The following is a 57,671-nucleotide window of genomic DNA, read 5'->3' as shown; positions in this document are numbered from 1 at the left end:
AGCTTCAGGATGGTTTCATACTCGTCGCGGGCCTCGGTCAGTCTCTTTTCGGCCGACAACAGCATCCCCTTGGCCAGATGCGCAAAAATGAGGTCCGCGTCGCCGGTGGCCAGGTCCCGAATCCGATCGCAAATCTCAATCGCCTCGGCGCCGCGATCGTTATATTTCAGCAGATGGACCAGCGCTTGCAGCTTGCCCACGTTGCGCGGGTCCGCATCGCTCTGCTCTTTCGCGCGCTCCAACGCAACCGCAGGCCCCAACGTCACCACGATATCGTTGATCACCCGCGCATAAAGCTGGAAGTTCCCCTGGGTCGCCGCCAACGCGCGATCAAACGCCTCATAACACTTCTCATTCACCCGCATCTGAGCATACGCCCACGCCAGGGTCGACAGCGCCTCGGGCATTCGGTCCAGCAATGTCGAAGACATCCGCTCGGTTGCCGCATGAACGATCTTCTGAGGCCGATTCGCCAGCCGATAGGCATTGAAGAGGTCGCGCACAGACTGCGCCTGATAATTCGAGACCTCCGCCGCCTTCTCATAGCCCGCGATCGCCTTGTCCCAGTCCTGGGCCAGCTCGCCCATTCGACCCAGCATCGAAGGCCACTTCGGCTCCCGGGGAAACCGAACCTGCAATCGGTAGATCAGGTTCTCCGCATCGGCGAACCGCGGCGGCCGGACGCGCGTGTACGCATCGATCAGCGATTCGGCCACCAGAGATTGATCGGGATTGGCCTCAAGGATGAGCTGCAACTCGCTGATGGCCTCGTCACCGCGCCCCGCTTCAATCAATGCATCCGACAGCGCGACACGGTGCTGATAGTTAAATCCGTCCGGCCGGAGCGCCTTGGCCTTGCGCAAATCTTCAATCGCCATCTGCCAGCGGCCCAACAGCACATAAAGCGAGCCGCGCTGCCACAATGCAACCGCATTGTCCGGATCCTTGGCCAGATGGGCGTCGAGCGCCGCCTTGGCCTTGTCGATGTCCCCGCCGACGCGGTGGTACGCCCCATCGAGGATCATGCCCTGCGAATCATCCGGATATTTCGCGAGATAATCGTCGATCATCGTACGGGCACGATCCAGATCGCCCGTTGTCAGGAAGATCGCAATCAACCGCGCCTTGAAATCCCGAAGCTGGTCCGGATTGTCCGCCGCCAGCGTCACGAGCTTTTCGTACTGTTCGGCCGCCTCACGGTGTTTTCCGGTGCGGGAATAAAAATCGGCAACGACGCTGAGGATCGGAATCGACGGATCAAGAAACGCCGCCTGCCGGTAATGGCGATCAGCCGTGGCTAGCACGCCCTGCTTCTCATAAAAGCCGCCCATCGCGACCGCGATTCGCGCCCGTTTCGCGCCATCCGGCTCCGAATCAAAAAGACCCTTCAGCAGCTTCTCGCCCTCAGCTGGCTGGTTGACCTCCGGCGAACCGTAGAAGTTCGCGAGTTCGACGGCGATGCGAATGTCGTTTTGGGACGCCGCCAGCGCTTTGCGATACGCGTCAGCCGCTTTCTCAATCGCGCCGACCTTGGGATCTCCATAGAGCCGAGCCAACACCACCCAGTTCTCGACATCGTCCGGCTTCTCTTTCGCGGCAAGCTCGCGCGATTCGATTCCCGAACGCGGATCGTCGCGCTCCGCGTAGTATCGCTGGCGGTCGCGAAGCCATTTGTCGTCATCGATGCTTCGTGATGCGTCCGCCAGATACCGGCGCTCCGCAACCTCGTCGCCCTGCGACTGCGCGATTCGGGCGAGGAACAAACTGGCATAGCCGTTGGCCGGATTGATCTGGAGCGCCCGCTGAAGCGTCGCCTTCGCATCATCCACCCGTCCGGCATCCAGATACGCGCCGGCCAGGAAGGTCCAGCCCTGCGAATAGTTGGGATACGCGTCGAGCCCCGAACGAATCAGGTCGATCGCCTGATTGTTGAAACTCGTAAACTCCGCCTTGTTTCCCTCATCACGGAAGACGGCGGCGCGGGCCAGTGCCAGACGCCCTTCAGCAATCTTGCCCATGGTCCCGTCGATGTTCAATTCGCCCGACTTTCGGGCATATTTCGCCGCCTTGTCCCAGTCCTTCTGGCGAAGCGCGAACGTGAATTGCGCTTCAATCACCTTGGGATCGTTTGGCTTCAGGCGCTCGGCCTTGTCGAGATTCTCCGTCGCCTTGTCGAGCTGTCCGCGACGCTCATAAAAACCCACCAACGCCGACAGCCGGGTGAACTCGTCCGGCTCCTCGTTGATGAAATCGAGAATCTGCTGGTCCCGCGCCTCGTCGGGCAGGTCGTCATGCAGCGCGATTCGGAACTGCTTGAAGCGCCGATTCTCCGGAAATTTTGCGATCAGATCGTCGATCATCCGCCGGGCTTCCGGCCGCCGGCCGGACTCTTCATACAGCTGAAGCATTGCCCGCACCGCCGTCTCCTGTCCCGGATTCGACGCCAGCACGCCGAGAAGTTTCTGTTCGGCCTCGGAGTATTTGCCCTCCCAGGTCAGAATCTGCGCCGACCGCACGGCGTCATCGGGCGATCCCTCACCCAGCTTGCGGCTCGCCTCCTCCGCCAGATTAAACTGCTTCAACTGTCGGAGCGCCTCGATCTGAAGGCTGATGGCCGTTCGATCCTGTTCCAGAATCGCCCGAAGCTCCGCCGGTTCGCTCGGCTTGAGATAGGCCAGCGCTTCCGCGGCCTGGTTCAAATTGAGAAGCACTCGCGCCATGCCGATGTAAAGCGACGGATCATTGGCATCAAGCGCCAGCATCTTCCGAATCATCTCGCGCGCCGTGCCCCACTGGCTCTGGCGGGTATAAAGCTCCGCGCACAGCCTGAGCACCTGAAGATTGGACGAGCCTTCCTTCAGCGCGTAGGCCGCCTCGGCTTCGCGCGTCGCCGCGACGATGTCGCCTCGCGCCGCGTACAACTGCGCCGTGGTGTAACGAACGGGCATCGACGTCGGATCCGCCTCTGACTTCAAACGCTCGATCTTCCGCTCGGCCGATGCAAGGAACTTCTCACGCTCGGCGTCGGTCGCCGCCTCCCGCGCGCGCCCGATGTCCAGCATCGCCAGCTCTTCGAGAAACTGAATTCTCGCCCGCGCATTCACTAGCTTTCGAAAGTGCTTGCTGGCCTCGATCTTCGTCAACCCTTCCTCAAAGAGGCCCTCTAGCTCCAGCAGATACTGAGCCCGCTTGGCCGCATCGGTCGTCTCTCCCGCGAGCATCCGATAGGTATTGTTCAGCGCGAAATACGGTTCAATGTCCTTGGGATCCGCCTCGTGGGCCGACTTCAGCACCGACAGCGCCTCTTCGAGGTTTCGATTCGTCTTGAATCGGGAGGCGCCCGCCAGCATGCGGCCCAGCATCAATCTGGCGCGATTGCGCGTCGTTTCCTTCGCCGCCAGTTCCCGCAGCAGCCGCTCGCCTTCGGCGATTTCGCCATCCATCAACAGGCAGCGCGCACGCAGTTCGTCCAGCTCCGCAAGCCGTTCCGTGTCGCCCGACGCCTTCACCTTCTCCATCGCGGCCACGATCAGTCCCGTCCGACCGGCACGCGTCGCCCGCGCTTCTTCGAACTGTCGATCCGCCTCGCGCTCCATCGCCGTTCGCGACATCTGGTCCGCAAGCAGTGTCAGGGCTTCGACATTCGTCGGATCCAGCTCCAGCGCCCGCTTCAGATGCGCTTCACCCTTGCTGTCAAAGGAGGCGTCTTCCTTCCGAAGCTCCAGATACGCGCGTCCCAGCACGAGGTGAACCCGCGCCGATCCGGAAAACTCTTCAAGATCCAGCATCGCCTTCGCGCACTCAACCACTTTGTACCATTGGTTGGCCGTGCCGATGTACGGCGCGATCTCGAATTCAATCTCCAGCTCGGTTTCAAGCGCCGCCTTGTGTCGCCCGTCACGCGTCTTTGCCAGTTGAATCAGCGGCCGGGCCTTGCCGATTTCGCCCAGTTCAATAATGCACTTGGCGGCTTTCACGAGATAATCGGGGCTCTGCGCCGGATCCTTCGCATAAGCCCGGCTGAAGGACTGCGCGGCCTTCTGATACTCGCCTTGCGCCATGAACCTGTCGCCGTCGGCGGCATACTTCGAAGGATCCTGATCGGGCAGATTGTTCAAAAGAACGATGCCTGTCACCGTCATGAGGACCATTGCCGATGCAACCAGCAACCCAACCAGTTTCTTGTTCAGCTTCTGAGCCATGAATCTCGCCCTGAGGGTTTTTTCTTTCCCTGTCACGCGCAACCGGATCGAACTCCGCGGCGCGCCGCAATCACGGCGCCGGCAACATGCCGCCCCGCTCCGATCCCTTCGGAGGCCAATGAGCCTTCACCAGTTCCGGAAGTACCTTGTCAAACAACTGACGCGCCTTCTCATCCAGCTCCGGTTCGTTTTTCGGCAGCGTCTGATCAAACGCGATCTCTACCTTGGAATAGTACAAATGCGTGTCGAACGGATTCGCCATGTGCGTGCGCACCGTTGTTCGATCTGAACAGAATTCACCGTTGACGCAGATAGTGTAATACACATAACTCTTCTTGACCATTTCGCCGGCCCGATAGAACGCCAGCCTCCGAACGGCCACATCCGCGCCCAGCGACACACAATGAAACATCATGGACGTGTCGCCCGCCGCCGTGAAATTCCCCGACTGAAAGTAGCACTCTTCCGGAACGTGCGGAACCTGGTCCTGCACATTCGTGTAATAGGTGATGCTTAGCGTGACGTCCTGATTCGATCGACTGCGGACGCCCGGCTCGCGCAGAATCCAGTTCAGATACTCCGTCGTACCCAGCTCCTGAATCAGCTCCGGAGACAAAGGCGCCATCTCCACCACGCCGTAAGGCGCCAGCGCCGACCGGTTCATGTCGCTCAGCGGCTTCAGGATCGACAACGGCTTCTTGATGATGTAGAGCCAGCCGCGCGATTTCGCCGCCTGAATGCTCACCGTCGCGGCCAGCAGCACCGAAAAACCCAGCACGAAATGAAAATTCGATTTCGACGAACGACTCATTCCCCGCCTCCGGCCGCCACGACGGAGGCGTCGTCATCGCCCGCATCATCCACGAAGAGATGATCCAGCAGCCAGATGATGCCCAGATATATCGCAAATCCCAGTGCGAACATGATCAACCCGAGCACGGTATGCGGCGTTCCAGTCGCCAGGTTGCCGTGGTCATACATCTGCAGACTGCCCGTGATGATCACGCGGGCCACATTGCAGAACAGTGCCACAGGTATGACGCTTACGCCCAGCGCGATCCGATGCCAGGCCGGACGCGGAGACATGTAAGCCATTGCAAGCCCGATCGCCACGAACGCCATCAGCGAACGCATCCCGCTGCACGCACCCGCAACGGTAAACGAACCTTCCCGCCCGCTGTCCATGTAATAGGCCAGATTGAATCCGGCCCGCTGAACCTCATAGACTCCGGGAAGCATCGACAGAACATGCTTCGCCACCAGCGCCGCCAGTTGCTGAAGTGGCTGGGTCAATTCGCGATAAAGCCGATCGGGAGGCGGAATCGCAAGAAAAAGGAAAGCGAGCGGAAACCAGACGATCCGCAGCGCATGGAACCCGCGCAGAAGCCAGACCAGCCCGCCCAGCACAAACACGATCGACAACGGCTGCGGATACCCCACCTTGGCATACACCGCCGCGACATAGACCGCCAGCGAGATCACGATCATCAGCAGACCGAGCAGCGACCCTTCATGACGATCATCCATCAGCCGCTTGCGGTTCTGATGAATCAGGTAAATGCTGAAGAACGGAACCAAATAACCATGTGACCAGTCCGGCTGTTTCCAGATCTGGGACATCCGCTTGATGTGATCGAAGTAAAACCACCCTAGAACAGCCGCCAAAGAGAGGATTTTGAACACGCCCCAGGCGCCGAGATACGACCACCAGCCCATCTGATTCGGGCGCGCCGCGCTCGAGCCCTCCATCGCGGTGGACGACCGGCTGATCTCGGATGCAGGAGTCCCGCTCATGACCGGCTCAGATTCAACGGAGCAACCATCGTTTCCCATCGTCCACGTTCCATGCGCTCGACGGCAAAACCGATGACTCCGTTCATCTTGCCGAAATTTCTCACCGCAACCCGCCCATTGTCCCCTGGCGCGCTGCAATCCTATGAATACGCAGTGAAAACAGAACTAGAACGGCAATCCGCGCTGCTGCGCCTCCAACCGCCGACGCTGCTTCACCTGCTCCTGTGCGAAAAATGAATCGCTGTCCGCAAAATTGCGGTCGTATACAAATCCGAACCCGTAGCTGAATCGAAAAGCGTTCCGAACCACCGCAAGGAATATCATCACCGGCGACGATCCAACGTTTACGATGTCGTTCGGCCGCAGATAGAAATCCGGTGCCGTACCCGCGAAGATCGCGTCCAGATCAATCTGGATAAACTGCTCCTCATCCTTGCCGACACGCCGAATCAGATCCGCCCGCGACGGAAGTGCCAACGGTCCGAATCCCCCGGCCGAAGCAATCGCCTGCTTCACCGTAATCCGACGGCCCGTTAACTGGTACGCCCCCGGCCGCGACACATTCCCGTACATGTAGAATTCGCCGACGTCGCCGACGGGCACGTCGATCAAATCCGACGGGCGAATCACCACATTGTACCGGGGATCACCTTCTCTCAAAGCCTTCGCGGGAATCTCCAGAATCCGCACACTCGGAATCAACGATTCCTCTGTTTCCGGAAACATCTCGCCGTCGCCCGCAACGGCCGTCGTCGGCATTGACGCAGGCTGATCAGACGTGAATTCACCCTCATCCGCGTGCTCACCACGCATCATGTCGCCCGGCTCACCCGTCATCGTCGTAACCGGCTTCACCCCGCCAACCTCCCATTCGCCGGTCTCGGGATTGTAAATCGGTGTTGGCGGATCCGAATTGGGCTTCGGCCCCCCTTCCAGTATTTCCAGCTCGTCCACCGCCTGGCCCTCGCCCGCCGCGCGAGTGGTCGTGGCCGGAGCCGTCGTCGCGCCCGCCACGCCCTGAGGTGAAACATCCGACATGGTGAAAACAGGGGAATCGGATAACGTCGAGTTCATCGGCCGCACACCACCCGGCATGGAAGTCGGGGGGGGCGAAGGAAAATCCATTCCGCGGTTGGCCGCGCCGTTGCGGATCACGATCACGGTCTGCGCCTGCGGAGGCAACCCACCTGCCGCGGCAAGTGCATTCAGCAATTTCAGATTCGGACGCGTCAATGGATAGTTGCCAGGCTGAACCACGCCGCCCACCACCGAATACTGCTGCGACTCCGACCGCAGCACCGTGACCTGCACGTCGGCGTTTTCCAGAATGCCCGCCTCACGCAATTGATCCTTGATGGATAATTCCAGCTCGCGCGGGCGCATTCCCGCAACCCGCACCGGTCCAACCACCGGAAACGTCTCATACCCCGAGGCCCGAACCTGGAATTGCAACTCCGACGTGATGCTCGGCGCAAGCAGTTCAAAGACAGTCACCCGCAGAAAGTCGCCCGGACCGATCGGCAGTTCCTCATAGGTGACCGCGACATCCTCTTCGGTCGGCTCCTCGGCATCCTGAATGCCCATCGGCTCGTCCAGCACACTGACGGAATCGCGAATCTCCAGTCGAACCGGCTTTTCAAAATTGCCCGACTGCGATGGATCCAGCAATCCGTTCTTCAACCATGACATACTCGGAAATTGCTGACTACATGCAGAGACAAGGCCGATCGCGGTCACCGCGCTCAGCCATCCTGTGGCCCGGCCAATTCGAACAATTCGTCGGAACTCGGAATTTCGGGGCGTACGCTTCACGTCAAGAGCTCCTCTGGCATGTAAAGCCCAATAACACGCATCTTCCAGATCGCTCTTATCGACACCTCCGAATCCAGATCACACCGTTTTTCGCCGCCGAAACAATCATTTTACTCGCAAATCCGAAATCGCAGACTTCGCCGCCCGCAGCGCAATGACGGCCGAATCATCCGATAACCACGCACGCCTCCGTCGTTCCGATGCTGCTCGCAGCTACCTTCGATCTCCCGCAGCGCTGTCGCGCGCCGCAAGCCGTCCCGCCTGTCCGACTGAACGCGCGATTTTTGCGCGGAGACCCCCGCTCAATTTACGCTCGCCCCGCCCTGCGGTTCGCTTAATCTAGATTAACGATGCGCCGCACTTCAACCACACCCCGGACAGTCCGCCGTCTTCCCCCGGCGGCCGCTGCGATTCTTTCAACGAACTCACCGGCCCATCCGATACCCATATTGAACGAGGCCCGCCGGTCCTCTCGATTGTCCGCGCGATTCCAATTCCCGCGCCACTTCGTTACGGAGATTGAATTATGGAAACGATCATCCTGGGCGCCGGCGGACACGGGAGAGTCGTCCTCGATATTCTCCTCGCTGGAAAGAAGTACAAACCCGTCGGTTTCCTCGACAACAACGCCGCCCTCCACGGCCGGCGCGTCGATGGCCTGCCTGTTCTCGGATCGATCAATCAACTGGCAGCCATCCGGGACCAAGGCGTCTCCAAGGCCGTCATCGCCATCGGTGACAACGGCGTGCGACGCGGCCTTGCGCTGCAGGTTCAACATGCGGGACTTGAAATCGTCAGCGCCATCCACCCGTCAGCCAACATCGCCGCCGGTGCCTCGATCGGACAGGGAGTGGTAATCGCGGCCGGCGCGATTGTTTGCGCGCATTGCCAGATCGGCGACTACGTAATTCTCAACACCGGCAGCATCGTCGATCACGAATCCATGATCGGCACTTCCGTCCATATTTGCCCGGGCGTGAAGCTTGCCGGACATGTCGCCGTCGAAAGCGGAGCGTTCATCGGCATCGGAGCGACCGTCATACAGGGCGTCCGAGTCGGATTCGACGCAGTCGTCGGCGCCGGGGCCGTCGTAATTCGAGACGTCGATCCGATGACATCCGTCGTCGGAGTCCCGGCCCATATCATCAAATCCGCGCCGTCCAGCTCACAATTCGCATCACTGCTCATGCCCGCGGCCGGCGGCGACCGCGCGGACTATCGAGATCCCATGGCGGTCCCGCCTCCGACCCCACGCCGACGCGCACCGCTCAAAACGACAAATGCTGGCGCCCGATGACCTCCGGAGATTGAGCGGTTGACGGCGGCGGAGTCCACCGCGAAGGCTCCCCGAAATGGCCGCATTCGAAGAAGTGATACGTCTCATCCTCCAATGGCCGATCGAACTCGATCTCTATTTCGACGATGCCGCCCGATTCGTCAGCCCGTGTGATACGCGCGGTGTAAGCGTCCGTTCGAAATATCTCACCCACGCTCCGTCGCTTTTCTCGGCTCTGACTCATCGCCCCCAGAAATCCGGTGAAGAAGCGTGACCCGACCGCCTGTAGCCGAAGCGTGCGGTCGTCCAGCCGTGTAACGACCGGATGATCCGTGTCCGTCAGAAACGATACCCGGACATCTCGCCGGCCGATCAGTGAATTCAGATGCGCCTGCGCGAAGAGTACATTCGAATCGAGCGTCGAATTAAGCAGGAAAATATGATCGCCGGCCCGCGGCTCGCGTCCGATCCGCTCATACGCCAGCCGCATCGATCGATCTCCCTCCCGCTCCAGAACCCGCATGATCTGGCACCCGATGATCACACAGGTCGTGTGCGCCAGAAGGAACCACATCAGCGGCAAACCGCTCAATCGCACGTCACCGCGAACGCGAGTGACCCACGCCCCCGCAAGAAACGCTAGCCCGATGCTCGGCAGCATCAGAATTCGATCGTCCGGCACCGTACACGCCAGCAGCGGCATGAACATCACAATCCAGATCGACATCGCCACGATGCCCGGGCGCGATCCATGCCAATGATATGTCACCCATGACAGACCCGCCACCGTGACCGCGCCCACGGCGCAGTAAAACACCAGCAGGAACATCGGCTGCTCCCGCAGATAAAACAGAAACGGATTCACCGGTATCACCATGCCCGTCAGTAGCACAACCACCCGCAACGGAAGCTCCGCAAGATATCCGAGCGGGTCCGTCCCCGGATTCAGCATCGGCAGCGCGTTCGATCCATAGCCGCCGCGAAGATAGTAGATCAGCCACACACACCCGATCAGCGTCCATACGGCCGACAGCCTACGTGCCCGCGCCCGGCGCCGACGAAGCTCCGCCGAGGCCGCCTCGGACAAACCGGCGCGCCCCGTCCGCGATCGTGACCATTCAAACAACGCAGGACCCACCGCAGCGGGAAGGCAGGCCTCCTTCGTCCCCAGGGCAAGAACGTAACAAGCCGTCCCCACGACCGCCCACCACCAGGTCCCATCTCCCGTAAAACGCATCGCCACGAGCAGCCCAGCGGCCACAAACACCAATGACAGCGGGTCGCCCTGTGCGGAAATGAAAACCACGGGAATCAGATGCGAAGCCATCAATGCGAAGACCAGCGCACCCCAGCGTGCCAGGCGTTCGTCATCCGCCAACGCCTGAAACAACCGGTATACCAGCACAACCCCCGCCGCATACAACGCCAGGTTTATCAATCGATACCCCAGCGGCTCCCGGCCAAACAACATGAACTGGCCATACATCAGGCGCTCCGCAACCGGACGCCAATGCCGATAGCGAAGGTCGTCACCCAGCCACCACGGATAATCCCCGTCCATCCGCGCGGCCGCGTTCGTCCGCTCTCCATCGAGAAATTCGTAAATCGGCGCCCAAGCTATCCTCCCGGCCCGATAGTCCTCAAAAATCTGAAAATGACGATGATCATCCAGCACCAGCCCCCATGGCAAAGTTCGGCCATAAAGCAGAAGAACCAGCCCCACGAGCACCCACGCCGGTCGACGACTTGATTCGTACCAGAGTGCGATTCGACGCCGTCGCACAACGCGCGAACCGTCCGCACTTCGGGGCAATCGATTCTTGACGATGGTCGGGGCTTCGTTGATCACCGGCGGAAAGTATGGATGGGAATTCGTCCCGCGCGAAGCGGACAAGCCGAAATGATCACGCCGCGGGGTCGTGATCAGATATCTAGATCTTTGACATGAATGGCGTTGTTCTCGATGAACTCCCGCCGAACCTCGACGTTCTCACCCATGAGAATTGAAAATATCCGGTCGGCCGCCCGTGTGTCGATCTCGAGCTGCTCGGCGTCCTGATCCTCCTCGGACACCGCAACCTGAAGCAGCTTGCGGCGCTGCGGATCGAGCGTCGTTTCCCAGAGCTCGCCCGGATTCATCTCGCCAAGACCTTTGAAACGCTTCACCGTCGTGCCGCGCTGGCCCAACGACCGAACACCAGACGGTACCCGGGCGAGGCTTTCCAGCTCCACGTGCTCCCCACTCTCCGGCACCAGCGCATACTTCGCCGGCGTCAGTTCACCCGTGACAAGCTCCTCGCGCTGCATGAAGTAATCGTCGATCGAAATGCCAAACTCCATGAGTTGCCGAATCGCACGCTCCAGATCACGCGACTCGCTCAGCTCATATCGGATCAGCACTTTCCCGCCGCTCTCATCCTCCGTCTGGGACGGAAGGCTTACGCCGCCGTCGACCACCTCGACGTTGCCATGCTTCTCCTGCATCTCGCGGCGGAACTGGTTGAACGCGTCTTCATCCGAGAAGTAGTGGTCTTCATTGTCGAGCACCGCCCGAACCCGCGGAAGCATCATGTTTCCACCGGACAGATGCCGCGCGATCAGGCTCCGAAGCTCAATGCCGCGACGCTGCATGATCCGCTGCACCAGGGAGATGGTGTCAACAATCGAAACCAATCGACGCAGATTCTCACCCTCGATCGATCGTTCGTCCGGCGGAACGGACGGATCTTCGCCAAAGGTCCGCACCGATAGCCGCGTGCCGGCCAATCCCCAGTCCGTCAGCTTGCCGTCCATGACCGAGTCATTCAACACAAACTCCGCCGATTTGCCGCGCTTCAGCAGATACAACGGCGGCTGGGCGATATACACCCGCCCCGAGTCGATCAGTCCGCGCATGTGCCGGAAGAAAAACGTCAGCAACAACGTGCGAATATGACTCCCATCAACGTCAGCATCGGTCATGATGATGATCTTGCCGTACCGCGCCTTCGTGATGTCAAAATCCTCCGACCCCGGTACGCCGCAACCCACCGCGCGAATGATGGTCTTAATTTCCTCGTGCGAGAGAATCTTGTCCATCCGCGCTTTTTCGACGTTCAGAATCTTGCCTTTGAGCGGAAGAATCGCCTGGGTCACGGCATCGCGGCCCTGCTTGGCAGACCCGCCCGCCGAATCACCCTCGACCAGGAACAGCTCGGACTCATCCGCATTCTTGCTGCGACAATCCCACAACTTGCCGGGCAGATCGCCGCTCGAAAGCGCCGTCTTGCGAGTCGCTTCACGCGCCTTCCGCGCGGCCTCCCGCGCGACCGCCGCCTGAATGCCCTTGGCGACAACTTTCTTCGCCTCCGCGGGATTCTCTTCCAGCCAGTTGCCCAGTTGCTCGTTGACCGTCTGTTGAACAAACGATTCAACATCCGCGTTCATCAGACGATCCTTCGTCTGACCCTGAAAATCCGGCTCGGGAACCTTTACCGAAACGATCGCCGTCAATCCTTCGCGCCAATCCTCGCCCTTGATGGCCAGATCGTTCTTGATCAGGTTGTTCTTCCGGCCGAACGCATTCAAGGTGCGAGTCAACGCGGCCTGAAAGCCCGATAGATGGGTGCCGCCGTCGCGATTCTTGATGTTGTTGGCAAAAGCCAGCAGGCTTTCGTTGTATGAATCGTTCCACTGGAAGGCGACCTTGCAGCCCAGTCGCGATTCATCGTCGAACGCGTTCAACACCCGCGCTGGATGCAGCACATTCTTGCCTTCGTTCATGTACTCAACGAATGCGCGCAGACCATCGCTGTAGTGAAATTCTTCCCGCTTGTCGCAGCGCTCATCGATGAACTGAATCCGAAGACCTTCGTTCAGATAGGCCAGTTCGCGAAGCCGCGTCGTCAGCGTTTCCGTACGGAACTTCGTGTCTGGGAAAATCTGCGGGTCCGGCTGAAACTCGACGCGCGTGCCTGTCTTGTTGGTGTCACCGATGCACTCAAGCTCCCGGGTGACTTTGCCGCGTGAGAACCGCATCGTGTGAACCTTGCCGCCGCGATTCACCTCGATGACCAGCCATTCCGACAGCGCATTGACCACGCTCACGCCGACGCCGTGCAGACCTCCGCTGACCGAGTACGACTTCCGGTCAAACTTCCCGCCCGCGTGAAGGACCGTCAGTGCAATCTCAAGGGCGCTCTTACCATCCAGCATCGGATTGTCGGGAAACGACTTCGTCTCAACTGGAATGCCCCGCCCATCGTCAATCACCGTGCAGCTTCCGTCCGCCGATATCTTGACGATGATGTTCCGGCAATAACCCCCCAGCGCCTCGTCGACCGAATTATCAACCACCTCCCAGACGAGATGGTGCAGCCCGTGGAGCTGCGTGTCGCCGATGTACATCGACGGCCGCTTGCGAACAGCCTCCATGCCCTCGAGCACGCGAATCGAATCCGCCCCGTACGTATCCTCGCCGACGGCAGGGATCGGGATGCTCGGTTCCGGAACGTTCTCTATTGAATCAGACATGCTGATGGATGGCCTTACGGATTCACTCGTCGTCGAATCATTCATGCTTCGCCGCAAACTTTCCGTGATCGCTAAACCGACCGACTCACACGGCCGACCCGATACTCGACGCGCTCAATCGCCACCACGCCGACCATCTCTGCCTGTGCCGACTTCAGAAACATCGCCTCAACGTGCCGCCTCAGCGCAAATGCGGTCGGCTTTCCGTCGACCACCACGCGAAGCGCCCCGCGCCGCAAACTCTCCACGCGGCATCGATCCCGATACTCAACCGGCAAAAGCCGGGTCCATAGGCCGATCGCCCGCGACAACCCGGACGCCAGCGATGCCGATTCCGACTTCAACCACGGACCAATCAACTCACCCAGGGATACCGCCTTGCGAGCCGAACGCCGCCGGCCTTCATTGTAGCGCCGCCAGAACAACTCCCGCTCCGCGGGCGAAGCCGCCAGAAGCCCTTCGCGTCGCAGGATGTATTCGCGGTGTGAGGTTCGACGGCCAGTTTGTTCAGGTGTGAATGCCAAAAAAACCATCCATGGCTACGAAAGATTGACCGGCATCACGACATACTGAAATTCCTTGCCGCTCTTGATCAGCCCCGGCCGCGTGCCGTCCTTGAGATCGATCGACAACTCATCGTCGCAGACCTTCAAGGCGTCGACAAGAAATTCCGGGTTAAAACCGATCCGAATCTCCGGCCCCTTGTAATCCACCTCGACCTTGATATTCGCTTCGCCCTGCTCAGCCGAACGCGACGTCAGCTCCAGCATCCCCTTCTCGGCCTTCAGCAGCACGCCTTTGGATTCGGGGCTGGACAACAGCGCCGCCCGCCGCACTGCACTCAAAAAAATCGAGGAATTCAGTGACATCGTCTTGTCATTGTCCCGGGGTATGACATCTTCCCATCGCGGAAAATTGCCCTCCACCAGCACGCTGCTGATCGTCGCCTTCGGCGATCGAATCGCGATCTGATTCGCCGTCACGCGAATATCGACCGACTCGTCAGCATCAAAGTGCAGCCGCTGAATCAGATTCAGTGTCTTCGTCGGAACAATCACATTCACGTCGGCGTCCGTCCCAGATTGAATCGGCGCTCCGCTCATCGCAAGCCGCCGCCCGTCCGTGGACACCAGGCGAAGCTGCTTGCCCTTCTTCTGCCACAACACGCCATTAATCGCATATCGCGTGCTCTCACGCGCCGCCGCGAAAAGCGTCTTCTCAATGGCAAACTTCAAATCACCGATGCGCAATGTCAGATTCGCTTCGCCTTCCATGCCGGGAACCGGCGGAAATTCCCGAACGTTCTGCCCGTTCACCCGAAAATGACTGTCGCGCCCCCGAATACTCAGAATGTCGTCGTCGGTCTCGAACGTCATCGTCTCGTCCGAAGACTCGCGAACGATCGCCATCAGCCGATCACACTTCACCAGCGTCTCGCCGGGTTTCGACACATCAACCTGCGTCACGCGATACTGAATCCCCAGCTCCTGGTCATATGCCGTCAACAGCAGACTGTCTTTCTCAGCCGTCAATCGAACGCACTCCAGAATCGGACGCGGCGTACGCGTCATCGCAACGCTCGAAACAGCGCCAAGGGCTTCCTGTAGTGCCAAACGCTCACAAATGAATTTCATCTTCGATTCCCACAGGGTCGGCCGATCCGCGGTCCCGGAGGCACTGACCCGCCAACAATTGCCATGCCGATCGAATGCAGCGATCCCGCGACCCACCGCCATCTCAACGATCATCGATCATACGAATCAGTCGCCGCCGAGCAAGGACAGATTCCCAAACTCACTCGGCTCACATTGAGGAAACTCAAACACTTATAAAGAGGAAAAACTTATATTGAATGAACCGTTGTAGTCTCTCTTAGAACCTGTCAAATTCGACGCTTCTTTGAGGCCGAAGTCGCAACCTCAAGCGAGGACGAATCTTAATCGAATTTCGCGGAAAGGTCCATGCGGATAACCTGTGAACAGTCCTGTCACCTGACGCGGGTTTCAGTGCTGATAGTCACAGTTGCCCTGACCATCAGCCTTTGCACACAAGGCACTTCGCAAGCAAGAAGCAGGTTATCCACCCGATTTCCCAACACGCTGTGAGTCAGTCCGCCGGAACGCTTCACTCGCCCTTCAGTAGCGTCGACTCGATTTCATCCAATCGGGCCCGAAGCGCTGCGTCTGATCGCCGCCGACCTGCCACCAGCTTGTTCGCATGCAGTACCGTCGTGTGATCGCGGCCGCCGAAGAATCCACCAATCTCTTCCAGGCTGTGTCTCGTGAACTGACGCGCCAGGTACATGCAGACCTGCCGCGGCAGCGCAATCGAACGGCTTCTCTTGCGACCCTGCAAATCCGAGAGCTTGACGCCGAATCGATCCGTCACGAAATGAATGATGTCCTGAATCTTGATTTCGCGCGTCGGCGCCTGCGGTTCGCCCCCCAGCGCTTCGCGCACCAGCGGCAAATCGATCGGCCGATTGACCAGTACCGACAGTCCGTGAATCCGGTTTAGCGCACCCTCCAACTCCCGCGTGTTCGACGGGCCGAACTCGGCGATGTGCATGATTGCATCTTCCGGTAATTGAAGCTGACGCAACCTCAGTTTCTTGCGAATGATCGCACCGCGCGTCTCCAGACATGGCGCGTCGATCCGCGCGAGCAGTCCGCATTTGAATCGACTGACCAGCCGCTCCTCAAGGCTGGGTATCTGATGCGGGGGCGAATCGGCCGAAAGAACAATCTGTTTGTTCACCTGGTGCAGCGCGTTAAATGTGTGAAAAAACTCCTCCTGCGTGCCGTCCCGTCCCGCGAGGAACTGCATGTCATCCAATACCAGCATGTCCACCCTGCGATACAGATTCCGAAATGAATGCAGCGCGCCGCGCTCCACGGCCTCGATGAACTGATTCACGAACGTCTCGCATGAAACGTACATGATCCGCGTGGCGGGTGATCGATCGAGAACACGATGACACATGGCTTGTAAAAGATGACTCTTACCCAATCCACATGAGCCGTGAATGAACAGTGGGTTGTACGCCGTGCCGGGCGATTCGGTGGCTGCCAACGCCGCGGCATGCGCGAATCGATTGCACGGCCCGGTCACGAACGTCTCGAATGTGTAGTCGGGAATCAAACGGAGAACCGACGAGTCCCGCTCGAATGATGGAGCGTCCTCGTCTAATACCTCGGCGGAATAATTTCGGTCCGCCGACGAGTTTGATGTAAGGAAATCCACACCGATCAAGCGACCCGTTGCGGCCTGCACCGCCTCCGTGAACGCCCGCGAGCAGTGACGATTCAAATAAATCACCTGAGCCGGATCGCATGCAAAAATCTGATAGCGGCCCTGCTCAATCGCCCCGGGCTGAAGCTGCGAAAACCAACCGCGATTCACGGCCGGGTGCTGACGCTTCACATATGCGAGGACGTTGGTCCAGAAAGTTTCGGTCTGGATGCTCATGAAGATGGGTCCGAAATGTGCATGGCGGCTGTTGCGCGGGGGAGGCGCACGCAATTGCCGCGAATGTAAGTTATTATCAAATAACAACTAATGTTTGTATTAAACTGAATCGGCGAGTGTGGATCGTAACCGAATCGCGTTGTGAATACAACCCTGGAAAGCGCCGGAATCGACAACAAATGCGTCATCAAACGCACTGTTTGGCCCATGAGAACGCTGTGGATAACTTGTTGATAGGCTGGTAGTTCCATCTGGGGAATTGTCTGGGGTCGGCAGAAACTGCCGGGCGGGTTTTCTTACATCGGACGCGAGTCTTTGGGGGAATCGCTCGAAGTTAGGTGTGGCCAGGCGTTAGAATAGGTGATAACGAGCCGGGCGGACGCAATCTGGGAGCGTCCGTTGCGGGAGGGTAGGGTAGGAATTAGATGAATCGATTGAAATTGCGACGCGATGTCGCGCTTGCGTCGTCGTCGTTTGTGTCAATTTTGGGACAGGCTTTGGCGGTTGCGGTCGCAGTGCGCTTGAAGTCTGTGTCCCGGGGTCTGGGGAGGGCTTTCTTATCGAGCCTTGTTGTGGTGCTGTTGTGTTTTACGCGCACGACGGTCGCTGACACGGTCACGATCAATCCGTACAAGGATAACACGCTTTACGATCATCCGAACGGCGATGTCAGTAATGGGCAGGGGGATTATCTTTTCAGTGGCCGGACAGCCAACCAGGGTGAGTTTTATGACCGTCGCCGCGCGGTGCTGGCGTTTAATCTTGTCGGCGCCGTGCCGGCGGGTTCGACGATCAACAGTGTTTCACTGACGCTGAGGATGTCGCGGACGACGGACGGCGCGATCCGCCGGATGTCGATTTACAAGCTCTTGCAGGATTGGGGTGAGGGCACGTCCAACGCCTTCAGCAACGAGGGTTCCGGAACGACATCGACGATTGGGGACGCTACGTGGATTCATCGTTTCTACGACCTCGATCAATGGACGACGCCCGGCGGGACGTTCAACAACGTTGGTCAGAGCACGTCTTCCAATGTCGCGGGGGTTGGCGATTACACATGGTCCTCCGCGCCGATGGCCGCCGACGTACAGCAGTGGCTTAACGATCCGGCCACGAATTTCGGATGGATACTTGTCGGCGACGAATCGACCACGCGAACTGCACGTCGTTTCAATTCCCGGCATCATGGCACGACGGCCACGCGGCCGCGGCTGCTCATCAACTTTACGCCGCCGTCGAGCGGTGCGTGCTGTCTTCCGATCGGTGTTTGTGCAACGCTGACGCCGGCCCAGTGCAGCGCGCAGAGCGGCACTTATCAAGGTGACAACACGCCCTGCTCTCCCGGTCTGTGCCCCACGTTCGGGGCCTGTTGTCTGAACAATGGCAATTGTTCGACGCTCAGTTCGGTGGATTGCGCGGCGGCTTCGGGCACTTACAACGGCGACGGTTCGCTTTGCGCACAGACGGTTTGTCCGGTCATCCTTGAGCCATTTGTGGATGCGCTACCGATTCCGGCGGTTGCGACTCCGACGAGTGGCACGCAGGGCGGCGAGGCGTATTACGAGATTTCGATAACTCAGCAGTATCAGACCCTGCATCGCGATCTGCCTCCCACGAAGACCTGGGGCTACAACGGCACGTATCCCGGTCCGACCGTTCTCGCGACGCGGAATCAGCCCGTGACGGTTCGCTGGATCAACAATCTTCGTGATGAGCAGAACAACTATCTGACCGAGCACGCGCTTCCGGTGGATCACTGTCCACATGGCGCGCACATGAATTCATCGCCGCCGCGCGTGGTGGTGCATCTTCATGGCGGGCACGTCTCCGCAATGGATGACGGATACCCGGAATTCGCTTTTCCGCCCGGCGGCGACGCGACATACCTCTATCCCAATGAACAGCTTCCCGCGACTTTGTGGTATCACGATCACGCACTCGGCATCACGCGGCTGAATGTCACGATGGGTCTTGCGGGCTTCTATCTTATCAGCGATGCCGAAGAAGCGGCACTGGGTCTGCCTGCCGGCGCGTACGATATCGGCATGGCGATTCAGGACCGCACCTTCAATCCTGACGGCAGTTTCCAGTATCCGGCGATGTGGATGGAGCACTTTTTCGGCGACACGATTCTCGTGAACGGGAAGGTCTGGCCGTATTTCAATGTGAAGCGCGGCAAGTATCGATTCCGCTTATTGAACGGTTCGTCCTCGCGAACGTACACGCTCGCATTGTCGAACGGGGCGACGTTTCAGCAGATTGCCTCTGACGGGGGTTTATTTCCCGCGCCGGTATCGCTGACGAGCATGACGTTCTCTCCGGGCGAGCGGGTGGAGATTGTGATCGACTTCGAGCCTTATTCCGCGGGCACTGAGATCATTCTGACGAACAGCGCGCCGGCGCCTTATCCTGGTGGCGTGGGCGTGGGCGTCGTGCCGAATGTGATGAAATTCGTGGTTGGCTCGGAGACGGGGCACACCGCGGCGATTCCGGAGGCTTTGCGCCCGCTCGAGCCGTTGCCGCCGGCGGAGGCGGCCGCGCAGCGCGAGTTCGTGCTTCGCGCCTTGAGTGAACCGTGTACCGGGACGGCGTGGTACATCAACGGTCTGCTCTGGGATGACATCACTGAATTTCCCATGCTGGGGACGTCGGAAATCTGGAGCTTCATCAATCGATCGGGGACGGTTCACCCGATGCACATGCATCTGACGATGTTTCAGGTTCTTGATCGGCAGGCGTTTCAGATTGTTGGCGATGACGTTGTGCCGGTGGGCGTCCCGGCGCCACCGCCCGCGAATGAAGTTGGCTGGAAGGACACGGTTCGCGTGAATCCGTTCGAGATCACGCGCGTCATTGCGAAGTTCGAGGACTACACGGGGCTTTTCCCCTATCACTGCCACATTCTCGAGCACGAGGATCACGAGATGATGCGGCAGTTCATGGCGGTATGCCGAAAGGGTGACACGAACCAGGACACGCGCGTTGACGGCGATGACATTCGGCTGTTCGTGAACACCCTGCTGACGGGTGGAACCCCTGGGACGGCTGCATTCTGTGCAACGGACATGGATGACGACGGCCAACTCGAACAATCAGAGGACATTGCGTTGTTTGTCGATTGCCTTATTGGCGGTCCGTGTCCGTGATCGAGCGACTTCGCCGCAGGCGGGCGAGCGCCGCGTAGAGGATCATTGCTCCGATCAGCGGCGCGCCCATCCGGGATGTCCATTCCCGGCCGGTTTCGGTCAGGATGTCTGTTGTGAGAATGAACATGGCAGCCGCCGCGGCCGCCAGCGCTATCGTGGTCGGATCCCGGCGTCCTTCTCCGCGGGATCTTTCGATCCATGCGAACGCACCGACGATTCCCGGGATCAAGAGGCAGAAATGCCCTGTCCAGGTCAAACCTGACAGGGCGAGGGATACGGGCGCGAGGAGTGCCCAGTCCAGCACGGTCTGATCATACGGTGATCCTGGTCCGGCGCGAGCAATCCAGAACGTGAGCGCCAGCAGCCCGAGCGCTGCGCCGCGATAGGCCAAGCGAATCGCGGAATCTCCGCATTGAAGGATCGCCACGCGGTCCTTGCCGGGGACTTCGGAGTGTCCCAGCCAGCGATTCATCACCGCGGAGAGGGACTGGTTCATGCCGTCCGAATCGATCGTTCCCTTTTCGACAAATGAATCTATGACATGTGACCGCCACTGCATGAGCAGTGCGTGATTGCGTTCGAAGCCGATGATCGCGCCGGGGACAACCACGAGCGCGAGCAGCGCGCCGACCCAGCAGCCCGCCAGGGCCCGGACGTCGCGCTTGTAGAGGAGGTACAGTGCCCACAGCCCGGGCGTGACCTTGATACAGGCCGCCAGCGCGATCAGCAGGCCGCAAAGAAAACGCTGTCGTCGCACGAGGAGCACGCCGGCGCCGATGATCATGGCGGCGATGAACAGGTTGATGTTTCCGTGACGCAGGTCGGAATGAATGAACCGTGCCGCAACTATGACACTGACGATCCTCACCCAATCGAACCGCGGCCCATGCACCCGGAACATTCGCCAGGACAGGCTGAAGGCCGCGATGATGCAGCCGTACTTGATGGTCTGCCATATCAGCGCCGCGACCGGCGCAGGCACGTGTGCAAGCGGCTTTAGGATCGTGAGAAAGAACGGCGGATAGATGTAGTCCGGGTGTTTCTGATAGAGCCTGTCATCCGAGCCGATTTCGGCGGCATAGGGCAGGAAGCGCTTCAATGTCGGCTTGCGTTTGTCCCATGCTCGCAGGAAGGAGATGGCATCTCCAACGCAGTAGCAGGCGAACAGGACGGCGAGAATCCGGATGATCCGCACGCGCAATCGGGCGGCACGGTCAACTCGCTGAATGGCCGGCGGCGGTTGTTTACCGGCCGGCGCGCTGGAATCACCCTGATGATTCTGATTCATCCTGCTGGTGAGTCTAATCACGCCGGGTTCCGGCGCAAACCGCGCGATTCGGGGGTTGTCCAGGCGGTTTATCGCGCTGCATTGGCCGTTCTGATTCGGTATACGAAGACGCGATTGCCTTCGGGGCCGGCCTCGGTCAGCGGCTCGAACAGGTCGCTCGCCTGCCGCAGCCAGGCGAAATGTCGTGTTTCGTCCAGCGCTCCGCGATGGGTGGATTCGGCGTCCACGTACCATGCCGGTCGCTTTCCGCGGATGTAGCGTCTGATCCGATCTGATGCGTCACTGCGACGGCACTTGATCCACGTGGTATCGGGATAGGTCCGCCCGGCATAGAACATGATCTGCTCAAGATGCTCGTGCGCGAGGACGCGATCATCGGCTGCTGCGGCGGCGCGAAGGCGGGCGCCGGCTTCGCGAAATCCGGATTTTGGCGCAGCGACGGGGCGCAGGCTGTATGCGACCAATGGAAGCAGGAGGAGTGCTCCGAGCGCGGTCACCCATCGGGGGTTTCGGACGTTGAGTCGATCGGCCAGCGCGCACCATCCGGCCGCGGCCCAGGGAATTGCGAGGACTCCGGGAATCGCCGCGTAGCGTTCGCTGATTTCGCCGTAGAGGATTGAGCGAGCCTGAATCAGCACGATGTATGTCGCGATCGTCGCGACGACGAGCGTGCGCCCCTCGCGTTGGGCGGTCGCGGACTGCTTGAGGAATGCGCCGGCCAGAAAGAGCAGCGGTATCACATATCGGCCGCTTCGCAGCCAGTCTTCGAGAAACCGGCCCGGTGTCTGCCACCACGGCACGGCGTACGCGAGGATCGGGTTGTTTGCGTCGCTTTGCGGTGTTGCGACGAGTCGCAGAATGTCCATTGGATTCTTATTCGGGATCAGTGCGCCTGTCGCGATTGAATGCGGCGAAACGGCCATTGCGAATACGACGGCGAATGCCGCTGCGCCGCCGAGTCGCCGTGCGATCGGTTCAGAGCGGCTCGACATCCACCAGGCGATCAATCCGCCGGCGAGCAGCGAGATCGCCTCCTGTTTGAAGAGATATGCGATTCCCGCCATTGCGCCGCCGGCCGCCAGTCTTCCGATGCTTCGGCGCGAACAGCCGTCGATGATCAGGAGCATTGCTCCCAGAAATACCGCGAGATGCGGCATGTCCGACAAGACCCCCGCGGACAGCGTGACGCCCTGCGGCCAGCATGCCGCCAGCACGGCCGCGAAGGCCGCGATGCGATCGTCGAACAATCGGCGCGTGACAGCCCAGATCGCGATGCAGACCGCCAGTCCTCCGAGCATTGCGATGAACTCGCCGCAGCGTTGCCACGCTTCCGGCGTGTCGCCCCCCGCGAGCGGGCCGATCAGTTGATGTGTTTTGAGCAGCAGCCAGGAATATGCAGGCTGGCGTGTTGTCAGTTTCATGGCGGCGATCGGGTCGTCTGCCATTCGCTTTGCGAATTCAACAAGTTGGACGCCGTTTCGATCGATGCAGATTGGAAACCCGACCAGGGCAGTTCGGAGTATTGCGGCGACGGCGATCGCCGCGAGGAACATGCGGCGAGAACGGACGACGTGGGGAGCATCGTTCATTTCCGGATTATGTGACGAATCGTGGTTCTTCGCAGCAGCGCCATGCTGATCGAGCGTGAAACGTGTATCAGCCATTTGGGTGGTTCGTCTCGCGGGGTGCCCATGTTCGTGCTACAATTTTGCTGGAAAAGAGCCTGAAACAGGGGATGTCATGGGAATATTCACTCTTATCGCCGAAGCGCTGATCAGCCTGGGGAAGAACAAAGTTCGCACGGCCCTTTCGATGCTGGGCATAGTGATCGGTGTGGGGGCGGTCATTGTGCTCGTGGCGATGGCCCAGGCGACAAAGACCCGCGTGGAAGGTGAGATCGCGCGTCTTGGCGACGACTGGATGTTCATAGGGTACTGGGGCATACCGAGCAGTGGGGTTCGTCGCGGCGATCAGGAGCGGAAGCCGTTTCAGACGAAGATGGAAGCGGACGAGATCATGCGACAGTGCTCGGCCGTGCGGGCCGCCACGCCGAGCAATCGTATTTCCCTTCCGGTGAAATCGAGCTATGGCAACTATCTTGCGGCGGTGTATGGCGCTTATCCGAATTTTCATGACATTCGCCGGTGGGACGTTGTCGCCGGGCGGAAGCTCGATCAGGCGGACGAAGACAGTCTGAATCCGGTCTGCTGTCTGGGACAGAGTGCTGCGCGTGAGTTGTTTGGTTCAATCAACCCGGTAGGCGAATACATTACGATCAAGAATTCGCGATTTCATGTTGTCGGTCTGCTTTCGTTCAAGGGTCAGCAGGATGGGCGCGATCTTGACGACATCATTTTTGTGCCGTTCATGGTGGCCCAGCGGAAGATCGCGGGGAGCGAACGCTCGGGCACGATGCTGGCGGCGGCTCAGCATGGCGTTGATCCGAAGATCGCGGAGGGCCAGATTCGTGCGTTGCTTCGGCAGCTTCACGGGCTGCGTGAGGGCGAGCCGGATGATTTCCGGATTTTCGCGCAGAGCGAGAACGCCGAAACGAAGGCTGCGGCGAGCGCGGAGTTTCAATGGCTTCTGCGGATGATTGCGAGTGTGTCGCTGGTCGTGGGCGGCATCGGCATCATGAATATCATGCTGGTGAGTGTTACGGAGCGAACGCGGGAGATCGGGCTGCGCATGGCTATCGGAGCGAATGGTTTTGATGTGCTGCTTCAGTTTTTGATAGAGGCCACGATGCTATGTGCCATCGGTGGGCTGGTGGGCATGCTGTGCGGCTGGCTTTTTACGTATTTCATGACGCAGCAGGGCTACGAAACGGAGATTTCTCCGTTTGTCGCGGGAATTGCCCTTGGCTGCGCATTTCTGACGGGAATTGTGTCCGGATTCTACCCGGCATTTCGAGCCAGCCGCCTTGATCCGATCGAGGCGTTGCGATTTGAGTGAAACGGGGCGGAACCGGGAATGAGGCGGAGTCAGTTGTCATCCGTGTCTTCGTCGTGACTTGTGGGTGACATCATGCCATCGAAGAGTGCGCTGCCGATGCGCACCATGGTTGCGCCGGCTTCGATGGCTGTTTCGAAGTCTGTGGACATTCCCATCGACATTTCGCGAAAATGCGGGCCGAGATGTTTTTCGCCGCGCAGGTCCTCGAACACATCACGCAGGCGATCAAAATACAAACGCAATTCGCCGGGCAAGGCGTCCGCCGGCGCCATGGTCATGAGCCCGCACAATCGAACGTTTGGCCATTCGGCGAAGTGCTCCATAAGGTGTGGCACGGCTCCGACGGCGACGCCGAATTTGCTTTTTTCGCCGCTTGTGTTGACCTGGAGGAGGAAGTCGATCGTGCGCCCCAGTTTTTTGGCCTGATCGTGCAGGTCTTCGGCCAGGCGCAGGCTGTCCACGCTGTGGATCAGTTCGACCCAGGGAATGACCAGTTTGGTCTTGTTTCGCTGAAGGTGGCCGATCATGTGCCAGCGCGGGCGCGGTCCGGGCGGTTCGCGGCGTCCGGAGAGGACGCTTTTTCGTTCGATGAATTCGTGGATCATGCCCGCGCGCTGGTTGAGGTGTTGGGCTCGGCTTTCGCCGAGATCGAGGATTCCCAGATCGAGTGCATTGCGGATGACGTCGAGTTCGACGTATTTGGTTACGGCGATCAGCCTGACGGTGGCGGGGTCTCGATGGGCACGCGCGCAGGCGGCTTCGATGCGGTCTTTCACACGCTTGAGGTTTTCAGCCAGCTTTTTCCTGATGGCGTTGGTTTTTGCGATCACGGGCCGCGTCCTTTCGTTCCCGAGTGCCGTGGTGCATTGTAGTGGGCGGCGCGGCACATCGAAAGTGAAACCCGATGACCCTCATCCGGCGTGAGGTCAGCGGCTTTTCCGCTTGCGGTCTTTGCGCTTGTCCTTTTTGTTTGGCTTGTACTTTGGGGCGCTCGTTGATTTGACCGTCGGCATCTTGCCGCCGGCCATCGACAACTGGGCAAACTGTGAGCCGAAGCGCATGCGGTCCATCATTGACATGCCTGCCATGTGTTTCATCATGTCGCGCGCCTGGAGAAACTGTTTGCACAGGCCGCTCACATCCTCCGGATCGGTTCCGCTGCCGCGGGCGATTCGCCGCCTTCGCGATGCGTCGATCAGCTTGGGATTCGCTTTTTCGCGCGGGGTCATCGATTGGACGATCGCTTTCATGCGAACGATTTCGCCTTCGTCGATGTTCATATCCGCGTCGCGCATGAGTTTGCCGACGCCGGGGATCATTTTCAGCATGTCCTTCATCGAGCGGCCGCTCATCACTTTGTCCATCTGGCCGATGAAGTCGTCGAGCGTGAGCGTGCCCTTTTGCATTTTTGCTTCGAGCTTTGCGGCGTCTTCGGCGGTTACCTGCTGCTGGGCCTGCTCGACGAGTGAGACGACGTCGCCCATGCCGAGGATTCGGCTCGCCATGCGGTCGGGATGGAACTCTTCGAGCCGATCCAGCTTCTCGCCGACACCGATGAACTTGATCGGTTTCTGAACGATGCTTTTTACGGACAGGATCGCGCCGCCGCGCGTGTCGGAGTCGAACTTGGTCATGATGACGCCGTCCAACTCGAGGCGCTCGTTGAAGTGTCTGGCGGTCGTGACGGCATCCTGGCCGGTCATTGCGTCGAGCACCAGGTAGATCTGGTGTGGCGAGACGGCCGATGCGACATTGGCGACTTCCTGCATGAGTTCTTCGTCGATTGAGAGTCGTCCGGCCGTATCGAGGATGACAACGTCAAGCAGCTTTCGCTGAGCCGCCATGACGCCGTTTCGGCAGACTTTCACGGGGTTCTGATGATCTCGTTCGGTGTGGACTTCGACGCCGAGCTGTTCGCCGAGTACTTGCAACTGATCGATGGCCGCCGGGCGCTTCAAGTCGGCGGCGACGAGCATCGGTTTCTTTCCCTTGGCAAGACAATACTTTGCGAGTTTGCCGCAGGTGGTCGTTTTGCCGGAACCCTGGAGACCAGCCATGAGAATGATTGTGGGCCCGGGCGTGACCCAGGGGATGCGCGAATCAATCGGTCCCATCAACTGGATCAATTCGTCATGGACGATTTTGACCATGACCTGTTCGGGCTGGAGTGTCTTGATGATCTCGGCGCCGATAGCCTGCTGGGTGACGTCGTTGACGAAGCGCTTGACCACGTCGAGGTGAACGTCGGCTTCAAGCAGCGCCGTGCGAACATCGCGCATTACTTCTCTTACGTTTTCCTCGGTGATCTTTCCTCGGCCGCGGAGCTTACGGAATACGTCGTGAAAGCGATCTGTCAGGGCGTCGAACATGGGGCGGAGTTCTCACAAGGGACCAATTTGGGAATGTCCTGTTCGAAGATACGAGCGCCGCGTGCGCATCGCAATAGTTTGGGCGTCGCGGACGGCATGTCGGGTGATCGATGGCCGCGCCATTGATCGTCCGCCGCCCCCCTATCCAGAAAATTGGCCTCGCTGTCGCCGGGCCGGGCCGTCCGAAAATCACAATCACCGCGTCAAAAAAATGAGTTTGCCGCCGCGACCACGGGCTTCGAGGCATAAACTATTATGGATTATTATATTGCGCGCCGATCGTTTATCACCAGCCGGCGGTGAGGAAATTTTCTCACATAAAACCAGAGGCGGTAATTTGCCGTAGATTAGGAATAGCTGCGGTCGGTGGATTGAGGCGAGGCCGGCCCGCTGTATCGATTGTAACTATATTTATTCCAGTTAGTTATAATCATCATAGCCGGCAGGTTAAATCGCGATTGTTTCGTTGACACCCCCGGCGCGATGTGATAGATTCCTTCCGGCGTTTCGTCGCCGGTTAAACAAGAGGCTAATCGCCACAGCTATCGGCTACTTCTATTAGCCGTGGCGCTCCACCGGCTCAAGAGTTGTCTTGAGCCGGTGGTTTTTTTTGAGCAGGCATCTCGCTCGTCGGCGTATTGAGCTGACCTGTGCGCGCGGTACGTCGCTTCGGGTCTCATTCACACAGGCGGCGGCGTTCACTAACATTCCCTGCATGTCGCCGACCGCATCGGGCATTTTTCAAGCGCAGGTTCTGGGCAATCGGGTTGTTTGCCGCGAGCATTTTGAAATTACTCTGGCTGTTGAAGGATTTCCGGCGGCAGCGCCGGGGCAGTTCATTCAGGTACTCTGTCACGAGCCGGACGCATTCTGCACATCGATCGAAGATTTCGACGCGATGAGGTGGAACACGGACGCGTGTCCGGAGCGGCCGATGCTTCGTCGCCCGTTCAGCATTGGCGGGCTTCGATCGACGGGTTCATTCACCGAGATCGATATCATGGGTCGCGTGGTTGGCGTCGGCACGGCCTGGCTGGCGGGGCTGAGGCGAGGCGAGAAAGTTGATCTTCTCGGCCCGCTGGGCGGCTCGTTTGTCGCGCCAAGCGCCGGCGAGACGGCCGTGCTGGTTGCCGGCGGCATCGGACTTCCGCCGATTCGATGGCTGGGTGAGGTGCTCGCATCGGATGGTGTTCCCTGCCTTGCGATCGTGGGCGCGCAATCGAAGGCGTTGCTGCCGCTGCGCGTCACTCATTCACCGAAGAATCCCGGGGAGTTTGAGCAGATCGCCGATGAATTTTCCCGGATGGGCATTCCCGGACTGATCACGACGGATGACGGGAGTTTCGGTCTGAAGGGCCGGGTGACGGATGCGCTGGGTGCTTCGCTTGATCGGTTGAGCGGGACGGCGGGCGGCGCGTTTTGCGTTTATGCGTGCGGACCGGAGCCGATGCTGAAGGCGGTGAGTGTTCTGTGTGATGAGCGCGGGGTGTCTTGCCAGGTTGCGATGGAACGCGTGATGGGCTGTGGTGTGGGGACGTGTCAGTCGTGTGTCGTTCCGGTGAAGGATGCAGGCGCACAGGACGGCTGGCGATATGCGCTTTGTTGTCGCGAAGGCCCCGTCTTTGATTCGCGCGTGGTGATCTGGTAGGGAAATTTCTCATTGCATCGGTCCGGGGCCGGCTCAAATCGAAAATTTTTTTACGGGACCTGTTCCAATAATTCGATCAGTTCGGACGGGTCATCGATCAGCGCGTCGGGTCGCGCGGCAATCAATTCATCACGATCACGGTATCCCCAACTGACCGCGATCGCGCGCATTTGGGCGTTGCGCGCGGTCTGAATGTCGACGGGCGAGTCGCCGACGATGACGCACTGCGACGGCTCGACAGACAGCTCGCGCGCGATCGACAAGGCGTGCGTGGGCGACGGTTTTTTGTCGGACTCACAGACGTATCCTCGCACGGCGCGCAATCGCGAGGAGAGCAACATCGCATCGAGTATCCGGACCGCCAGCGCGTGCGGCTTGTTGGTCAGGACGGCTGTCAAGAGGTTTTTTGAAATCGTTAAATCAAGCATTTCTAATATGTTACGGAAGCACGTGGTGCGATTGGCCGGCGCGGCCTCGTAGGCGGCGCTCATGTGTGTGAGCACGTCGTTGAGCCGATGCTCCGCCGTCTGAGCGATCAGCGCGCGTCGGCAGAGCGTCTCGATTCCGTCGCCGATCCACGCGCGAACATCGCGCTCTTTGGCGCGGGACAATCCTGCGTCGAGCAGCGCGCGATTGAGCGCGTCGTTGATGTCCGGGAGCGAGTCGATGAGTGTTCCATCGAGATCAAAGAGTATCGCGCGCGCGTTGTTCATGTCGTCGTTTGTTGATCGCGGGTGAATGAAGTCGGATGAACTTGAGATGATTTAGTCATGATCGGCGCCGATCATGCCGAAAACATTTTATGTGATGATGCCGAACTTTTCTGTTGACAAAGATTCGGCCGAGTCTATTCTTTTTTGCAGAAAGGAGGTGACGCATGGCTAAACGCAAGAAGAGCGCCACCAAGAAGGCCACGAAGAAGGCCACCAAGAAGAAGAAGGCTACAAAGAAGAAGTAAGTAGCCGCCGACAAGTGCCTGGTGTCGCTGACGAAAATTTTCCGGTGACATCAGGCAAGGTCTTCGAGAAATCGGAGGCCACAGAAATAATGGAAGGTGCTCCAGCCACGGCGGCACCTTCCATTTTTTATTGCGCTTCACCACACATCCGCCATGTCTGTCGCGCCGGTCGAGACTTCAGGCAGGCTTCTCATCTTTCTTCTCTTTGTTTGTCATGAGTTCTCGGTCCGGTGATTTACGCGGAATCTTCCCCTTTTTGAGTCGATTCCGGACAGCTTTGTCGTCGCGGCGCACGGCGTCGTGCTTGCGTCCGGGGCGAGTTTAATCAGGGAATTCACCCGGTAAAAAGGTGGGCGCCCGGCTCTGTAGGAGGCAGCCAGAGCCGGACGCCGCAGAGAATTAGGGATGAGTTCAGGCCTTGCGATCAGGCCGGGTATGGGTCGATGTTGTTCGATCCTTTTACTGCATGTCGCACGCGGTTCGGCGCCGACTTCGTCAGCGGCCCGCGTCGCGGCGACAGTCACGACGAAGGCATCACAAACTTAAGATACAAACCGGTCGAGAAGCAAAAACCTTGTCATTCTTTGTTCGTTCCGAGAGTATCGCGGCGCTTGCACGTCTGGTGCGGGTTTTCCGCCGACGGCCGCCCCGATAATCTGCGTCCGAGCATCGCGCCATTTCTTTTTGATTGATGCAAAGAATCCTTTCGGGATGCGTGGCCGCGCGATTCGGCCGGCGCGGTACACTGCGCGGGGCAGATGGCAACCGAATCTTTCAATGTGGAACGGCGCATTCTTTCGATGGAAGGCTCGACGTCCGTTTATCGAGAGGAGCTTGCGCTCGCGCTGGACGGCCTGGGCTTCGTGTCGCAATCGGAGGCCGAAGACCTGGTTGCGACCGCCGGCGAAGACGAACGTGCTTATCGATTGAGGCCGCGCGACGGATTTCTCGATTTGCTTTGCAGCCGGATCGACGAATTTCTCGGCGATGACGACGGCGGCTTTTTCAGGATGATCGTTCACGTCGCGCGATCGGAGCGCAGCGAGGCCGTCATCGAGTTATGGTTTCACATTACGAGGCCGGGGTTTGAATCCGGCGGCACGTGGATACGGCACATGGTGGTCGGCATCGATCAACGGATGATCTTTGCCGATATCGGCGTGTGAATGGGCGGACGATTTCCCGGCGCGCGTCGCATGAGACAGAGTTTGCGCAAGAAAAAGCCCGCGCGATTCAACGCACGGGCTTTTGTTATTTTTGGAGTTCAGCCGGTTTGCGGAGCGGGATCACCAATCGCCGCCGCCGCCGCCGTAATCATCGCGTCGACCGCCACCTCGGCCGCCGCGACCACCCCCACCCCCGCCGCCGTAGCCACCGCGACCACCTCCGCCGCCATAGCCACCGCGTCCGCCGCCGCCGCCATAGCCACCGCGTCCGCCGCCGCCGCCCTTGTTCTGGGGAGGCCGGGCTTCGTTCACGGTCAGTGTTCGGCCTTCGTGCTCCTGGCCATTGAGCGCCGTGATGGCGGCATCGGCTTCGGAATCGGAGCTCATCTCGACGAAACCGAATCCTTTGCTTCGTCCTGTTTCGCGATCACTGATGACCTGGGCGGATTGGACTGCTCCGTGCTGGGAGAACAAACGCTCCAGGTCCGCGCCGGTAACTGAGTAAGACAGGTTGCCAACATAGAGTTTCTTGGCCATGCAAAACGCTCCGTTCAGGAAAACGCACTTGACCCCGGTTTCTCTTTCAGGGTACACGAAAGGGGCCGCCGTCGGCCCAGTGGCAGGAACAGGCGAAACAGGCAAGAAGGGGCAGGCTCGTCCAGAATCCGCAAACCTCAAACCACGTCGTCACGTCCGACCGATCCAATATGATATCCGAGCTTCCGGGCCGGACAAGGGGTGAGCCGGGTCGCCCCGGGGCCATCGTGTCGTTGAATGGCGTGGGATCGATTCCGGCGTTCCGGCTACGTTTTTTCGGGTCGGCGCCATCGTTAGACTGAGGCCTGAATGACTTCATTCCACCCTGAGCCGATGACTGAACGCCACCATCCCCGGGGGTGGTGGGTTTTTATCGTGCTCGTCGTAGGAATATATGCCATCGGACTTTGCCGCGATGTGACCGAGCCGTGGATCGGGCTTCATGATTGGAATGGTGCGTTCTTTTCACAGCTGGCCCGGAATCTGGATCGTTATCCGTTTGGGATTCACCACGGAATGCCGATTGTTGCGGTCGGGAGCGAGGTTCCTCCGCCGACGGAGCGTTCGATCTATGCGACGCATCCGCCGGGGCTGGTCTGGCTGGTGGCCGGTGCGTTTCGCGTATTTGGCGAATCGGAGTGGGCGGCTCGTGTGGTGCCGATCGTTGCGTCCGCGGCGAGTCTGGTTCTTCTGGTTCATCTCTGGCGTGTTGCATTCGGCGCGTCGCCGGCTCTGATCGCGGCGGGTTTCTATGCCGTCATGCCGATGTCCGTTTATTTCGGCCGGATGGTCAATCACGAAGCGGTCTGCCTTTGTGCGATGCTGGCGGCCTCGGCGTGCTGGGTTCAATCGTGCCGGTCTGGGCCGTCGGCGAGCGGCGATCGCGGCCGGCTCGCCCCCGCGCGAGATGCCACCTTTTTGACACTATTCGGCACGTTCCTGGTCGCCGGCTGCTGGATTGACTGGTCTTCGTGTCTGTTTGCGGCGGTCTTTCTTTCGTATGTCCTCCATCGTTCGCGCCGCAGGCCCGTACGGGACGGCGAAGGGCGCGGGGGAATCGGTCGTCAGGCCGCGATGCTGACCGCCTTGCCGGTCGCGACGGGATGTGCCGCGATGATGGCATACATCGTCTATGCGGGTCTTGGCGGCCGCTGGGCTGATCTGGCGGCGATCTTCTTTTCACGCGCCACGGATGATCGCGGCGTTGCGCCGCGGCCGGCGCTGGCGCAGGGCGGGGATGTCTGGCAAAATACCGTCGAAAACCTGTCCTGGCCGCTGCTGGTTCTCGCGGCGATCGGATTAGTGGCTCGGCTTCTCTCGCTGATTCGCGAGCGGTCGAAGGAGAGTGCCGGCAATGAGGCATCCGCGAGCGTCGAGCGGCGGTTTGCGGCTCGGGGCGCGCTGGCGATCATTGGGGTGACCGGCGTCATCTGGCTGGCCGTTTTTCCGAGGCAGTATGCGTTGCATCAGTATTGGTTGTTTTATCTGGGGCCGGCGATCGCGATGTATGCCGCGCGCGCGGTGCTGATGTTGACTCGTTCGCGCGTGGGCGCGCCTTCGCGCGATTTGTCGTCGCCGACGAATCTGGCCGCTGGTTCGGCCGAGGGTCGAATCGCTCGCGCGGGGTGCATGCTCTTTGTGATGTCGCTCGCGTGGATCGCGCAGTTCACCTATTTTGATCGTGGGGAGCAGGCCATTGTTCAGGCGGTCGCTGGTTGGCGGCGGATCAGGGAGGTGACCGGGCCTGATGACCGGATCATCCTGTGGCGAGATCCGACGTGGCCTGAGCGGCGGGGTGGTTACCTATTTAGGAACATTGTGCCGCCGCAGTTTGCGTTTTATGCCGACCGGGCGTTCACGGTAGAGCCGGATCCGGAGCGGTGGGCCGAGTTGGCGGCGAGTGGTCGGTATGCGCTGTTCGTGTTGTCGGTGGGTGAGGCAGCGCGCGGCGGAGATTCGCTGTTGCCGCTGCGCAAACGTTATAAGGAAGTGAGGCTCTCGGAGTCATTGATTGCATTCGTGCTGGAGCCGTCTTCGCGCGGGGGTATGGCTGGGGCGCGTGAGTGATTGCAAGTTAATGATTGGTATTAGATTGCGGCGTTATAGGCTTTGGGTGGTTGAGAGCCTGTGGCTTCGGGTTGGGCGGTTTGGGGGTGGTGTTTCATGTGGGGCCGGCGGGTTGTCGGGGCTGGGGGGGCGGGTCGGCGGCGAGGTTGGGGTGGGCTGTTTGATGGGCGGCTATTTTCGGGCGTGGGGCCTGAAATTCGGAGGACCCGGGGCAATTGACGCGCGGATGTGAAACCTTATACTGGCGGGTCTGTTTTCCCGTCAGCGCGCGTCAATAGATTGCCGCGATGTTTGATGGGTGCGGGGCCGTGACCGGCGTGTGGGCGTGGTCCTATCCGCTGCTGTAGCTCAGTTGGTAGAGCGCGTCCTTGGTAAGGACGAGGTCACGGGTTCAAATCCCGTCAGCAGCTAGTCGGGGCATCGGCGTCTCGCGGCGCGGGTCGACGCCCCTGCTCGATGGCGGCAATTCCGCTGCAATGCTTTGCCCTGCGGCAAGCGTGGCCCGACGGACCTCGCGGAGCGTTGTGTTTCGGACTCCCCGTCGAAACTGAATCGCGGATTCGATTCAAGGCCAGGCGGCCGGGGCCGTGTTGGAATCGACGCCCGGCTCGCCTTGTGCGAAAATACGGAAGATAAGGAACGAACCATAGACCTTTTGTTTTTGTTTTGCGACTAGACTCGCGGAGGAATCGCTGGCATGGCCAAGGAAAAGTTTGAACGAACGAAACCACACGTGAACGTCGGCACGATCGGCCACGTCGACCACGGTAAGACCACTTTGACGGCAGCGATCACCGCGGTCCAGGCGGCGAAGGGTCTCGCGAAGTTCAAGGCGTACGATGAAGTCGCCAAGGCGTCGGAGAAGGATGGTCGTCGTGACCCGACCAAGATTCTGACGATCGCGACATCGCACGTTGAATATGAGTCTGACAAGCGGCACTACGCACACGTTGACTGTCCCGGCCACGCCGACTACGTGAAGAACATGATCACCGGCGCCGCCCAGATGGACGGCGCGATTCTTGTTGTGAGCGCGGCGGATGGTCCGATGCCGCAGACGCGCGAGCACGTTCTGCTTGCTCGCCAGGTGAACGTTCCGCAGCTCGTCGTGTTCCTGAACAAGATCGATCTTCTTGACGATCCCGAACTGCTCGACCTGGTCGAGGAGGAAGTTCGCGATCTGCTCAAGAAGTATGACTTCCCCGGCGACAAGACCAAGATCATCCGGGGTCAGGCGAACCGGGCGCTGCTCAATCCGAAGGATCCCGAGGCGTCCAAGTGCATCGGCGAACTGATGGAGGCGCTTGACAGCGAGATTCCGGAGCCGGTTCGAGAGCAGGACAAGCCGTTCCTCATGCCGATCGAAGACGTCTTCAGCATCAAAGGTCGCGGGACGGTCGGGACCGGTCGAATCGAGCGCGGGATCATCAAGGTCGGCGAGGAAGTCGAAATCATCGGCCTGATGAAGGAAAACAAGAAGACGGTCGTCACCGGCGTCGAAATGTTCAACAAGACGCTCGACGAGGGTCAGGCGGGTGACAACGTCGGTCTTCTGCTTCGAGGTGTTGAGAAGAACGAGCTTGAGCGTGGCCAGGTTCTGGCCAAGCCCGGTTCGATCACGCCGCACACGAAGTTCCAGGCCGAGGTTTATGTTCTGACGAAAGAGGAAGGCGGGCGTCACACGCCGTTCTTCAATAACTATCGGCCGCAGTTCTACGTTCGAACGACGGACGTGACCGGCAGCCTGAAGCTGCTCGGCGGCGCGGAGATGTGCATGCCGGGTGACAATGTTTCGCTTGAGGTTGAGCTGGTCGCGCCGGTCGCTCTTGAGGAGGGTGTCCGCTTCGCTGTCCGCGAGGGCGGTCGAACGGTCGGGTCGGGCGTTGTGACCAAGATCATCGCGTGAGCGAATTGATGTGCGCAAGAGGCCGGCCTGGTCGATGCGTCGGCCGGGCCGCCTTTCTTTTCAGCGTGCAGTCCGATCTGGCCTGGTCCGGGATCGGTGAAGTTTGGATGGCGAGACCGAGCGAAGGATGAGGTTGGCGAATCATGGCGAAGGCAAGCAAGCGTGAGTATGTGTGGCTTCAGTGCAAGGAGTGCGATCAGTTGAATTATCGCACCGAGATCAATGCGAAGTCCGGCATTCCTGAAGGACTGAAGGAAGGCCTGAACAAGTACTGCAAGGCGGATCGCAAGCACACGCCGCACAAGATCAAGCGGAAGTAATATTCATGGTGGCTGGTTTCGAGTTGCCAGGCCCCAGTGAGCAGAAACCAAAATCTCGAAACCAGGAACTCTGACAAAGGGGTGTAGCTCAATTGGCAGAGCACCGGTTTCCAAAACCGGCGGTTGGGGGTTCGAGTCCCTCCGCCCCTGATCGCGAGTCGAATGTGACGCGTCGATCGGCCGATGAAGATGGGCAGGCAGCCTGATGGCCGCATACGATAATCAGTCGAAGGGCGCGGGTGCATTGGGACATTCGCCGGTCGCGCTCGCGGAAAGGAAGAAACCCGTGTCTGATTTTGCAACGAGCGGGGGTGGAGGCGAGAAGGCGGCCCCGCGCGAGCCGGATCGCTCCGGCAGTTTTTTTGACGTGTATAAGCCGACGCAAGGCTCTGTCATACGGGTCTGGTCCGGTGTCGCGTATGGCTCGCTGGTGTGCTGGTTCGCCTATTTCATCTTCGACAAGCTTCAGGCCATGTTTACGGGCGCGATGCATACGATTGTGCCGGTGAGTGTGGCCGCGGTCATCATCGCCGCGTTTGGTCTGCTCGGATACTGGGCGCTCGGCCTGAACCGGAAGGCATGCGACTTTCTCATTGCCACTGAAGGCGAGATGAAGAAGGTCAACTGGACGAGTCGCAAGGAGATCATCGGATCGACGAAGGTTGTCGTCTTCGTTGTGGTCGCGATGTCGCTGCTGCTGTTCGTGGTGGATATCCTGTTCATACTGTTCTTTTCGTGGATTGGCGTCCTCAAGGCCGAGGGCCTGTTGTCGTCGATTTTCGGGAAGTAGGTTGTTTGCGATTCGGGATTCTGGCTCGAAAGGGAATCAGGGTGTTTTCAACGGAGACCACAACCAAGCCTTACGCCATGTCGCAGGATGATGTCGCGGCGGGATCGGCGCCGGCCATCAGCGCGCTCACGCCCACCAAGCCCGGCATGCAGTGGTATGTACTCCGCGTCGCCAGCAATCGCGAAGACCAGGTCTGCGAGGCGCTCAAGCGAAAAGTGACCGTGGAAGGTCTTGATGACCGCATCGGCCGGATCCTGGTTCCTTCGCAGCGTGAGAAGCGCATGCGCGGCCGTGTCGCCAAGGTTTTCGATCGGAAGCTTTATCCCGGCTATGTCTTTGTCGAGATGCTTGTCGAAGAAGACGGCAGCATTCCGGAAGACATCTGGTTCATGATTAAAGAGACGATGAGTGTCGGCGATTTCATCGGCTCCGACGGGAAGCCGACCGCGATGAAGCCGCACGATGTTGAGAAGATGCTTGCCGTCGTCGAGAAATCCGCCGAGCAGCCGACGCTCGCGGGGATGGCCGGCATGAAGAAGGGTGACCGCATCAAGGTGAAGGAAGGTCCCTTCGAGAATTTCGAGGGCGAGATCGACGAGGTCATGCCCGACAAGGGTCAGGTTCGCGTCAACGTCTCCATTTTCGGGCGAACGACGCCGATCGAGCTGGAATACTGGCAGATCGAGCTGACCGGCAACGAATAGTGATGCCCGCGGATCGGTGCGATTGATCCGCCTGTAAGACAGAACCCGCGCATGGACGCCGCAGTGACATAGACGACAGAGGTTTGAAACGTGGCAAAGAAGAAGAAGGTTCCAACAGCAGTATTCAAGGTCCAGGGCCCCGGCGGACAGGCGACTCCCGCTCCGCCCATCGGACCGGCATGCGGACAGTACGGCGTCAATCCCGGACAGTTCGTTCAGCAGTTCAATGATCGAACGAAGGCGCTCAACGGCATGCCTGTTACTGCCGTCGTCAGCGTGTATGCGGACCGCACGTTCGATTTCATCATCAAGAGCCCGCCGGCGTCGGTCCTGCTCAAGGCGGCCGCCAAGGTTGAAAAAGGCTCCGGCGTTCCGAACCGCGAGAAGGTCGGGACCGTTACGTGGACCCAGGTGGCCGACATCGCCAAGCAGAAGATCAACGATCTCAACTGTCATGGGCGAATCGAATCGGCAAAGCGAATTGTCGCCGGCACGGCCCGCAACATGGGCATTGTCGTATCGGAGTGATTTGCTCCGCGCTATTCACTCGAGTCGCCAGCCTTAGCACCCCCGCGAGCCGTTTGTCATCCGGACAAGCGGCTCGCTTCGTTTACACGGTGCGGGAGCCGAGCGCAAAGCACAAGGCGAATGCGTTTGCCTATAATGGCGTGCAAGAATGAAATCCGCTTCCAAGTCTCGAAAGGAACAGTGTCAGCCGACTCCGGCGGCGTCCTCCGTCTCGCGCACGATCTCCCTGCCGTTGATTGATCCGCAAACCGGCATGAAGCATTCGCGCGCCGGGCGTCGGCGTTTTTATGTGCTGGCCGGGGTTCACGTTCTCATGATCGCGCATTTCGTGCATTGGCTTTGGGCCGGCAAGACGCTTACGCCGATCGAGCCATCCGAAGCCAAGGACGTTTTCTGGCATGGCGAGATCAATCTGGGCTTCATTTTCTTTTCGCTCGCGATTCTCTCGACTCTTGTTCTGGGGCGATGGGTCTGCGGGTGGGGCTGTCATCTGGTGGCCTATCAGGACCTGACTCTCTGGCTGCTGAAGAAGCTGCACCTGCGTCCGAAGGCGTTTCGCACTCGGTTTCTGTTCAAGTTCACGACTCTGGTTCTCGCGGCGGGCTGGCTCTACTTCGTGCCGCTCATTGACCGCGTCTGGTCCGCGTTGAACGGGCACTCCGGACCGGAGATCACGCTGCACCTGACGCGGACGGGCTATTGGGACACGTTTCCGGGTCCTGTTTTTGCGGTTCTCAGCGTGTTGTTCGCGGGCATCGTGATTATCTACTTTCTCGGCCCCAAGGGTTTTTGTACGTACGCATGTCCTTATGGCGCGATTTTCGCGATCAGCGACCGCTTTGCGCCGTCTCGAATTCGGGTGACGGACGCATGCAATCAATGTGGGCACTGCACGGCGAGCTGCACTTCCAACGTCAACGTCGCCGAGGAGGTCAACCTCTTCAAGATGGTTGTCGATCCCGGTTGCATGAAGTGTCTGGACTGCGTTGAAGTCTGTCCAAACGACGCATTGTATGTCGGCCTCGGCAGGCCGGCGGTCGGCTCGAGGCCCGATGGGCAGCCGAAGGCGCCGAAGTACGACCTCACGCTCGTTGAGGAGGTTGTGTCGTTGGCCTTGTTTGTGCTGGTGCTCGTGACGGTGAATGGACTGTACGGCCAGTTTCCCTATCTGATGTCGCTGGCAATCGCGGGCATCTTGACATTTGTCTTCATGAAGACCGCTCGCGTCTTTTACTCTCCTGATGCGATGATCCAGAAGATCCGCCTCAAGATCGGCGGCAGGCTACAGCCGGCGGGCATCGCCGTTCTGGCATCCACCGCTGTTCTTCTGGTTTTGCTGGGGCACTCGGCGATATGGCGCTATCACGATATCCGCGCGGGGCGTTCTTTTGCGGCGGCGCCGGCGCAGGCGTTCGGGTGGCCGTACAATCCGGACTTTGTCAAACGCGCGCAGCCTTCGGAGAAGGCGGCCGCGCAGGATGCGGCGCTTCATTTCGAGACGATGCAGCACTGGGGGCTTGCCGATGTCGCCGCCTACCGCGTTTCGCTGGCGTGGTGTTATCTGTTTCTGGATCGGGGACCGGACGCGCTGGCCCAGCTTTGCGTTGCGACCGACGCGCACCCGGATACAGCGGCGTACTGGCTCTGGCGGGCGCGAATCGAGGTGTTTCTTGGTCAGCTTGAATCCGCCCGCGCGAGCTTTGGCCGGGCCATGGAATGCGAGCGGCCGGCGCGCGAGGCGCTGACTCGTAAAGTGCCAGATGCATTGCACCCGCTTTCGTCGGAAATCTGGACGGAATGGGGACAATTCCTGCTCGCCAGCGGCGAGACCACCGAGGGCGTGAAGGCTTTGGAGAGCGCGATCTCGTTTGATCCGCGCAACGGCAATGCGCCGCTCGCCCTGCTGGAGTACCATGGAGCAATCGGCGACCTGGATGCCGCGCGCGATCTGGTCATTGACTGTCTCGCGCGTCACGTCGAATCGCCCGCGATTTATTCCCACCTTGAACGGCTTCGCACGACTGAACCCTCGTCGCTCGCGATCGTGGAGGCCTATCGCAACGGTTTGCGGCGGATTCCCGGGAATGTCGCTGTCATGAACAATCTCGCAACGGCGCTCACGGGAATGGGTCAGCTTGAGGAGGCCGTGGGAGTTTGTCGCAAGGCGCTGGAGATTTCGCCCAATTCCGCAGCGCTGCATGCGACGCTGGGGGCAGTTCTTCTCGCGAAGAATGATGCCGCCGGCGGGATCCGCGAGTTTGAGATCGTTCATCAACTCCTGCCGGACAGCGGCGAACACGCCATCAAGCTCGCATTTCTTTATGCGCGTGTCGGCCGTATGGATGATGCCCGGCGATTGCTTCTGGCGGTGGAGAAAAGCGGTACGCCGGACGAGCGGCAGACGGCCAGAAGCCTCCTTTCCCAAATCGCCGAGATGGAACATTCGCGGGAAAAAATGCAGCCATGACCCGCCTCGGTCATGTGATTGCCGCGGCGGATGTAACTTTCGAAAATTTGTAGATTTAGGAAGGCGATGATCCGGTTCGACGAACCGTTGTCGGGGTCCGGGGGGGGCCTTCATTTTGTGTTTGGGCACACGCGTCTTTGCGCGATTTTATTGTTGGGCTCGCACTGGGCTCATGCGCGACTACTAGAATTCCGCATCGATCTGAAATCAAGAGGGTGCCCATTATCGAGGGGATGATGGTGCGCACCGAGTGTGCCGCAGGGGCGACATGGGTTCGCTCGCGGAAGAGGGTATGGTCTCCCGGCGCTTTCCGGGGGCGGAGAAGGAGCGATCAGATATGTTCAAGAGAGGGTTCGTTTCAATGGCTGTCGTGCTGGCGTTGTCGGCTGGCTCGACCTTTGCAGATGTCATCACTCAGTGGAATTTTGAAGGCGATGTCACCACGCCATCCACCGGATCGGGCAGCGCTTCGCTGGTGGGCGGCACAACCGCGACGTTTGCAACCGGCAATCCCGCCGGGCGCGGCTGGAATACGACGACTTACGCGGCGCAAGGCACTGGAAGCGGCACGCGAGGCGTTGAGTTTCTGGTGAGCACGGCCGGATATCAGGACATCACCGTGTCCTACGATCATCGCGCGAGCGGAACGGCATCGCGCTGGTCGGAACTTCAGTACACGCTCGATGGCTCGACCTGGAATTCCTTCGGCGACAACGGCGGATTGCTTTCGCCGCACGACACGTTTTATGCCCAGAGCTTCAATCTGAGCTCGATCGCCGGTGCGAACAACAATCCTGATTTCGGCATTCGCATTGTCTCGATCTTCGCGCCGGTCGCATTTGACCAGAACGCGTCGCTCCCTGACTTTGCCGCGAACACCGCGTATCAGCGGGCCAACGCCCAGTCCGGCTTTGATCCCGGAAGCGGCATTGGCACCGGCGACTACGGCCCGGCGGGCACCTGGCGCTTCGACAACGTGACGATCAGCGGCAATCTCGTTCCCGAGCCGGCAACACTCGCCCTGCTCGGATTCAGCGGCCTGTTCGCCATTCGGCGGCGGCGCTGACCTGCATGCGATCGATTCTGAATTCGGCCGAAGGACCGGACTCAATCGGTCACGACCTTGCAGGGGAAATGAGGCCATCACAATCTGTTGCGACGGCGGGTTGGCGACATCCTTCCCGCCGTCGGTTTTTTTACACGGGCGGGTACTCATCCAGCAACGCCGGGTGGTTCTGCTTTGGCGCGGGGCCGGGCGAGGGCTTGTCATCAGTTGAATTTGATCCCGGCATCTGATTTTTCGGCATTGGTTCGGGGAATTGCAGGATTTGACCCAATATTCATCAATTTTTCTTTTGTAACGGAGGGGGCGGGGGATCAATATACCGCTGTCGAGATTCGCGGAGGGGAGCGGGCCGCGGGCGGTCGACTCATGGATGAATAAGTGTCGTTGGATCGGCACTGAGTCACGACTCTGACAGGAGGTCAGTTCATGCCCGAGATTGAGAATCATGTTTTTGTCCGGTTCAACCACCGTCCTTGGAATTTGACGGCAGCCGCGGCCTTGCTGGCCGCCGTCCTTTTCATTCCGACGGGCGCCAATGCCGATCCGCCCGCGGGATATTATGACAGCGCGGACACCACGAGTCCGGCCACTCTGCGTGCCAGTCTGCACGAGATCATCGACGATCACCAGCGCTATCCTTATACATCGACGGCCACTGACACGTGGGACATTTGTGATGCGGCGCAGACCGATCCATCCGACTCCAGCAAGATGCTGGACGTGTACAAGAATGCGTCGTACACCAAGGCCGGCGCGGGGAACAGCTTTTATAATCGCGAACACACATGGCCCAAGTCATATGGATTTCCGATCGACGGATCAATGAATTATCCTTATACGGACTGCCACCACCTGATGAATGGTGACAGCAGCTACAACAGCTCGCGCGGCAACAAGCCATACAAATACTGCTCCACGTCATGCACCGAGAAAGCGACTGTCTCCAATAACGGGCAAGGCGGCGGGAGCGGCACGTATCCCGGCAATTCCAACTGGACAAGCGGCAGCGGCGCGAGCGGCGCGTGGGAGACATGGATCGGGCGGCGTGGTGACGTCGCGCGCGCACTGATGTACATGGATGTTCGCTACGAAGGGGGTGTTCACGGTGTCACCGGCGCGTCCGAGCCTGACCTTATCCTCACCGACGATCCCTCGCTGATTGTCTCCAATACATCGCAGAATCAGTCGGTCGCCTACATGGGCATGCTGTCCGTGCTGATACAATGGCACTACGAAGACCCTGTGGATGACTTCGAACGAGATCGGAACGAGGTGGTTTATTCCTATCAGGGCAACCGAAATCCCTTCGTCGACCATCCCGAGTGGGTCGCCTGCATCTTCGAGGATGCCTGCTCCTCGGGCGGCGATCCGTGGATCAATGAGTTTCATTACGACAATTCAGGCACCGATGTAAACGAATTCGTGGAGGTCGCCGGTTACGCCGGAACCGATCTCGCGGGCTGGACTATCGTCGGCTATGACGGCGCAACAGGCACCCAATACAAGACTGTTTCCCTGTCCGGATCAATCCCCAGCCAATCCGGCTGCATGGGCACAGTGTCTGTCGCGTTCTCGGCCATGCAGAACGGCCACGACGGTCTTGCTCTTGTCGATGCACAGGGATTTGTCGTTCAGTTCATCAGCTACGAAGGGGCATTCACCGCGACAAACGGGCCCGCTTCCGGGCTCACCGCGGTGGATGTCGGCGTCAGCGAAACTGGATCGACGCCCGTCGGCTATTCATTGCAACTCGCCGGAACCGGGGATAGCTACGGCGACTTCGCCTGGAGCGCGCCGGCCTCCGCGACCAGTGGAAGCCCAAACAGCGGCCAATCGCTCACCGGTTCGAACTGCGGAGGCGGCGGAGAGCCGCCCGCGGATCCATGGATCAACGAACTTCACTATGACAATGCCGGAAGCGACACGAACGAATTTGTCGAAGTGGCCGGGCCGGCCGGATTGAATCTCTCCGGCTGGAAACTCATCGCCTACAACGGCTCGGGGGGCGCCCAATACCTCACCGTCAACCTGAGCGGGTCGATTCCCGATGAACAGAACGGTTTCGGCACGCTTGCGTTCTCCATGACAGGGCTTCAGAACGGCGCGCCCGATGGTATCGCGCTTGTGGACGGGTCGGGCGTTGTGATTCAGTTCCTTAGCTATGAAGGATCGTTCATGGCAACCAATGGCCCCGCGAACGGCCTGACATCGATAGATATCGGCGTCAGTGAATCTGAATCCACGCCGACCGGCTATTCGCTGCGGCTTTCGGGTGCTGGCAGCCAGTATTCCGATTTCTCGTGGCAATCGCCGGCTGCACATTCGAGCGGCTCGAAGAACACGGGCCAGACGTTCCAGTAATTCTGTAGTCGTTCGTTCCGTCGCATTGAGGCTGCGCCATGCCGATGTCATATGGACTCGGTGTGGCGCAGCCGACGATGTGCATACCGGTCACATTCGGCGCCTTGTGGGCCGCTCGGGGCTTTACCGAATTCGAGCTGATCCGGGTCAACGATGGCACTCAACCGCGCAGGGCGGAAGTGCTTCCAGAAAGCGCCGGCCGTAGAACTTCGTTTTCACGCGCTTATCAAGGATGACGACGATTCCGCCATCGGACTGACTGCGAACCAGTCGGCCGAATCCCTGTTTCAGCTTCAGTACGGCTTCCGGGACCTGGAATTCCATGAACGGATTGCCGCCGGCGCTGCGAATCGCATCGATGCGCGCTTCGATCAGCGGCCGGTCCGGCGCGGCGAACGGCAGTTTTGCGATGATCACGTTTGAGAGCGCCTCGCCCGGGACATCGACGCCCTGCCAGAATGAATCCGCTCCGAGAATCACGGCCCGCTCGCTTCGCTTGAAGGTTTCCAGCATTTTTCCGCGCGATAAGTCCCTGCCTTGCACCAGCAGGGTCATGTCGTGTTCTTCGCAGAATGGCTCCAGCCGCTCCTGAGCCTCGTTAATTTGTGCAAAGCTCGTGAACAGCACAAACGCGCGCCCCCGCGTATGCAGAAGGTAATCCTTGATGCGTTCGCAGGCCGCCGCGACGAAGCCCGGCGCCGTCGGCTCCGGCAGCGCGGTCTCAATGTGGAGCGTCACTTTCTCGCGGTAGTTGTATGGCGAGTCAAGCTGCAGTTCGTCCGCCGAAGTTGCGCCGAGGCGGCCACGCATGTATGCGAAGCCGGATTCGCCGCCGGTCGAGAGCGTTGCGCTGGTGAGGATCACGCTCTTTACCTTTTCGAAGAGCATTTCCCGAATGACCTGATCGACGCGGAGTGGAGCTGCGTGGAGGCTGACGCGGCGGTCGCGACCCTCCGACGCGGATTCCATCCAATAGACGAAGCCATCGAGTTCCTGCAAGAGCAGCATGTCGAGTGTTGCGGCCGTTTCCTTGCACCGCGAGACGAAGCTGGACAATTCGAACCGCTCGTCCTCGCTTTCGAACTGATCGCGCAGCTCTCCGAGGGTCTCGGCCAGCTCGGTGAGTCCCGAGCTGACTGTGTTCACGATCGGATCTCGCTGCGACAATCGCACGGCGCCCCGTGCTGCCGGATAGCGCCCGCGCAGCTCCTCGAAGAGCGCATCGCTTCGCGATTCGACGTCAATCACCTGTCGAACGGCGTCGGGGCAGTCAAGCATTCCCAGGAAACCGCGTCCGGTGCGTTCGTTGAAGATGTTGTGCAGCAGGTTTCGCACCTGAAGGTTGGACATGCTCATGCCCATGTGGTCGCCGGCCACGCTTTCGATGTTGTGCGCTTCGTCGAAGATGACGTGGTCATAGTCCGGCAGCACCGAGACATCCCGGCGGCGTAGCGCCAGATCGGCGAAGAACATCGCATGATTCACCACCAGCAGATTGGCGCTCTCTGCGTTTCGCCGGGCCCGCTGGTAGAAGCACTTGTTGTATTGTTCGCACTTTGAGCCCATGCAGTTGTTGCTTTCGCTGCGGACACGCTGCCAGACTTCCGGGATGGGTTGAAAATCAAGATCGGACAGCGAGCCGTCCGTTGTCTGATAGGCCCAGTCCTCGATCCGGTGCAGTTGTCCCAGCGCGAACGCGCCGGAGAAAACCGCCTGTTGCCGTCGGCTGGCCTGCATCAATCGCCGCAGTCCGATGTAGTTGTTGCGCCCCTTCACGAGCACGGCCTTGAACGGCTTGTCGAAGACCCTTTGCAGGGCGGGAATGTCTTTTTCGATCAGCTGTTCCTGAAGGGTGATTGTGTGCGTCGCAACGACCACGCGCTCGTTGGCCGACAGAACTCGGTCGATTGCCGGCAACAGGTAGGCGAAGCTTTTTCCGACGCCCGTGCCGGCCTCCACCAGGAGATGCCGCCGCGACGACATGGCCCGAGAGACCGCCACCGCCATCGCAATCTGCTGGGGGCGCGATTCCGCTTTAGGCAACGCCCTGGCAATCAACTGTTGCCATTTGTCCTCGCCGGTGGTTTGCATATGGCCGATGGATCCCCGTGTGGCGGCGTCGCTTACAGGCTCGTCACAAACTCCCAGATGAAGATCATCATGATGATCGACGTGACAATCACGATCAGCGTCGCCATCACCGTGACGAGCGTGGAGCCCTGTAGCAAGCCGTGCTGGTATGTCGCCATGATATGCGGCTTCGCCAGCGCCAACATGGCGAGTAGAACGGTTGCGATCGACGGCCAGATGCTGATCGAGTGGATGTAGCTGTAAATCCAGACCCATCGCGGCCGATTCTGCTCATAGCCGATGGGTCGATGGATGAAATGCCCGCGGACGTAATAAACGTTCTGTCCGTCGACGGTCTTGATATAGCCGTTCACCGCGTCGCCGCCGATGATCTGATAGAAGACGGCATAGAGGAGGAAGTTTCCAAGGCCCAGAATGATCAGCCAGACGCATAGCCGGTTTCGACGAATGGTCTCCATGTGTGACAGAATAGCCAAACCGGCGGGATGCGTCGAACGTCTCCGATCCCCATGGCCTTGTAGCGGCCCGGCTCGTTTAGCGGCCCGGTTCCCCGAGGCGCCGCGGAGGGCTTGTTGGCCGGTCGCGCGTGTCCGACGATGTCAATTGCGCGGCACGAGACTTCGGGCGTTTGTCGCGGTGACTCCGAGAACGGCTCGTGAACGGGCGGCGCGGGCCGGCGCCCCGAGTGAAATGAAGCAAGGGAAATCATCGCCCCCCCGGCGCGCCCGGCCGCAAGCCCGCCGGCCTCGCCGGCTGCTGTTGCCGTGGCTGCACGCTGTTTCTTGAATGCACGGCTGGCGGGATTCCTCGGGAAAACCTGTGCGTTGCGTCACCCGGCTGCGAAGAGTCAACGGTGTTCACCGTTTCTTGACCCTGTCGATGCGGCGCGCTAGAGTTACCTCACGGGAATGACCCCTTAAAAGCCATCCGGATTCTGCGCCGATTGCGAGCATCCCGTCCCGGTCTGCAGTCGATGCTCACGGTCCCGTGAGACGCGCGCCGAGTTCCAATGGCGATATGCCACAAGCAAAGGAGCAACCATTATGGCCTTTACCCTGCCGCCGCTGCCCTATTCGTTCGATGCGCTGGAGCCACATATTGATGCTCGCACGATGGAGATTCATCACGGCAAGCACCACAACGCATACATCGCGAACGCCAACAAGGCGCTCGAAGCACATCCCGCACTCGCCTCCAAGGGCGTCGAGGACCTGCTACAGCACATTGGTACCGCGCCCGATTCCATTCGACAGGCCCTCATCAACAACGCCGGCGGCCACGCCAATCACTCACTGTTCTGGCAGATCATGGGTAAAGGCGCGGGCGGCTCGCCCGGTGGATCGATTGGGGATGCCATCAGCAGGACATTCGGCGGGTTCGATCCCTTCAGGGAGAAATTCGGTACGGCCGCGACGACTCGCTTCGGCAGCGGCTGGGCCTGGTTGGCAGTCAAGGACGGCAAGCTCGAAGTTTTCAGCACCGCCAACCAGGATTCGCCCATCATGACCGGCCATGCGCCGATCCTGGGCCTGGATGTCTGGGAGCACGCCTACTATCTGCACTATCAGAATCGCCGGCCGGACTATGTTTCCGCGTGGTGGAATGTCGTCAACTGGAAGCATGTGGACGAGCTGTACGCCGCGGCCATGAAGAAGTGAACATCTCGCGCCGCCCTGATTGAAACGACAAAGCCCGCGTGCTGCGATCCGCGGGCTTTGTCATTTTTACCGAGTGTTCGCCAGGGGGCCCTGCGTGGCTACCGGACCATTACGAGGGTTCCGGGCGCGGCGCGAAGCTGGGACGCCGCATTGCCCTGATTTACGGCCACTTCCAGCATTCCGGTTGAACCGATCACCGCCACGACATCGCCGGGATTCGCATCGGAGTAGGTCGTGTGCAGGCGCCCGACCCTCAGGGGGCCGACCTGCACCATCATTCGCTCCGGTGGGGCCTTGACCGCGGCCAGATCCGAGGAGCTGATGTTTGAGATGCAGTTTCCGAAGTGATCGATATAGAGAATCTGCCCTTCGATTCCGCCCTGTTCCAGCCGCTTGGGCTTCGCAAGATTCAGAAGCTGCAACTCACGGACGATCGGGCCGACTTTGTCGAACAGTGTTCCGGCCGCAAGATGCGCCGCCACGGGCGCGAAGACATCTCGACCATGAAAGGTGCGGCTCATGTCGTGGCGGAACAGCCGCTGATTTTCGATGGAGCGCAGCTCTTCGAGAATGAAGTCGCGATGAACAAAGGTCAGTATTCCGTTATCCGGGGCGAGAATGGTCTGGGCCGAATATCGTGCCGCCAGCATTCGCCGTGAACTGCCCACGCCGGGATCCACCACGGCGATGTGAATCGTACCGACCGGAAAATGTTCAAACACCTGCCGGAGCACAAAGGCGCCATGCACGACGTCGTGGGGCTGGATGCTGTGCGTGACATCGATAATCGGCGCGCCGGGCGCACGCTGGAGAATGACTCCCTTCATGCACGCGACGTAGTGGTCCGTGGAACCGAAGTCGGTTAACAGTGTGATGGGTGGAAGCATGGAGAGCATACCGACGGCGAACTCTTGAACGGATCGAGTGTATGATCTGCGCCGCCGAATCGTCAACAGAAATCACTCATCGGCTGACGCGCCGGGCGATTCGACCCCGGCGTTGCCGCCGGGCGTCGTGTCCCGGCCGGGCGAGGGCCCGATGTTTGACTCGTCGCTTTCGATCAGCGGCATCGGCGGAGCGTCTCTGGCCCCCAGGGCCACTAGGCGCCCTTCGGCCTGTGCCGCCCAGGTCGTTTCGGGGTAGGTGCGAACCACATAGCGGTAGTAGAACGCGGCCGCGTCAATCTTTCTCAGGCGTTCGTAGAACTGGGCGATTGTGAACTCTTTTTGTGCGAGGCTTTCCTGGATTCGGTCGAGCGTCTGGGGAATCTGGTATTCGCCCGCGGACTGCGGATAGGTCCGCTGGAATTCCTGAAAGTAGGACTCGGCCTCAAGCAGGTCCGCGTCGTCGAACTCGACTCCGGGAAATCGTGCAAGCGCGGACTGCCCGCTGCGCAGCATCGAAACCTTGTGATACTTGCCGCGCGGATACTCCCGCATCAGTCGCGAGTAGGCCAGCTCCGCCTCTTCAAACTCGGCGTTGATGAAATGATAGTCGGCCTTGACGCGCAGCGCCTGTTCGGCAAGCGGCGTGTTCACCGCCCAGTAATCCGTCAGGCGATTGAGAATGTCGTGCGCCTCGTCCTCGCCGGACAGCCAGAGCATTCCCTTCAGTTTCCTGACTTTGCGGTCCTTGAACAGAAGCATTTCGGCGATGATCAGCTCCTTGCGCATCGAGCGGTCCGCCAGCTCCGTTCCCGGCCACGCCTCGAGCAACTCTTCCAGCCATTTGTAGGCCTGAATCAGGTCGCCGGTCTTGCGTTTCGCATCCTCGGAGCTGACCTCCGTTTCCGCCGCGTAGAAAAGCGCCTCATTGCGAAGTTCTGAGGCAGGATAGGCCTTGAACCAGGCGGCGAATGCCTTTCTCGCGCCGGCAAACTCGCCGCGCGCGAGAAGCGATCGCGCGATGGCAAGGTCGCCGGCGTCCGTTCCCGGAATAGGCGGGGCGATTTCCTTCCATTCCCCGGAGCCCGGGTCGTACTCCAGTCGTTCGTAGTAGGTTCTTTCCTTCGACTGGGCCGATACGGAATGTGCCCAACACAGCGCCAGTATGATGTTCGAGATCAGGACAAGTCGGCGCATTCAACGCTCCTTCGCGGCATTGGCTCCGGTCTCCGGTCCGCAGCCAATGCGATCGACATTCTATCGGCCCGGCATGGACGGGCAATCATGCCGGTTGCGTCGCCGAAATCGCGCTGCTTGCGGATGGCTCGACATGCGGTGCGGGCGGTAGTATGCAGGCTTTGATCGATTTGTAACGGGCATTAAGGTGATATCAATGAACGAGCACCCGCTTTTTCGCGATCCGGCCGAGGAAACATGGCGGCTCTTCCGCATCATGGCGGAATTCGTCGACGGCTTCGAAGCCATGAGCCAGGTCGGGAAGGCCATTTCCATCTTCGGTTCGGCGCGAACCCGGCCGAGTGCGCCGCATTACAAGGCCGCGCGAGAGGTTGGCGCGAGGCTCGCTCGGGAAGGGTTTGCAGTCATCACCGGCGGTGGGCCAGGTATCATGGAGGCCGCAAATCGCGGCGCGCACGAAGCCGGAGGCCACAGCATCGGCTTGAATATCGCGCTGCCCCACGAGCAGAAGCCGAACCGCTTTCAATCAATCGGCGTTGAGTTTCACTACTTCTTTGTGCGCAAAGTCATGTTTGTGAAGTACTCGCTGGGCCTGATCTGTTTTCCGGGGGGCTTCGGCACGCTAGACGAATTCTTCGAGTCGATGACGCTTATTCAGACGGAGAAAAGCCCGAGGCACCCGGTTGTTCTTTTTGATACGGCCTATTGGCGGCCGATGATCAAATTCATGGAGAAGACGCTGCTAAACGAGTATGGCGCCATATCGCGTCGTGATCTTGACCTGTTCTTCCTGACGGACGACATCGACGAGGCGGTTATGCACGTCTGCTCCTGCGTTGATAAATCGCTGCACGAACTTCGTCATCCGTCGCGACAGGAGGAATTGCGCATGCCGATGGAGCGGCGGATCTCCGGTGAAGGCCTCCGGCTTGGACGGCCGTCGTTTACCAGATCGAAAGCAAAAACTCGGCGCCCCCTGGTTGGCCGCCGGGCGAGCGGAAAACGCGGCAAACGTGTCTAAATTTTTCCGGGCGGAGCGGCCGATCGTGTCATCGGCACGGGCGGTTTTTCGCGGGCGTATCGAACCACTCGGCGGGGGGCATCGTTAGATTCAGCATGAAATGGTCAATTGAGTCCATTGCGGCCGTTAATTCAGCCATCGATTTTGCAATCGCGATGGTCGTTCTATTTGCCGGGCGCTCAAGCCCCGTCCCCACTTTGGACGCGGTGAAGGCGTCCGCGCCGCCGGTTGTCGGTTTTTCGCGCCTTGTCATCGCCGTGGTCATTGTTGCCGCCGCGTTCGCGGGCAAGCTGCTGATCGCCCGACTGCTCGGCGTCGGCCTGTTCGGCACGGTGTATCTGGCCTATTTGAACCTTGTCGTCGTGCTTCCGGCGATCGGCCTGGCGATTCTGATTGCGCGGCGATCCAGACCGGATCGCGCGCCACGGCGCCGCGTTTCTCACTCGGTGAGTGTCGCTGCGGTGGCATTCATGCTGCCGGCCCCGATCGGATTCCACGCCACTTTCATCGAGCCGTTTCGCCTCAAGCTGGAAACCGCGACGCACGCGCTGCCGGACGCCCGCGCCGGAAAAACTCCGATCCGGATCGGCGTGCTTGCCGACATTCAGACGCGGGAGGTCACCGACTACGAACGCGGGGCAATCGGCCGCCTTATGGCGGAGAAACCGGATCTCATCCTTATTCCCGGCGACATCTTCCAGGGCTCGTATGATGATTTTGATGCCGTGCTGCCCGGCTTCCGAGAGATTTTCGCGCGGCTTCATGCGCCGGCGGGTATCTACTGCGTTCTTGGCGATGTCGATTCGCCCAACCGTCTGCGGCAGATGTTCGAGGGGACGCCGATCCGTCTGCTCATCAACGAGACCGTGAAGATCCAATTCGCGGACCGGCAAATTACGCTGGGCGGAACACAATTGCATTGGCACCTGCCCTACGTCGAAGCGCTGGTGCATGACATGGAGACGGCACCGGGTTTGGATGACGTCCGCATTCTCTTCGCTCATCGGCCGGACGTGGTGACGCGATTGAAGCCTGATTCCCGCATTGATCTGGTGGTCGCGGGCCATACTCATGGCGGGCAGGTTGTCATGCCGTTTTTCGGCCCGCCCATCACGTTGACGACTGTTCCGCGCCGGGTTGCCGCCGGCGGCCTGCACAATCTGAACAGCAATGCGATCTATGTCAGCCGTGGCGTGGGGTGCGAACGAAACCAGGCTCCCCGCATCCGGCTCTTCTGCCCGCCCGAGGTTTCGATTGTTACGCTTGAGTAGGGTCAATTGCGTTGGCCGTGGGCCGATTGCGGCGGAATCTCCGCTTGCCGTGGATGGTGGCCCGGCGTGTAATGTCGCGGCTGGATCGCGCCGCGCGGGATCCAGCCTCTTGAGATTCAATGAATGGAACAGGTGCGCGTATGAACCTTATCGAGGCAATCCTCCAGCGTTTTCGTGATCGAATGATGCGGATGCGCGGCGCGTTCGATTGCTTCGGCGACGAATCCGCCGAACGCATCAAAGTCGGGCCGAAGTGGAATGTGCGTGACCTGCTTGGTCATTTCGTCTTCTGGACCACGGAAGCCGCCGAACGCCTGCCCGAGATCGTCAAGTCGTCGAGTGCGTTCCGGCCGGTCGATGACGACGAAGCCAGCGCAGCCGCCGCGATGGCATTGCTTCCCGCGTACGATCTTGATCGCGTGAATGACGAGGTTTACAGGAAGTATCGCCGAATGTCTTTTGTCATGTTGATGCCGCAGCTTCGGTCGGCCGAGGAGAAACTGCTTCAGGCCGTGTCCCGGCTTGATTCTAAGCAGCTTGTTGGCGATACGCCGCTTCGCGCCTGGATCGACATCCATCTCGACCATTACACGAAGCACTGGCCTGGCTTGAAGTCCGCGACCGAGCAGCTCTAAACGGACGCGCGGCCCGGGAGCGGGCGTTCCCGCAGCGGTCACGGAGCGGTTGCGAGGAGCAACTCGACGAACGGCTGGATATCCAGTGCATCAAGCACCTGATCCCCGTTGATGTCTCCGCGCGCCAGTCCGCTCTCGCCGCCGTGCCCGGTCATGTAGGCTTCGGGGTCGATGAGTGCCATGACAAAGTCATTTACGTCGTTGATGTCGAGCGTGCCGCTGAGGTCCATGTCGCCGAGGATCACGCTTCCGGGCAGGTCGAGCGCGTCGACCATGCCGTCGTAGTTTACATCGTAAAGGATGAAGTGCCGGGAGAATGAGCTTACCGCAATCACGCCGTTAACGAGTGCGTCGCTGTCGAGCAGGGGGTCGCCGTCCACGGATGCGACGTAGTCGGTCATGATCGCCGCGTCGAGCGGCGTCACTGTGCCGTCACCGTCGAAATCTCCCGGCGTGACGTTTGGCCATGCGTCCGTCCAGATGAAGCGATCGTAACTCGACTGCGGCGCGGCATAGGCCGTGCCCAGCAGCAGGTTGACTCTCCACTGCGACGGCTCCAAATACAAGGCGGGCTGCTTCGTGGCCCAGCCTGCGATCAGTTGAAACTCCGGTTCCAGCGTGGTCCACGGGTCCGCAAAAGTCGCACTGAACCGCAGGTCCTCCAGGGCCTCGGAGATTGAATTCTGGTTGTTCTCGCACCCGTCCTGCGGCTGAACGGGGGTTCCCGGGTCGGCGAGTGCCGCGCTGGCGGCATTTGTCAGCGGGTATACGAGCGAAATGGTCGTTGTTAGCGGTCCGGCCTGGTGGGTGTACAGCAGCTTCACATGCGGCTTGTACCGCCCCGGCTCGCCAACGCACTGAAAAGCGTAGTTCTCAAAGCCGTGTGCCCGATGAAAGAAGTCTCCGTCAAGCTCCCACTGTTCGCCCTCCTCGAAGATGTCGGGATCGCCGCCCGGCTTTTCGACGCGCACGGTGTAAGAGTCCATCTCTTCGCCACGCAAGACAAGGTGAAACTCCTCCCCGCTTCGATCGATAAACGGCGGCGACAGAAAATCGTAATCGTTTGCCCTCCGGTCGATCGCCACCCGTCCGGCGTACCAGGACTCTGTCGGAACGCCGCCGAATCGCCCGATCTGCGCAAGGTAGCGATATTGAGGCGCATCAAGCTCGCCGCCGGTGTTTTCGTCGCTGTCCACGTCCAGCTCGACGTAGCCGTACGCGGGGTGTGGCCCGTAACGCAGCGGATCGTAAACTCCACTGTCGTCCCATCCGACCGGGCCGGGGGGATTTATCAGCCCGTGCAGGACCAGATCCAGCCGCAAATAGGCGCCGGTGGTGGACCACGAGCCGGAGAAGCGATCAACGTGGGGAAGCGTCGGCTGGAAGCGTCCGATCCGAATCTGGAGGAGGTCCGGCAGCCGCTGGATCTTCGGATCGATCCACCCATCGTTGTCGCGGTCGGTGCGGCGGATGACGGCATCGGCGTAGGGATCGTTAATCACGCGCGGATTCGTTGCCTCGGCTTGAGCTGCCATCGTGACCAGCGGCGCAAGCCCCATCAGGAATCTCAAGCGTGCCGATTTCATCAGTGTCTCCAGCACGACACGGATCGCGTTGGAATTCCGTTTCTTCGCGTGACCCGCCTACTCGGCTTTTTCCAGATGCTTATTCATTCGATACCGCAACGCCTCCCGCGTGATTCCGAGAATCCGCGCGGCTCGCGACAGGTTCTGGCCCGTGTATTCGAACGCCGCCGTGAGAATGGCCAATTCGACTTCATCGAGCTTCGGTGTCCCGTTCTGAAAATCGATATTGATGGTTCGATTGTTTGGCATTGCTATTCGGACGTGGCCGTTCCCTTGCGCGGCCCGCGTCGCGAAATCGGCCGCGTCGATCACGTCGCTGTCGATCCGCAGAATGCAGCTTTCCAGCGCGTGGCTCAGTTCGCGGACATTGCCTCGCCAGTCCTCATGCTGAAGGGCCATCATCGCGGCGCTTGTCAGCCGCACCTGGGGGACGCCGAATCGGCGGCAGTGCATTGCCGCGAAATGCGTTGCCAGCAGCGGAATGTCCTCCTGCCGCTCCCGCAACGGTGGAATCGTAATGTGTACCACGCGAAGTCGATGGTACAGATCTCGTCGAAACTCATTTGCCTCCACGGCCGCTTCCAGGTCGCGGTTCGTGGCGGCCACGATGTGGACGTTGATCGGTCGCGATTCCGTCGCGCCGATCGGCCGTATCTGGCGAACCTCAATCGCGTGCAGCAGCTTCGACTGCATCTCGAGGCCGAGATGCCCTATTTCATCGAGGAAGATCGTTCCACCCTCGGCCGTTTCGAACAGCCCGCGCTTGGCCTGTGTCGCGCTGGTGAAGGCGCCGCGTAGATGGCCGAAGAGTTCTGATTCAAACAGCGTCGCGGGCAGTGCCGTGCAGTTGACATGAATGAACGGCTTTTCGGCCCGTGGCCCGTTGAAGTGGATTGCCCGCGCGACCATGTCCTTGCCGCACCCGGTTTCACCCGTGATCAGCACGGTTGGCGGATCGGGAAGCGACAGGGCACGCGACAAGGTCAGGCGATGGATCGTGTCCTTGAGCGATGCAATCGCTGGAGAAGTCCCGATGATTTCGTCGAGGCATCCCTTGTTCTGTTCCTGGCCGCGGAGAAACTTCAGGTTGTCAGACATCCGCTGCTGCCGCGCGGTGCGCTCCACCACCATTTCAAGCTCGTCCAGGTCGACCGGCTTCGTGAGGTATTCGCACGCTCCGCGTTTCATTGCCTCCACGGCGATCCGCTCGTTGCCGTGCGCCGTGACGACGATGATGCCTGTCGAGGGCGATTCCGCTCGCAGCTTCGGCACGAGATCAAGCCCGTCGCCATCGGGCAGGCGAAGATCGAGGATCACAACATCCGGCAGAAGTGCGGCACACTGGGCCAGGGCGCTTTTACAGTCGTGCGCGAGCGCCGCATCGTGATCGTGCGCGCGGAGCTTGTCGTGGACGTTTTTTGCCAGGACCCTTTCGTCTTCAACAATCAGCACCCTGCACATGGATTTTCTCCAGTTCGTCTTAAAAGTCCGTTCGCGCGACGCATGGGCCCGCGAACAGCTTCCTGTTCATCGATCTTCGCGTGCCAGTTCCGAGGCGTGTCGGGCCTCAGAATATGTCCCCATCCCTCGGGGCGGTTTCGCGCCCCGGCAAAGTCGTCAGGCTCCGCGCATCGCGCCATTCCCCGCGGCCTGCAAAGGCAGTGCGACCTCGAATCTCGCGCCGCCCGTCCTGCTCTCCCGCAGGATCGCGTCGCCGCCGTGCAGGCGCGCCGCGCGCTTGACGGTGGCAAGTCCCATTCCGGTTCCGCCCGGCTTTGTCGTGAAGAAAAGGTCAAACACGCGGTCGCGAATGCGCTCCGGCACGCCGGCACCCTCGTCTTCGATCGCCATGACGGCCGTCCCATCCATGCCGATGGCGTGGCACTCGATGCGCACGACGCCACCCGGCTTCGATTGCTCCATTGCATTTGACAGTAGTTCGATGGCCGCCTGTTCGAGGAGGCTGCGATCCCCTTCAACCGTCAGGGCTTTTTCACCGATGTCCTCGATGAGGCGAACCCCGCGTCGCGAAAACTCCGGCGCCAGCTCGCCGGCGACCCGGCGCGTCAGATCGCAAAGATCGATCGCCTCGAAGTTCTCTCGATTCGTCCGGGCCATGCTCAACAGGCCCGTCACCCGATCGCCCAGCACGCGCCCCTCCGAGAGGATGTCCCGCAGCCGCTCGTGCGAATCGGAGTCCATCTTTCCGAGCTGAATTGCCAGCTCCGCTGAGCTGCGGATGGCGGCCAGCGGGTTGCGAATGCCATGCGCGACGCTTCCGCAAAGCTCGCCGATTGCCGCGAGGCGCTCCCGCCGTTCTTCCTGAACGCGTCGGCGCTCCTCTAACAGCGCCTTGTCCGCGAGGTGAAGGCGGCGTCCGAATACGAGCATTCCCACCAGAATGATCACAACCAGCGCAATCAGATAACGCTCGTAACGATATCGATCATCGAGATCCGCCTTGTGCTGTTCCAGAAGATCGTTTTGGAAACCGATGATCTGCTGCGAGAGCATGCCCAGCGTGGCGGAACAGTTCTGCTGAATGCGGTCCATGTGCGACATGGTCTCACCGGCCGCCAGAAGTGTTGCCTTGTCGGCCTCCGCGCGACCGGCCACGCCCGCGCTCGGCCTGAAATTGTCGAACAGACGCTCGGCGTGCTGTTCCAGATCGGCCGCCTGCTCTCGAAGCGTCTCGACGCGGCGCTGCCAAAGCAGTGCATCCAGATCGCCCTGGCGGCTCATTACATCCGCGAGTCGATCGATCGCGTCCCGGGCGTTGAGCCGCGCCGCCTTGAATCGGTTTTCGAGGGTTTCAAAACCCGGTCCGGATGGTCCGGCGAAAAGGTCATTTCCGGGTGCGGCCAACTGGCCGATCCGCTGCTGGGTCATCAGCACTTCCCGGGACTGGTCTCGAAGTGTCTGGGCCGACGCAATGAGACGATTCGCGCTCTGCATCGTCGAGTTGTGCATCTGCAGCGAAATCATGATGACGACCAGGTCAAATACCGCGAGCAATATGAAAAAATGGTGCCAGCGAATCTTCAGCATCAACCATGCCCCTCGAACACATGTTCCCGCCACTAAGGCCATCGCGTTGTGTGATAGCACACGGCACGAGAGTGTGTGTTCACACAATTATACTAGGCCACAGTTGTCATCTGGCCGCTTAAGGAACCATGCTGCCGAGCGCAAGTTCAGTTTTTTTATAAGGCTGCGCCAATCGCGGACATTCGCGACGGGTAGAAACTGGGGCAAACACGGTGCCAGATGCGGAATTTCGAGGGAGATCGACGATTCTATACTGTGCCGGATGGGCTGCCGCCGACCCCGGCCTCGTACTCGGCCAGCACTCTGCGATAGTTGGAAAGGCTGTCCCGTAGGCCCCCGCGACGGTTTCGGCGAAGCCAGATTTGTTTGTGCTCCGCAATCAGGTTGCCGGCAGATTGGCGGAGTGCAGCGAAGACCCTTTTCGCGATTTTCTCACCGCGCCGAATCGCCAGCATCAGTCGCCATCGCCGGCACGAGTGTTCCAGTACATCCAAGGTCAGGCCCAGCTCGGACCGAACGGGTCGGGCGTCGTCGCAGGCAGGCCGTGCGGATGCGGCGAGCCGGCGAATCGACTCAATTTCGTCGATCATTGATGCGATCCGCCGATCCGTGATGTGCGGAATTGCCTTGGTGTCGTGCAGGTTCGCTTGCATAATCGAAAATAACACGGTCCGGTTCTTGAGTGGTTTGCCCGACAATTCATGCACCCGACCGGCTTTCAACCACGCTTCCGCCATCCGTCCGGTTTCGTCGAGAAAGACGTCCCTGCTGAGCACGGCTTGAATATGATTGGCCGCGCTTATCCTATGGAGACGCCTCGATCGGCGCGCCTTTGACAAGCGGTCCGCGCGCCATGCTTTCGCCGCGGCCCATGCAAAACCCGGATAGCTTACGGGCAACTGCTGGCAATGGCCCAGATCACCCCAGTCGGTCACGAGCA

Annotated in this window: 40 protein-coding genes, 2 tRNA genes and 1 pseudogene (2 of these 43 cut by a window edge); 20 read left to right on the top strand and 23 right to left on the bottom strand. The window is 59.9% G+C overall.

The features are described 5' to 3' along the window. From KF841_11185 to KF841_11170, 4 genes are all read right to left on the bottom strand, one after another. Positions 1-4,202, bottom strand: the 5' portion of a protein-coding gene (locus KF841_11185; protein MBX3395917.1) for a tetratricopeptide repeat protein. 418 nt of this gene lie to the left of the window's left edge; the window shows 4,202 of its 4,620 coding nt (coding positions 1-4,202); the start codon lies at positions 4,200-4,202; its stop codon lies beyond the left edge, outside the window. A gap of 70 nt (positions 4,203-4,272) precedes the next feature. Beyond that, positions 4,273-5,013: a hypothetical protein gene (locus KF841_11180; protein MBX3395916.1), complete on the bottom strand. Its 741-nt coding sequence runs from the start codon at positions 5,011-5,013 to the stop codon at positions 4,273-4,275. Further along, entirely contained in the window at positions 5,010-5,996 is a 987-nt protein-coding gene (locus KF841_11175; protein ID MBX3395915.1) for an exosortase/archaeosortase family protein, read from the bottom strand. Before KF841_11175 ends, KF841_11180 begins: the two co-directional genes overlap by 4 nt. 165 nt (positions 5,997-6,161) lie before the next feature. Next, entirely contained in the window at positions 6,162-7,685 is a 1,524-nt protein-coding gene (locus KF841_11170) for an SLBB domain-containing protein (protein MBX3395914.1), read from the bottom strand. A 649-nt stretch (positions 7,686-8,334) separates the two neighbouring features. On the opposite strand from KF841_11170, the gene KF841_11165 reads away from it, so the two are divergent. Then, positions 8,335-9,105, top strand: coding sequence for an acetyltransferase (locus tag KF841_11165; protein ID MBX3395913.1), 771 nt, complete (start codon positions 8,335-8,337; stop codon positions 9,103-9,105). Here the strand turns inward: KF841_11165 and KF841_11160 are convergent. The 5 genes from KF841_11160 to dnaA all read right to left on the bottom strand — a co-directional run bounded on the left by KF841_11160 (position 9,077) and on the right by dnaA (position 17,064). Then, positions 9,077-10,978, bottom strand: a complete 1,902-nt coding sequence (locus KF841_11160) for a hypothetical protein (protein MBX3395912.1) — start codon at positions 10,976-10,978, stop codon at positions 9,077-9,079. The two genes, KF841_11165 and KF841_11160, sit on opposite strands and share 29 nt — an antisense overlap. 29 nt (positions 10,979-11,007) lie before the next feature. After that, complete coding sequence (gene gyrB, locus KF841_11155; GenBank protein MBX3395911.1) at positions 11,008-13,596, bottom strand: DNA topoisomerase (ATP-hydrolyzing) subunit B; 2,589 nt, start codon at positions 13,594-13,596, stop codon at positions 11,008-11,010. 71 nt (positions 13,597-13,667) lie between these two features. Continuing rightward, positions 13,668-14,120, bottom strand: coding sequence for a DUF721 domain-containing protein (locus tag KF841_11150; GenBank protein ID MBX3395910.1), 453 nt, complete (start codon positions 14,118-14,120; stop codon positions 13,668-13,670). A 15-nt stretch (positions 14,121-14,135) separates the two neighbouring features. Next, on the bottom strand, positions 14,136-15,230 hold the full coding sequence (gene dnaN / locus KF841_11145; GenBank protein MBX3395909.1) for a DNA polymerase III subunit beta: 1,095 nt from the start codon (positions 15,228-15,230) through the stop codon (positions 14,136-14,138). Between the two features lie 490 nt (positions 15,231-15,720). Beyond that, the gene (dnaA, locus tag KF841_11140) at positions 15,721-17,064 is read right to left on the bottom strand and encodes a chromosomal replication initiator protein DnaA (protein ID MBX3395908.1); all 1,344 of its coding nucleotides are present in this window, start codon (positions 17,062-17,064) and stop codon (positions 15,721-15,723) included. A 425-nt stretch (positions 17,065-17,489) separates the two neighbouring features. Between dnaA and KF841_11135 the strand changes: the two genes are divergently transcribed. Then, positions 17,490-20,210, top strand: coding sequence for a multicopper oxidase domain-containing protein (locus KF841_11135; protein MBX3395907.1), 2,721 nt, complete (start codon positions 17,490-17,492; stop codon positions 20,208-20,210). Here the strand turns inward: KF841_11135 and KF841_11130 are convergent. Both KF841_11130 and KF841_11125 read right to left on the bottom strand, forming a co-directional pair. Further along, a complete protein-coding gene (locus KF841_11130) occupies positions 20,188-21,519 on the bottom strand; it encodes a DUF2029 domain-containing protein (GenBank protein ID MBX3395906.1) in 1,332 nt (443 codons plus the stop codon). The two genes, KF841_11135 and KF841_11130, sit on opposite strands and share 23 nt — an antisense overlap. Positions 21,520-21,566: 47 nt before the next feature. Next, the gene (locus tag KF841_11125; GenBank protein ID MBX3395905.1) at positions 21,567-23,162 is read right to left on the bottom strand and encodes a glycosyltransferase family 39 protein; all 1,596 of its coding nucleotides are present in this window, start codon (positions 23,160-23,162) and stop codon (positions 21,567-21,569) included. Positions 23,163-23,238: 76 nt separating this feature from the next. Here KF841_11125 and KF841_11120 point away from each other — a divergent pair, with 76 nt between their 5' ends. Then, positions 23,239-24,453 carry an ABC transporter permease gene (locus KF841_11120; protein MBX3395904.1) on the top strand — a complete coding sequence of 405 codons (1,215 nt, stop codon included), beginning with the start codon at positions 23,239-23,241 and terminating at the stop codon, positions 24,451-24,453. 29 nt (positions 24,454-24,482) lie between these two features. On the opposite strand, the gene KF841_11115 is transcribed toward KF841_11120, so the two are convergent. Next, positions 24,483-25,283 (bottom strand): YggS family pyridoxal phosphate-dependent enzyme, encoded by an 801-nt coding sequence (locus KF841_11115; GenBank protein MBX3395903.1) that lies wholly within the window; start codon positions 25,281-25,283, stop codon positions 24,483-24,485. A 96-nt stretch (positions 25,284-25,379) separates the two neighbouring features. Then, the gene (gene ffh, locus KF841_11110; protein MBX3395902.1) at positions 25,380-26,822 is read right to left on the bottom strand and encodes a signal recognition particle protein; all 1,443 of its coding nucleotides are present in this window, start codon (positions 26,820-26,822) and stop codon (positions 25,380-25,382) included. Positions 26,823-27,432: 610 nt separating this feature from the next. Here ffh and KF841_11105 point away from each other — a divergent pair. Next, complete coding sequence (locus KF841_11105) at positions 27,433-28,470, top strand: dihydroorotate dehydrogenase electron transfer subunit (GenBank protein ID MBX3395901.1); 1,038 nt, start codon at positions 27,433-27,435, stop codon at positions 28,468-28,470. A gap of 50 nt (positions 28,471-28,520) precedes the next feature. Here KF841_11105 and KF841_11100 read toward each other — a convergent pair whose 3' ends face one another. Then, the gene (locus KF841_11100; GenBank protein MBX3395900.1) at positions 28,521-29,183 is read right to left on the bottom strand and encodes an HAD hydrolase-like protein; all 663 of its coding nucleotides are present in this window, start codon (positions 29,181-29,183) and stop codon (positions 28,521-28,523) included. Between the two features lie 1,003 nt (positions 29,184-30,186). On the opposite strand from KF841_11100, the gene KF841_11095 reads away from it, so the two are divergent. Continuing rightward, entirely contained in the window at positions 30,187-30,594 is a 408-nt protein-coding gene (locus KF841_11095) for a hypothetical protein (protein MBX3395899.1), read from the top strand. Positions 30,595-30,714: 120 nt separating this feature from the next. Here the strand turns inward: KF841_11095 and KF841_11090 are convergent, their stop codons facing one another. Beyond that, positions 30,715-31,131, bottom strand: a complete 417-nt coding sequence (locus tag KF841_11090) for an RNA-binding protein (protein MBX3395898.1) — start codon at positions 31,129-31,131, stop codon at positions 30,715-30,717. 309 nt (positions 31,132-31,440) lie between these two features. Between KF841_11090 and KF841_11085 the strand changes: the two genes are divergently transcribed. The 11 genes and pseudogenes from KF841_11085 to KF841_11035 all read left to right on the top strand — a co-directional run bounded on the left by KF841_11085 (position 31,441) and on the right by KF841_11035 (position 42,815). Further along, the gene (locus KF841_11085; GenBank protein MBX3395897.1) at positions 31,441-33,198 is read left to right on the top strand and encodes a glycosyltransferase family 39 protein; all 1,758 of its coding nucleotides are present in this window, start codon (positions 31,441-31,443) and stop codon (positions 33,196-33,198) included. 337 nt (positions 33,199-33,535) lie between these two features. Beyond that, positions 33,536-33,608 (top strand) — tRNA-Thr (locus tag KF841_11080). A gap of 287 nt (positions 33,609-33,895) precedes the next feature. Further along, positions 33,896-35,104 carry an elongation factor Tu gene (tuf, locus tag KF841_11075; protein ID MBX3395896.1) on the top strand — a complete coding sequence of 403 codons (1,209 nt, stop codon included), beginning with the start codon at positions 33,896-33,898 and terminating at the stop codon, positions 35,102-35,104. A 143-nt stretch (positions 35,105-35,247) separates the two neighbouring features. After that, the gene (rpmG, locus tag KF841_11070; protein MBX3395895.1) at positions 35,248-35,424 is read left to right on the top strand and encodes a 50S ribosomal protein L33; all 177 of its coding nucleotides are present in this window, start codon (positions 35,248-35,250) and stop codon (positions 35,422-35,424) included. Positions 35,425-35,501: 77 nt separating this feature from the next. Next, positions 35,502-35,574, top strand: a tRNA-Trp gene (locus KF841_11065). Between the two features lie 337 nt (positions 35,575-35,911). Beyond that, positions 35,912-36,214 carry a preprotein translocase subunit SecE gene (gene secE, locus KF841_11060; GenBank protein MBX3395894.1) on the top strand — a complete coding sequence of 101 codons (303 nt, stop codon included), beginning with the start codon at positions 35,912-35,914 and terminating at the stop codon, positions 36,212-36,214. 5 nt (positions 36,215-36,219) lie between these two features. Then, the gene (gene nusG / locus KF841_11055; protein ID MBX3395893.1) at positions 36,220-36,918 is read left to right on the top strand and encodes a transcription termination/antitermination factor NusG; all 699 of its coding nucleotides are present in this window, start codon (positions 36,220-36,222) and stop codon (positions 36,916-36,918) included. Positions 36,919-37,008: 90 nt separating this feature from the next. Then, positions 37,009-37,446 carry a 50S ribosomal protein L11 gene (gene rplK, locus KF841_11050; GenBank protein ID MBX3395892.1) on the top strand — a complete coding sequence of 146 codons (438 nt, stop codon included), beginning with the start codon at positions 37,009-37,011 and terminating at the stop codon, positions 37,444-37,446. Positions 37,447-37,594: 148 nt separating this feature from the next. Next, on the top strand, positions 37,595-39,913 hold the full coding sequence (locus KF841_11045) for a 4Fe-4S binding protein (protein ID MBX3395891.1): 2,319 nt from the start codon (positions 37,595-37,597) through the stop codon (positions 39,911-39,913). 268 nt (positions 39,914-40,181) lie between these two features. After that, positions 40,182-40,979, top strand: a complete 798-nt coding sequence (locus tag KF841_11040; GenBank protein MBX3395890.1) for a PEP-CTERM sorting domain-containing protein — start codon at positions 40,182-40,184, stop codon at positions 40,977-40,979. A 426-nt stretch (positions 40,980-41,405) separates the two neighbouring features. Further along, a pseudogene (locus KF841_11035) lies at positions 41,406-42,815 on the top strand (endonuclease). A 672-nt stretch (positions 42,816-43,487) separates the two neighbouring features. Here the strand turns inward: KF841_11035 and KF841_11030 are convergent. Together KF841_11030 and KF841_11025 are read right to left on the bottom strand one after the other, a co-directional pair. Then, a complete protein-coding gene (locus tag KF841_11030; protein ID MBX3395889.1) occupies positions 43,488-45,431 on the bottom strand; it encodes a DEAD/DEAH box helicase in 1,944 nt (647 codons plus the stop codon). A 32-nt stretch (positions 45,432-45,463) separates the two neighbouring features. Then, the gene (locus tag KF841_11025) at positions 45,464-45,907 is read right to left on the bottom strand and encodes a hypothetical protein (protein ID MBX3395888.1); all 444 of its coding nucleotides are present in this window, start codon (positions 45,905-45,907) and stop codon (positions 45,464-45,466) included. A 567-nt stretch (positions 45,908-46,474) separates the two neighbouring features. Between KF841_11025 and KF841_11020 the strand changes: the two genes are divergently transcribed. Beyond that, positions 46,475-47,089, top strand: coding sequence for a superoxide dismutase (locus KF841_11020; protein MBX3395887.1), 615 nt, complete (start codon positions 46,475-46,477; stop codon positions 47,087-47,089). A 98-nt stretch (positions 47,090-47,187) separates the two neighbouring features. Here KF841_11020 and KF841_11015 read toward each other — a convergent pair whose 3' ends face one another. Together KF841_11015 and bamD are read right to left on the bottom strand one after the other, a co-directional pair. Further along, positions 47,188-47,976: an SAM-dependent chlorinase/fluorinase gene (locus KF841_11015; protein ID MBX3395886.1), complete on the bottom strand. Its 789-nt coding sequence runs from the start codon at positions 47,974-47,976 to the stop codon at positions 47,188-47,190. A 72-nt stretch (positions 47,977-48,048) separates the two neighbouring features. Further along, positions 48,049-49,170 (bottom strand): outer membrane protein assembly factor BamD, encoded by a 1,122-nt coding sequence (gene bamD, locus KF841_11010; protein MBX3395885.1) that lies wholly within the window; start codon positions 49,168-49,170, stop codon positions 48,049-48,051. A 196-nt stretch (positions 49,171-49,366) separates the two neighbouring features. Here bamD and KF841_11005 point away from each other — a divergent pair, with 196 nt between their 5' ends. The 3 genes from KF841_11005 to KF841_10995 all read left to right on the top strand — a co-directional run bounded on the left by KF841_11005 (position 49,367) and on the right by KF841_10995 (position 52,097). After that, positions 49,367-50,191, top strand: a complete 825-nt coding sequence (locus tag KF841_11005) for a TIGR00730 family Rossman fold protein (GenBank protein MBX3395884.1) — start codon at positions 49,367-49,369, stop codon at positions 50,189-50,191. 95 nt (positions 50,192-50,286) lie between these two features. Next, positions 50,287-51,462: a metallophosphoesterase gene (locus tag KF841_11000; protein ID MBX3395883.1), complete on the top strand. Its 1,176-nt coding sequence runs from the start codon at positions 50,287-50,289 to the stop codon at positions 51,460-51,462. Between the two features lie 140 nt (positions 51,463-51,602). Continuing rightward, the gene (locus KF841_10995; protein ID MBX3395882.1) at positions 51,603-52,097 is read left to right on the top strand and encodes a hypothetical protein; all 495 of its coding nucleotides are present in this window, start codon (positions 51,603-51,605) and stop codon (positions 52,095-52,097) included. A gap of 38 nt (positions 52,098-52,135) precedes the next feature. Here KF841_10995 and KF841_10990 read toward each other — a convergent pair whose 3' ends face one another. From KF841_10990 to KF841_10975, 4 genes are all read right to left on the bottom strand, one after another. Then, positions 52,136-53,683 carry a dockerin type I repeat-containing protein gene (locus KF841_10990; protein ID MBX3395881.1) on the bottom strand — a complete coding sequence of 516 codons (1,548 nt, stop codon included), beginning with the start codon at positions 53,681-53,683 and terminating at the stop codon, positions 52,136-52,138. Positions 53,684-53,740: 57 nt separating this feature from the next. Next, positions 53,741-55,144: a sigma-54-dependent Fis family transcriptional regulator gene (locus tag KF841_10985; GenBank protein ID MBX3395880.1), complete on the bottom strand. Its 1,404-nt coding sequence runs from the start codon at positions 55,142-55,144 to the stop codon at positions 53,741-53,743. 156 nt (positions 55,145-55,300) lie between these two features. Then, complete coding sequence (locus KF841_10980) at positions 55,301-56,731, bottom strand: hypothetical protein (GenBank protein MBX3395879.1); 1,431 nt, start codon at positions 56,729-56,731, stop codon at positions 55,301-55,303. Between the two features lie 248 nt (positions 56,732-56,979). After that, positions 56,980-57,671, bottom strand: the 3' portion of a protein-coding gene (locus tag KF841_10975) for a beta-N-acetylhexosaminidase (GenBank protein MBX3395878.1). It continues 1,051 nt past the right edge of the window; only the last 692 of its 1,743 coding nucleotides appear in the window; its start codon lies off the right edge, out of view; its stop codon occupies positions 56,980-56,982.

The organism is Phycisphaerae bacterium (assembly GCA_019636475.1).
Classification (GTDB): Bacteria; Planctomycetota; Phycisphaerae; order UBA1845; family UTPLA1; genus JADJRI01.
This window is presented reverse-complemented; position numbering and strand designations above follow the sequence as displayed.

Bases quoted from the DNA above. Each gene is read 5' to 3' on its own strand.
- KF841_11015 (MBX3395886.1), bottom strand. From the start codon at position 47,976: ATGCTTCCACCCATCACACTGTTAACCGACTTCGGTTCCACGGACCAC.
- KF841_11170 (MBX3395914.1), bottom strand. From the start codon at position 7,685: ATGTCATGGTTGAAGAACGGATTGCTGGATCCATCGCAGTCGGGCAAT.
- KF841_11125 (MBX3395905.1), bottom strand. From the start codon at position 23,162: ATGGCTGATACACGTTTCACGCTCGATCAGCATGGCGCTGCTGCGAAG.
- KF841_10990 (MBX3395881.1), bottom strand. From the start codon at position 53,683: ATGAAATCGGCACGCTTGAGATTCCTGATGGGGCTTGCGCCGCTGGTC.
- secE (MBX3395894.1), top strand. From the start codon at position 35,912: ATGCATACGATTGTGCCGGTGAGTGTGGCCGCGGTCATCATCGCCGCG.
- KF841_10995 (MBX3395882.1), top strand. From the start codon at position 51,603: ATGAACCTTATCGAGGCAATCCTCCAGCGTTTTCGTGATCGAATGATG.
- KF841_11030 (MBX3395889.1), bottom strand. From the start codon at position 45,431: ATGCAAACCACCGGCGAGGACAAATGGCAACAGTTGATTGCCAGGGCG.
- KF841_11005 (MBX3395884.1), top strand. From the start codon at position 49,367: ATGAACGAGCACCCGCTTTTTCGCGATCCGGCCGAGGAAACATGGCGG.
- KF841_11090 (MBX3395898.1), bottom strand. From the start codon at position 31,131: ATGGCCAAGAAACTCTATGTTGGCAACCTGTCTTACTCAGTTACCGGC.
- KF841_11020 (MBX3395887.1), top strand. From the start codon at position 46,475: ATGGCCTTTACCCTGCCGCCGCTGCCCTATTCGTTCGATGCGCTGGAG.
- KF841_10980 (MBX3395879.1), bottom strand. From the start codon at position 56,731: ATGCTGAAGATTCGCTGGCACCATTTTTTCATATTGCTCGCGGTATTT.
- dnaN (MBX3395909.1), bottom strand. From the start codon at position 15,230: ATGAAATTCATTTGTGAGCGTTTGGCACTACAGGAAGCCCTTGGCGCT.
- KF841_11100 (MBX3395900.1), bottom strand. From the start codon at position 29,183: ATGAACAACGCGCGCGCGATACTCTTTGATCTCGATGGAACACTCATC.
- gyrB (MBX3395911.1), bottom strand. From the start codon at position 13,596: ATGTCTGATTCAATAGAGAACGTTCCGGAACCGAGCATCCCGATCCCT.
- KF841_11085 (MBX3395897.1), top strand. From the start codon at position 31,441: ATGACTTCATTCCACCCTGAGCCGATGACTGAACGCCACCATCCCCGG.
- KF841_11135 (MBX3395907.1), top strand. From the start codon at position 17,490: ATGAATCGATTGAAATTGCGACGCGATGTCGCGCTTGCGTCGTCGTCG.
- bamD (MBX3395885.1), bottom strand. From the start codon at position 49,170: ATGCGCCGACTTGTCCTGATCTCGAACATCATACTGGCGCTGTGTTGG.
- KF841_11175 (MBX3395915.1), bottom strand. From the start codon at position 5,996: ATGAGCGGGACTCCTGCATCCGAGATCAGCCGGTCGTCCACCGCGATG.
- KF841_11120 (MBX3395904.1), top strand. From the start codon at position 23,239: ATGGGAATATTCACTCTTATCGCCGAAGCGCTGATCAGCCTGGGGAAG.
- KF841_11000 (MBX3395883.1), top strand. From the start codon at position 50,287: ATGAAATGGTCAATTGAGTCCATTGCGGCCGTTAATTCAGCCATCGAT.
- KF841_11040 (MBX3395890.1), top strand. From the start codon at position 40,182: ATGGGTTCGCTCGCGGAAGAGGGTATGGTCTCCCGGCGCTTTCCGGGG.
- KF841_11180 (MBX3395916.1), bottom strand. From the start codon at position 5,013: ATGAGTCGTTCGTCGAAATCGAATTTTCATTTCGTGCTGGGTTTTTCG.
- rpmG (MBX3395895.1), top strand. From the start codon at position 35,248: ATGGCGAAGGCAAGCAAGCGTGAGTATGTGTGGCTTCAGTGCAAGGAG.
- dnaA (MBX3395908.1), bottom strand. From the start codon at position 17,064: ATGAGCATCCAGACCGAAACTTTCTGGACCAACGTCCTCGCATATGTG.
- tuf (MBX3395896.1), top strand. From the start codon at position 33,896: ATGGCCAAGGAAAAGTTTGAACGAACGAAACCACACGTGAACGTCGGC.
- KF841_11165 (MBX3395913.1), top strand. From the start codon at position 8,335: ATGGAAACGATCATCCTGGGCGCCGGCGGACACGGGAGAGTCGTCCTC.
- ffh (MBX3395902.1), bottom strand. From the start codon at position 26,822: ATGTTCGACGCCCTGACAGATCGCTTTCACGACGTATTCCGTAAGCTC.
- KF841_10985 (MBX3395880.1), bottom strand. From the start codon at position 55,144: ATGTGCAGGGTGCTGATTGTTGAAGACGAAAGGGTCCTGGCAAAAAAC.
- KF841_11045 (MBX3395891.1), top strand. From the start codon at position 37,595: ATGAAATCCGCTTCCAAGTCTCGAAAGGAACAGTGTCAGCCGACTCCG.
- KF841_11095 (MBX3395899.1), top strand. From the start codon at position 30,187: ATGGCAACCGAATCTTTCAATGTGGAACGGCGCATTCTTTCGATGGAA.